Annotated in this window: 53 protein-coding genes (1 of these 53 running past the window's edge); 32 read left to right on the top strand and 21 right to left on the bottom strand. The window is 72.4% G+C overall.

Annotated features, from left to right (window positions below; all coding sequences use genetic code 11):
• On the top strand, positions 1-368 hold the 3' portion of the coding sequence (locus ACIO6U_RS16605; RefSeq protein WP_401719563.1) for a Rieske 2Fe-2S domain-containing protein. It extends 766 nt beyond the left edge of the window; 368 of the gene's 1,134 nt are visible here — the last part of the coding sequence; its start codon lies beyond the left edge, outside the window; its stop codon occupies positions 366-368.
• Here the strand turns inward: ACIO6U_RS16605 and iolD are convergent.
• The 5 genes from iolD to ACIO6U_RS16580 are packed head-to-tail and all read right to left on the bottom strand — an operon-like array spanning position 365 to position 6,142.
• Positions 365-2,230, bottom strand: coding sequence for a 3D-(3,5/4)-trihydroxycyclohexane-1,2-dione acylhydrolase (decyclizing) (gene iolD / locus ACIO6U_RS16600; RefSeq protein WP_401719560.1), 1,866 nt, complete (start codon positions 2,228-2,230; stop codon positions 365-367). The genes ACIO6U_RS16605 and iolD overlap by 4 nt on opposite strands.
• Positions 2,227-3,123, bottom strand: coding sequence for a 5-deoxy-glucuronate isomerase (gene iolB, locus ACIO6U_RS16595; RefSeq protein WP_401719558.1), 897 nt, complete (start codon positions 3,121-3,123; stop codon positions 2,227-2,229). The genes iolD and iolB overlap by 4 nt, the downstream gene beginning before the upstream one ends.
• A complete protein-coding gene (gene iolC, locus ACIO6U_RS16590) occupies positions 3,120-4,196 on the bottom strand; it encodes a 5-dehydro-2-deoxygluconokinase (RefSeq protein ID WP_401719555.1) in 1,077 nt (358 codons plus the stop codon). The genes iolB and iolC overlap by 4 nt, the downstream gene beginning before the upstream one ends.
• The gene (locus ACIO6U_RS16585; RefSeq protein ID WP_355339040.1) at positions 4,193-5,041 is read right to left on the bottom strand and encodes a TIM barrel protein; all 849 of its coding nucleotides are present in this window, start codon (positions 5,039-5,041) and stop codon (positions 4,193-4,195) included. Before ACIO6U_RS16585 ends, iolC begins: the two co-directional genes overlap by 4 nt.
• 60 nt (positions 5,042-5,101) lie before the next feature.
• Positions 5,102-6,142, bottom strand: coding sequence for a Gfo/Idh/MocA family oxidoreductase (locus ACIO6U_RS16580; protein WP_355339043.1), 1,041 nt, complete (start codon positions 6,140-6,142; stop codon positions 5,102-5,104).
• Between the two features lie 131 nt (positions 6,143-6,273).
• On the opposite strand from ACIO6U_RS16580, the gene ACIO6U_RS16575 reads away from it, so the two are divergent.
• From ACIO6U_RS16575 to ACIO6U_RS16505, 15 genes are all read left to right on the top strand, one after another.
• A complete protein-coding gene (locus tag ACIO6U_RS16575; protein ID WP_391049502.1) occupies positions 6,274-7,107 on the top strand; it encodes a UTRA domain-containing protein in 834 nt (277 codons plus the stop codon).
• A 217-nt stretch (positions 7,108-7,324) separates the two neighbouring features.
• Positions 7,325-8,332, top strand: coding sequence for a sugar ABC transporter substrate-binding protein (locus tag ACIO6U_RS16570; protein WP_401311800.1), 1,008 nt, complete (start codon positions 7,325-7,327; stop codon positions 8,330-8,332).
• A 41-nt stretch (positions 8,333-8,373) separates the two neighbouring features.
• Positions 8,374-9,408 (top strand): ABC transporter permease, encoded by a 1,035-nt coding sequence (locus ACIO6U_RS16565; RefSeq protein ID WP_391163763.1) that lies wholly within the window; start codon positions 8,374-8,376, stop codon positions 9,406-9,408.
• Positions 9,405-10,262, top strand: coding sequence for an ATP-binding cassette domain-containing protein (locus tag ACIO6U_RS16560; protein WP_401719550.1), 858 nt, complete (start codon positions 9,405-9,407; stop codon positions 10,260-10,262). Before ACIO6U_RS16565 ends, ACIO6U_RS16560 begins: the two co-directional genes overlap by 4 nt.
• Positions 10,259-11,398: an ROK family glucokinase gene (locus tag ACIO6U_RS16555; protein ID WP_355339048.1), complete on the top strand. Its 1,140-nt coding sequence runs from the start codon at positions 10,259-10,261 to the stop codon at positions 11,396-11,398. The genes ACIO6U_RS16560 and ACIO6U_RS16555 overlap by 4 nt, the downstream gene beginning before the upstream one ends.
• Entirely contained in the window at positions 11,395-12,030 is a 636-nt protein-coding gene (locus ACIO6U_RS16550) for a hypothetical protein (protein ID WP_401719546.1), read from the top strand. Before ACIO6U_RS16555 ends, ACIO6U_RS16550 begins: the two co-directional genes overlap by 4 nt.
• A 121-nt stretch (positions 12,031-12,151) precedes the next feature.
• Positions 12,152-13,423 carry an alpha/beta fold hydrolase gene (locus tag ACIO6U_RS16545; RefSeq protein WP_391049506.1) on the top strand — a complete coding sequence of 424 codons (1,272 nt, stop codon included), beginning with the start codon at positions 12,152-12,154 and terminating at the stop codon, positions 13,421-13,423.
• Between the two features lie 125 nt (positions 13,424-13,548).
• Complete coding sequence (locus tag ACIO6U_RS16540; RefSeq protein ID WP_391049508.1) at positions 13,549-14,181, top strand: MBL fold metallo-hydrolase; 633 nt, start codon at positions 13,549-13,551, stop codon at positions 14,179-14,181.
• Between the two features lie 49 nt (positions 14,182-14,230).
• The gene (locus ACIO6U_RS16535; protein WP_355339059.1) at positions 14,231-15,010 is read left to right on the top strand and encodes an exodeoxyribonuclease III; all 780 of its coding nucleotides are present in this window, start codon (positions 14,231-14,233) and stop codon (positions 15,008-15,010) included.
• Positions 15,011-15,105: 95 nt separating this feature from the next.
• Positions 15,106-15,546: a DUF6278 family protein gene (locus ACIO6U_RS16530; RefSeq protein ID WP_355339062.1), complete on the top strand. Its 441-nt coding sequence runs from the start codon at positions 15,106-15,108 to the stop codon at positions 15,544-15,546.
• A 175-nt stretch (positions 15,547-15,721) separates the two neighbouring features.
• Positions 15,722-15,973 (top strand): TfoX/Sxy family DNA transformation protein, encoded by a 252-nt coding sequence (locus ACIO6U_RS16525; RefSeq protein WP_188285422.1) that lies wholly within the window; start codon positions 15,722-15,724, stop codon positions 15,971-15,973.
• 8 nt (positions 15,974-15,981) lie between these two features.
• A complete protein-coding gene (locus ACIO6U_RS16520) occupies positions 15,982-16,725 on the top strand; it encodes an amino acid ABC transporter ATP-binding protein (protein WP_188285421.1) in 744 nt (247 codons plus the stop codon).
• A 17-nt stretch (positions 16,726-16,742) separates the two neighbouring features.
• Positions 16,743-17,690 (top strand): glutamate ABC transporter substrate-binding protein, encoded by a 948-nt coding sequence (locus tag ACIO6U_RS16515; RefSeq protein WP_401719540.1) that lies wholly within the window; start codon positions 16,743-16,745, stop codon positions 17,688-17,690.
• Positions 17,691-17,706: 16 nt separating this feature from the next.
• Positions 17,707-18,351, top strand: coding sequence for an ABC transporter permease subunit (locus tag ACIO6U_RS16510; protein ID WP_391049513.1), 645 nt, complete (start codon positions 17,707-17,709; stop codon positions 18,349-18,351).
• Positions 18,348-19,190, top strand: coding sequence for an amino acid ABC transporter permease (locus ACIO6U_RS16505; protein ID WP_401311582.1), 843 nt, complete (start codon positions 18,348-18,350; stop codon positions 19,188-19,190). The genes ACIO6U_RS16510 and ACIO6U_RS16505 overlap by 4 nt, the downstream gene beginning before the upstream one ends.
• A gap of 22 nt (positions 19,191-19,212) precedes the next feature.
• Here ACIO6U_RS16505 and ACIO6U_RS16500 read toward each other — a convergent pair whose 3' ends face one another.
• A complete protein-coding gene (locus ACIO6U_RS16500; protein WP_401719536.1) occupies positions 19,213-20,853 on the bottom strand; it encodes a CocE/NonD family hydrolase in 1,641 nt (546 codons plus the stop codon).
• Positions 20,854-21,137: 284 nt separating this feature from the next.
• Here ACIO6U_RS16500 and ACIO6U_RS16495 point away from each other — a divergent pair, with 284 nt between their 5' ends.
• The 4 genes from ACIO6U_RS16495 (at position 21,138) to ACIO6U_RS16480 (ending at position 26,068) form a co-directional block, all read left to right on the top strand.
• Positions 21,138-23,012, top strand: coding sequence for a transketolase (locus tag ACIO6U_RS16495; protein WP_355339077.1), 1,875 nt, complete (start codon positions 21,138-21,140; stop codon positions 23,010-23,012).
• 290 nt (positions 23,013-23,302) lie between these two features.
• Positions 23,303-24,244, top strand: coding sequence for a cation diffusion facilitator family transporter (locus ACIO6U_RS16490; protein WP_401311794.1), 942 nt, complete (start codon positions 23,303-23,305; stop codon positions 24,242-24,244).
• Positions 24,245-24,264: 20 nt separating this feature from the next.
• Positions 24,265-25,260, top strand: coding sequence for an SGNH/GDSL hydrolase family protein (locus ACIO6U_RS16485; protein ID WP_401719533.1), 996 nt, complete (start codon positions 24,265-24,267; stop codon positions 25,258-25,260).
• 55 nt (positions 25,261-25,315) lie between these two features.
• Positions 25,316-26,068 carry a ZIP family metal transporter gene (locus ACIO6U_RS16480; RefSeq protein WP_355339086.1) on the top strand — a complete coding sequence of 251 codons (753 nt, stop codon included), beginning with the start codon at positions 25,316-25,318 and terminating at the stop codon, positions 26,066-26,068.
• On the opposite strand, the gene ACIO6U_RS16475 is transcribed toward ACIO6U_RS16480, so the two are convergent.
• Positions 26,037-26,813, bottom strand: coding sequence for a hypothetical protein (locus tag ACIO6U_RS16475; protein WP_391049520.1), 777 nt, complete (start codon positions 26,811-26,813; stop codon positions 26,037-26,039). The genes ACIO6U_RS16480 and ACIO6U_RS16475 overlap by 32 nt on opposite strands.
• 109 nt (positions 26,814-26,922) lie before the next feature.
• Between ACIO6U_RS16475 and ggt the strand changes: the two genes are divergently transcribed.
• Positions 26,923-28,929, top strand: a complete 2,007-nt coding sequence (gene ggt / locus ACIO6U_RS16470; protein WP_401719528.1) for a gamma-glutamyltransferase — start codon at positions 26,923-26,925, stop codon at positions 28,927-28,929.
• Between the two features lie 24 nt (positions 28,930-28,953).
• Here the strand turns inward: ggt and ACIO6U_RS16465 are convergent, their stop codons facing one another.
• On the bottom strand, positions 28,954-29,520 hold the full coding sequence (locus ACIO6U_RS16465; protein WP_391163632.1) for an isochorismatase family protein: 567 nt from the start codon (positions 29,518-29,520) through the stop codon (positions 28,954-28,956).
• Between the two features lie 68 nt (positions 29,521-29,588).
• A complete protein-coding gene (locus tag ACIO6U_RS16460; RefSeq protein WP_401719524.1) occupies positions 29,589-30,026 on the bottom strand; it encodes a MarR family winged helix-turn-helix transcriptional regulator in 438 nt (145 codons plus the stop codon).
• Between the two features lie 150 nt (positions 30,027-30,176).
• Between ACIO6U_RS16460 and ACIO6U_RS16455 the strand changes: the two genes are divergently transcribed.
• The 7 genes from ACIO6U_RS16455 (at position 30,177) to ACIO6U_RS16425 (ending at position 38,947) form a co-directional block, all read left to right on the top strand.
• Complete coding sequence (locus ACIO6U_RS16455; RefSeq protein ID WP_401719521.1) at positions 30,177-31,676, top strand: hypothetical protein; 1,500 nt, start codon at positions 30,177-30,179, stop codon at positions 31,674-31,676.
• Positions 31,677-31,853: 177 nt separating this feature from the next.
• Positions 31,854-32,696 carry a nitrilase-related carbon-nitrogen hydrolase gene (locus ACIO6U_RS16450; RefSeq protein ID WP_355339104.1) on the top strand — a complete coding sequence of 281 codons (843 nt, stop codon included), beginning with the start codon at positions 31,854-31,856 and terminating at the stop codon, positions 32,694-32,696.
• 3 nt (positions 32,697-32,699) lie between these two features.
• Positions 32,700-34,058 carry an aspartate aminotransferase family protein gene (locus ACIO6U_RS16445; protein ID WP_355339107.1) on the top strand — a complete coding sequence of 453 codons (1,359 nt, stop codon included), beginning with the start codon at positions 32,700-32,702 and terminating at the stop codon, positions 34,056-34,058.
• Positions 34,055-35,461: a dihydropyrimidinase gene (hydA, locus tag ACIO6U_RS16440; protein ID WP_391049529.1), complete on the top strand. Its 1,407-nt coding sequence runs from the start codon at positions 34,055-34,057 to the stop codon at positions 35,459-35,461. Before ACIO6U_RS16445 ends, hydA begins: the two co-directional genes overlap by 4 nt.
• Before the next feature lie 28 nt (positions 35,462-35,489).
• Complete coding sequence (locus tag ACIO6U_RS16435; protein WP_401719516.1) at positions 35,490-36,503, top strand: TIGR03842 family LLM class F420-dependent oxidoreductase; 1,014 nt, start codon at positions 35,490-35,492, stop codon at positions 36,501-36,503.
• A gap of 138 nt (positions 36,504-36,641) precedes the next feature.
• The gene (locus tag ACIO6U_RS16430) at positions 36,642-37,520 is read left to right on the top strand and encodes an inositol monophosphatase family protein (protein ID WP_355339114.1); all 879 of its coding nucleotides are present in this window, start codon (positions 36,642-36,644) and stop codon (positions 37,518-37,520) included.
• Positions 37,521-37,531: 11 nt separating this feature from the next.
• Positions 37,532-38,947, top strand: a complete 1,416-nt coding sequence (locus tag ACIO6U_RS16425) for a phytoene desaturase family protein (protein WP_401719761.1) — start codon at positions 37,532-37,534, stop codon at positions 38,945-38,947.
• Positions 38,948-39,226: 279 nt separating this feature from the next.
• Here the strand turns inward: ACIO6U_RS16425 and ACIO6U_RS16420 are convergent, their stop codons facing one another.
• Positions 39,227-40,090, bottom strand: coding sequence for a nucleotidyltransferase domain-containing protein (locus ACIO6U_RS16420; protein WP_401719512.1), 864 nt, complete (start codon positions 40,088-40,090; stop codon positions 39,227-39,229).
• A gap of 145 nt (positions 40,091-40,235) precedes the next feature.
• On the opposite strand from ACIO6U_RS16420, the gene ACIO6U_RS16415 reads away from it, so the two are divergent.
• Positions 40,236-40,703: an SCP2 sterol-binding domain-containing protein gene (locus tag ACIO6U_RS16415; RefSeq protein ID WP_355339117.1), complete on the top strand. Its 468-nt coding sequence runs from the start codon at positions 40,236-40,238 to the stop codon at positions 40,701-40,703.
• On the opposite strand, the gene ACIO6U_RS16410 is transcribed toward ACIO6U_RS16415, so the two are convergent.
• Positions 40,676-41,563 (bottom strand): TIGR02569 family protein, encoded by an 888-nt coding sequence (locus ACIO6U_RS16410; RefSeq protein WP_401719509.1) that lies wholly within the window; start codon positions 41,561-41,563, stop codon positions 40,676-40,678. The genes ACIO6U_RS16415 and ACIO6U_RS16410 overlap by 28 nt on opposite strands.
• Positions 41,564-41,735: 172 nt before the next feature.
• A complete protein-coding gene (locus ACIO6U_RS16405; protein WP_355339123.1) occupies positions 41,736-42,239 on the bottom strand; it encodes an NUDIX hydrolase in 504 nt (167 codons plus the stop codon).
• Between the two features lie 133 nt (positions 42,240-42,372).
• Between ACIO6U_RS16405 and ACIO6U_RS16400 the strand changes: the two genes are divergently transcribed.
• A complete protein-coding gene (locus tag ACIO6U_RS16400; protein WP_355339126.1) occupies positions 42,373-43,542 on the top strand; it encodes a glycerate kinase in 1,170 nt (389 codons plus the stop codon).
• Positions 43,543-43,692: 150 nt separating this feature from the next.
• Here ACIO6U_RS16400 and pssA read toward each other — a convergent pair whose 3' ends face one another.
• The 8 genes from pssA to ACIO6U_RS16360 form a co-directional block, all read right to left on the bottom strand.
• Positions 43,693-44,526: a CDP-diacylglycerol--serine O-phosphatidyltransferase gene (gene pssA, locus ACIO6U_RS16395; RefSeq protein WP_355339129.1), complete on the bottom strand. Its 834-nt coding sequence runs from the start codon at positions 44,524-44,526 to the stop codon at positions 43,693-43,695.
• Positions 44,527-44,563: 37 nt separating this feature from the next.
• Positions 44,564-45,220: a phosphatidylserine decarboxylase gene (locus tag ACIO6U_RS16390; protein ID WP_355339132.1), complete on the bottom strand. Its 657-nt coding sequence runs from the start codon at positions 45,218-45,220 to the stop codon at positions 44,564-44,566.
• A gap of 193 nt (positions 45,221-45,413) precedes the next feature.
• A complete protein-coding gene (locus tag ACIO6U_RS16385) occupies positions 45,414-46,625 on the bottom strand; it encodes an acyl-CoA dehydrogenase family protein (protein ID WP_355339135.1) in 1,212 nt (403 codons plus the stop codon).
• A 3-nt stretch (positions 46,626-46,628) separates the two neighbouring features.
• Positions 46,629-47,135 (bottom strand): MaoC family dehydratase, encoded by a 507-nt coding sequence (locus ACIO6U_RS16380; RefSeq protein ID WP_355339138.1) that lies wholly within the window; start codon positions 47,133-47,135, stop codon positions 46,629-46,631.
• A 1-nt stretch (position 47,136) separates the two neighbouring features.
• On the bottom strand, positions 47,137-49,152 hold the full coding sequence (locus ACIO6U_RS16375) for a protein meaA (RefSeq protein ID WP_401719502.1): 2,016 nt from the start codon (positions 49,150-49,152) through the stop codon (positions 47,137-47,139).
• Entirely contained in the window at positions 49,149-50,525 is a 1,377-nt protein-coding gene (ccrA, locus tag ACIO6U_RS16370; RefSeq protein ID WP_401719499.1) for a crotonyl-CoA carboxylase/reductase, read from the bottom strand. The genes ACIO6U_RS16375 and ccrA overlap by 4 nt, the downstream gene beginning before the upstream one ends.
• 401 nt (positions 50,526-50,926) lie before the next feature.
• Positions 50,927-51,718, bottom strand: a complete 792-nt coding sequence (locus ACIO6U_RS16365; RefSeq protein WP_355339147.1) for a TetR family transcriptional regulator — start codon at positions 51,716-51,718, stop codon at positions 50,927-50,929.
• 166 nt (positions 51,719-51,884) lie between these two features.
• Positions 51,885-53,723 carry a 3-hydroxyacyl-CoA dehydrogenase family protein gene (locus ACIO6U_RS16360; protein WP_401719496.1) on the bottom strand — a complete coding sequence of 613 codons (1,839 nt, stop codon included), beginning with the start codon at positions 53,721-53,723 and terminating at the stop codon, positions 51,885-51,887.
• Between the two features lie 273 nt (positions 53,724-53,996).
• On the opposite strand from ACIO6U_RS16360, the gene ACIO6U_RS16355 reads away from it, so the two are divergent.
• Complete coding sequence (locus ACIO6U_RS16355) at positions 53,997-54,596, top strand: adenylosuccinate lyase (RefSeq protein ID WP_401719758.1); 600 nt, start codon at positions 53,997-53,999, stop codon at positions 54,594-54,596.
• A gap of 30 nt (positions 54,597-54,626) precedes the next feature.
• Here ACIO6U_RS16355 and ACIO6U_RS16350 read toward each other — a convergent pair whose 3' ends face one another.
• A complete protein-coding gene (locus ACIO6U_RS16350) occupies positions 54,627-55,694 on the bottom strand; it encodes an Rv2578c family radical SAM protein (RefSeq protein ID WP_391049546.1) in 1,068 nt (355 codons plus the stop codon).
• Between the two features lie 144 nt (positions 55,695-55,838).
• Between ACIO6U_RS16350 and ACIO6U_RS16345 the strand changes: the two genes are divergently transcribed.
• Positions 55,839-56,285 (top strand): SRPBCC family protein, encoded by a 447-nt coding sequence (locus ACIO6U_RS16345; protein ID WP_355339159.1) that lies wholly within the window; start codon positions 55,839-55,841, stop codon positions 56,283-56,285.
• The last annotated feature ends 237 nt before the right edge of the window (positions 56,286-56,522 follow it).

Below are 56,522 nucleotides of genomic sequence, written 5' to 3'. Positions count from 1 at the left end.
TGCGCTACTGGACCGACGGCAAGCGCGAGGAGCCCCCGGCCCTCGACCTGTGGAACGCCTACATGCCCACCGACCAGGCCCAGCACCACAATCACACCTACGGTCTGATCATGATCCAAAAACCCCCGGTCCCCGGCGTGATCCACCTGCTGTGGCCGGTCATCACGCTCTTCACCGAGGGCATCTTCGGCCAGGACCGCGTCATCGTCGAGGCGGAACAGCGCGCCTACGAGAGCCAGGGCGCCGACCTCAACAACGAGGTCTTCCCGATCATTCAGTCCCTCAAGTCGCTGCTCGCCCGCAAGGGCGTGCCGATCCCGCCCGTCGCATGCGACGGCCCGGCCCAGGGCCCCGCGGACAGGCCCTAAAGACGGGGCCGGGTCCCGGGCGCCGGGCGCGCCCGGTCGTACGTCTCGCGGGCGGCCCGCGTGGCCGGGCGGTCCGACACCTCGGCGACCGGGACGTCCCACCACGCCTCGGCGCCGGGTCCGGGCCGCGCGGGGTCGGTCTCGACGTACACGGCCGTCGCCCGGGGCGACTCGCGGGCGGCGGCCAGCGCGGCGCGCAACTCCTTGGCCGTACGGGCGGTGAAGACCTCGAGGCCGAGGCTGGCGGCGTTGGCCGCGAGGTCCACCGGCAGCGGCTCGCCCGCGAAGGACCCGTCAGGGGCGCGGAACCGGTAGGCGGTGCCGAAGCGTTCGGCGCCGACCTGCTCGGACAGGCCCCCGATGGAGGCGTATCCGTGGTTCTGGACGATCACCACATTGATCGGGACGCCCTCCTGGACGGCGGTCACGACCTCCGTCGGCAGCATCAAGTACGTGCCGTCGCCCACGAGCGCGAACACCTCGCGGTCGGGCGCCGCCAGCTTCACGCCGATCGCGGCCGGGATCTCGTACCCCATGCAGGAGAAGCCGTACTCGACGTGATACTGCCCCACGTCCCGCGCCCGCCACAGTTTGTGCAGGTCACCCGGGAGGGAACCGGCCGCGTTGACCACCACGTCCCGGTCGTGCAGCACCGCGTCCAGCGCCCCGACGACCTCGCTCTGCGACGGCGGTCCCTCGCCGCCGCCGTCACCGAAGGCCGCGTCCGTACGGGCGCGCCAGTCGGCCAGCGCCCGGCGCGCGTCGGGGGTCCGCCCCGGTGCCTGATGGCCCGTCAACTCGGCGGCCAGGGCGGCGATTCCGGCCCGAGCGTCGCCGACGAGCGCCAGTCCGGCCATCTTGTGGCCGTCGAAAGAGGCGATGTTGAGACTGACGAAGCGCGCGTCGGGCGCGAAGAGCGCACCGGACGCCGTGGTGAAGTCCGTCCAGCGGGTGCCGACGCCGAGCACCACGTCGGCCTCCCGCGCCGCCGCGTCGGCGGGCGCCGTACCAGTGTGCCCGATGCCGCCGAGCGCCTGCGGATGGTCCCACCGCAGCGCGCCCTTGCCTCCTTGCGTCTCGGCCACCGGGATGCCGGTCGCCGCCGCCAACTCGGCCAGCGCGGGCGCCGCTTCGGAGATCCGCACCCCGCCGCCCGCGACGATCAGCGGCCGACGCGCGCCGCGCAGCAGGGCGGCGGCCTCGGCCACCGCGTCCGCGTCCGGCACGGGCCGCCGCACCTGCCAGACCCGCTCGCGGAACAGCTCGTCCGGCCAGTCGTACGCCTCCGCCTGCACGTCCTGCGGCAGCGCCAGCGTCACCGCGCCCGTGTCGACGGGGTCGGTCAGCACCCGCATCGCCTGGAGCAGCGAGGCGGGCAGCATCTCGGGCCGCCAGATCCGGTCGAACCAGCGCGACACCGGCCGCAGCGCGTCATTGACGGTGATGTCGTACGCCCAGGGCACTTCGAGCTGCTGGAGGACCGGGTCGGCGGGGCGGGTCGCGAAGACGTCACCGGGGAGCAGCAGCACCGGCACCCGGTTGATCGTCGCGAGCGCCGCGCCCGTGACGAGATTGGTCGCGCCGGGACCGATCGACGTCGTGCACGCCATCGCCGAGAGCCCGTGCCGGGTCCGGGCGTAGCCGACGGCCGCGTGCACCATCGCCTGCTCGTTGCGCCCCTGGTGGTACGGCATCGCCTCGGGCCCGGCCGCCAGCAGCGCCTGGCCGACGCCCGCGACATTGCCGTGCCCGAAGATGCCCCACATCCCGGCCACCGACCGGTGGCGCACGCCGTCCCGCTCGGTGAACTGGACGGACAGGAACCGGACGAGGGCCTGTGCGACGGTGAGTCTGACGCTCATACGGTGCCGCCCTCCTGCTTCGTGACCGGCGCCTCGTACAACGGCAGCCGGGGGTCGGGGAGTTGGTCCGCCCATGACGCGCGGACCCACGAGTGTGCCGGGTCGTCGCTGATCAGCCAGGCCCGTTCGGCGCCGGGGCCCGCCATCACGTTCAGGTAGTACATGTCGTAGCCGGGGACCGCCATGCTCGGGCCGTGCCAGCCGTCGGGGATCAACACCGCGTCGCCGGTGCGGACTTCGGCGAGGACGTCGGTGGCACCTGCGGGGGAGGGGTAGACGCGCTGGTAGCCCAGCGCGGCCGGGCCGCCGCCGAACTCGTAGTAGTAGATCTCTTCGAGGACCGACTCGTGCGGGCCCGCCTCGTCGTGCTTGTGCGGCGGGAACGACGACCAGTTGCCGCCCGGTGTCAGCACCTCCACCGCGATCAGCCGGTCGCAGGCGAAGACGCCCGCCGCCGCGAAGTTGTTGACCTGGCGGCTCGCGCCGCCCGCCCCGCGCAGCTCGACCGGCACCGCGGAGGCCGGGCCGTACCGCGCGGGCAGCCGCCGCTCGCAGCGCGCCCCCGCCAGCGCCAGGCGGCTGCCGCCGGGGCTGACGACGGTGACCTCCGCGTCACGCGGCACATACGCGAAGTCGCTGACGCCGCTGAACACGCTGACGCGGCCGCGCAGTTCGAAGGCGGCCTCGGTGCCGTCGGCCTGCGTCACCGTCACCGCGCAGCCGCCCGCCAGCGGCAGCACGATCCACTCGCTGTCCCCGGCCGCGAAGCGGCGCAGGGCGCCCGGCGGCAGGGTCAGGGTCCGCAGGGACGAGTATGACCAGCCCGCGACGGCCGGATCCACCCACAGGTCGAAGCCGTCCTTTGCCGCGGTGCCGGCGGCCAGATGGGTCACTGGGGCTCAACTCCTTCGGCGGGCGCGGCGGGCGCGGCGGGCGTGCCGGGTGTGGCGGGCGCGGTGGGTGGCGCGAGCACGGGGGGTGGCGCGGGCTCGCGCAGCAGCTCGTCGATCTCCCGGCGGGTCGGCATCGCGTCGGCGCACGCCAGGCGGGAGGCGACCAGGGCACCGGCCGCGTTGGCCGCCCGGAGCACGTCGGGCAGCGGCTCCCCGGACAGCAGGCCCGCGCACAGGGCTCCGCCGAAGGCGTCACCGGCCCCGAGGCCGTTGACGGCCTTCACTGGGACCGGCGGCACCGAGTGCTGCTCGCGGGCGGTTCTGCCCAGCACTCCGGCCGGGCCCTGCTTGACGACCGCCGTCCGCACGCCGCGCCGCAGCAGCAGCCCGGCGGCCGTCTCCGGGTCGCGGCTGCCGACCGCGATCTCCGTCTCGTCCAGATTGCCGACGGCCACCGTCGCGTACGCCAGCGCGCGGGCGTACAGCGCGGGGGCCTGCGCCGGGTCCTCCCAGAAGCCGGGGCGCCAGTCCAGGTCGAACCACACCTCGCCGCCCTCGCGGGCGTCAAGCGCCGCGAAGACGGTCGAGCGCGTCGGTTCCACCGCCAGGGCCGAGCCGGTGATCCACAGGGCCCGCGCCGTCCTGACCGCCGCGCGGTCCAGCGTGTCCGGTTCGAGGCACTGGTCGGGCGCGACCGGGCGCCGGTAGAAGTAGATCGGGAAGTCGTCGGGCGGGAACAACTCGCAGAACACGACGGGGGTTTGCACCCCGGGCACGGTCGTGACCAGCTTGTCGTCCACGCCGAAGCCTTTGAGCGCCGTGCGGACGTACGTGCCGAACGGGTCGTCACCCACGCCCGTCAGCACGGCCGTTCGCAGCCCGAGGCGGGCCGCTGCCACCGCCACGTTTCCGGCCGTCCCGCCGAGCGATTTCGCGAACGTCCGCACCTCCGCGAGCCCCACCCCGCTCTGCTCGGGATAAAGGTCCACCCCCACCCGCCCCAACGTCACCACGTCATACGCCCCGCCCTCAGGGAGCGGGGAGATGTGGCTCTTGTCGGTGGGGGAGGTCATTGGTGGGTGAGCCAGTGGAGGGAGGCGCGGATGGCGGGGAGGGGGCCTTGGCCGGGGGGTGGGGGGGCGGTGAGGACGGTGTCCTGCTCCATGACGTACCAGCCGGGGTAGCCGGCGGATTCGAGGTGGGTGATGAGGGCGCTGAGGTCGAGGCCGCCCTGGCCGAGGGGGCGGTAGAGGCCCTGCTGGACGGCGGAGGTGTAGGTGGTGCGGCCGTCCCGGACGGCGTCGGCGGCGGCGGGGTCGACATCCTTGAGGTGGACGTGCGTGACGCGGGAGGCGGCCCGGCGCGCGAGGGCCACCGGGTCGGTGCCGCCGATGAGGAGGTGCCCGGTGTCGAGGCAGAGCCCGATCCGGCTGCCGTCGAGGACGCGGTCGACCTCGGCGGGCCCTTCGACGACGGTTCCGACATGGGGGTGGAGGGCGGCGGTGACGCCGAGCGAGGCGGCGAGGTCGGTGACGGCGTCGAGCCGGTCCAGCAGGGTGCGCCAGCCGTCGGCCGACACGGCGGGACGTTCGTCGTAGCCGTCGAGCCCGGTGGCCGCGGCCAGGACGAGCGTGCGCGCGCCCGCGGCGGTGAAACGGTCGAGGTCGGCCCGGATGTCCGGCAGCGGATCGTGGCCGGGATCGTGCAGCACGGCGGGCACGAAGCCGCCGACCGCGGTGACGCCGCGGGCGGCCAGCAGCGGCCCCGGCAGAAAGCCGTCGGGACCGAACTCACTGGCGGTGATGCCCAGCTCCGTCATCTCCGCCAGCACCCGCTCGGGCGTCAACTGGTGCCCCCAGCCGGGCACTTCGCACACACCCCAGGAAATCGGCGCCCCCGCGATCCGCTCCCGCTTCATGCCGTCACCACCTCCGGTGTCCCGTGGACCCGCCCCGCGGGCGCCGCCGTCCTGCCCGGCTCACGCCACCACTCCGCTCACGTCGCCCTCACGTACGCGCATGCCCACGTCGGCGACCGTCACCGGACGTCTCTCGCGGCGCGAGACCTCGCACGCCTCGGCGACGAGCAGCGCGCGCAACGCCTCCCGACCCTCGCAGGGATTCGGCTCCAGGCCGCGTACGACGCGCAGGAAGGCGGCCAGTTCGGCCCGGTAGGCGGCGGCGAAACGGTCGAGGAAGCCGGGCCAGGGCGCCGTGGGCAGCGCCGCGACCGCGACCGGCTCCATCGAGCGCAAGGGCGTCCGCGGGCCGACGCCCACCGCGATCTGGTCGTCGGTCCCGGCCAGTTCCATCCGGACGTCGTACCCCGCGCCGTGGTAGCGGGTCGCCGTCGCCGTCGCGAGGACACCGCCCTCCAGGGTGAGCAGCGCCGCCGCGGTGTCGGCGTCGCCCGCCGCGCGGAAGAAGTCGTCGCCGCCGTTGGCGCCCGCCGCGTACACCTCGGTGATCTCTCGGCCGGTGACCCAGCGCAGCACGTCGAAGTCGTGGATGAGGCAGTCGCGGTAGAGGCCGCCGGAGAGCGGGACGTACGCGGCCGGCGGCGGCGCCGGGTCAGAGGTGACGGTGCGCACGGTGTGCAGCCGGCCCACCCTGCCCGCCCGTACGGCCTCGCGCGCCGCGCGGTACCCGGCGTCGAAGCGCCGCTGGAAGCCGATCTGGAGCACGGCGCCCGCGGCCTCGACGGCGTCGAGCGCCGCCACCGTACCGGCGAGGTCGAGCGCCACCGGCTTCTCGCAGAAGGCGGGGACACCGGCGCGGGCGGCGCGGGTGATCAGCGCGGCGTGCGACGCGGTGGCGGAGGCGATGACGACGGCGTCCGGCGCGCTGTCGAAGAGCGCGTCCACCGAAAGGGCCGCGCGCCCGCCGACCGACGCGGCGACCTGCCGGGCGCGTACCGCCTCGGTGTCGGCGACCGTCACCTCGTCGACGTCCTCGTGGGCGGCCAGCGTGGCGGCGTGGAAGGAGCCGATCCGCCCGGCGCCGATGAGTCCGATCCGCATAGCTGCTACTTGCCCCTTCACCGCGGGAGACGTGCGCGCTGTCCCAACCTCCCGCGCCGCCCGCCCCCTGTCAACGCTTTGTCCGGACATAAGGACTTCCGGTGATCATGGGTGGCCGATACGCTCCCTCCGTGCCCAAGCAGGAGCCCACGCACGCACCCCCGCACGAACCAGGCCGCGAAGCCGTGCCGCCCGGCCGTGGGCGCCCGCAGGCCCGGCCCGTCCACCGCGATCTGCGGCTGGCCGTCGACCGCGCCAGCCCCGTACCGCTCTACTTCCAGCTCGCCCGGCAGCTCGAAGCCGCCATAGAAGAGGGCGCGCTCGCCCCCGGCAGCCTGCTCGGCAACGAGATAGAGCTGGCCGCGCGGCTCGGCCTGTCCCGGCCGACCGTCCGGCAGGCCATCCAGTCGCTGGTCGACAAGGGCCTGTTGGTGCGCCGCCGGGGCGTCGGCACCCAGGTGGTGCACAGCCATGTCGCCCGCCCGCTGGAACTGAGCAGCCTGTACGACGACCTGCTCGCCGCGGGCCGGCACCCCAGCACCCGGGTGCTCGCGAACGCCCGCGGGCCCGCGCCCGCCGCGGTCGCCGCCGCCCTGGGCCTGCCGGAGTCCTGCCAGGTCGCCGTCGTGCACCGGCTGCGCCTCACCCACGGCGAGCCGATGGCGTACCTGTGCAACTACCTCCCCTGCGACCTGCTGGAACCGGCCACCGGCGAGCTGGAGACCAACGGTCTGTACGCGCTGATGCGGCACCACGGCATCACCCTGCACAGCGCGGAGCAGACCGTGGGGGCCCGCGCGGCCACGGCCGAGGAGAGCCGGCTGCTGGCCGAGCCGCCGGGCGCGGCGCTGCTGACGATGCAGCGCACCACGTACGACGACCGGGGCCGCGCGATCGAGTTCGGCTCCCATCTGTACCGGGCCTCGCGCTACACCTTCGAGTTCCGGCTGCTGGTCAGAGCCTGAGGCAGGACCGGTGCGAAGACGCCCGCCGACCGCGTACGGACCCCCTCGCCGGCCCCGGGAAGGCGCCCTCTACCGCACCCCCGCCAACCCGCCGCACCGGCCCGCCGGGCATCGCGCCGTACCCCTTGACGGATACTTGGGCCGCCGGGATGGTCGCTCGCAACACTCTCATCCCGGCAGTAACAGGAACCGCAGGGAAAGGCAGGGCCTCGTGGCGATGGCAAGGGCGGGAACACGGGTGGTGGGCGCGCTGACGGCGGCGGTGCTCGGCGCGGTCTGCCTGGCCGGGTGCAGCAGCACCGGCGGCAAGCGCGCGGAGGACCGGGCCAAGCAGGCCGCGGCCAACGGCTCCGCCGTCAACACCCCGCACTGGACCTTCGCGATGGTCACCCACTCCGGCGCGGGCGACACCTTCTGGGACATCGTCCAGAGCGGCGCCAAGCAGGCCGCCGACAAGGACAACATCAAGTTCCTCTACTCCAACAGCGACCAGGCCAACGAGCAGTCGCAGCTCGTCCAGGCCGCCATCGACCAGCACGTGGACGGGCTGATCGTCACGCTCGCCAAGCCCGACGCGATGAAGGCCGTCGTGCTCAAGGCGGAGAAGGCCGGTATCCCGGTCATCACGATCAACTCCGGCTCGCAGGAGTCCAAGGAATTCGGCACGCTCGGCCACATCGGCCAGGACGAGACCATCGCGGGCCGCGCGGTCGGCGACGAGCTGAACAAGCGCGGCAGGAAGCACGCCCTGTGCGTACTCCACGAGCAGGGCAACGTCGGCCACGAGCAGCGCTGCGCGGGCGCCAAGGCCACCTTCTCCGGGACGATGGACAACCTCTACGTCGACGGCACGAACATGCCCGACGTGCAGTCCGCCGTCCAGGCCAAGCTCCAGGCCGACAAGAGCATCGACTCCGTCGTCACCCTCGGCGCGCCCTTCGCGGCCACCGCGGTCAAGGCCAAGGACCAGGCGGGCTCCTCCGCCGAGGTCGACACCTTCGACCTGAACGCGCAGGTCGCCGCCTCCCTCAAGGCGGGCACCATCGGCTTCGCGGTCGACCAGCAGCCGTACCTCCAGGGCTACGAGGCGATCGACCTGCTGTGGCTGTACCGCTACAACGGCGACACCCTCGGCGGCGGCCAGCCCGTCCTGACCGGGCCGCAGATCGTCACCAAGGACGACGCGGAAGCCCTGCTGTCGTACACCAAGCGGGGCACCCGTTGAGCGGGCAGAGCACGCGCACCCCGGACGGCGGCGCCCCCGACCTGCTGGTGAGCCCGGTGGACGACGAGCGGCTGGCGCCGAGATCCGTCGTGCGCGCCTTGCTGGCCAGGCCCGAGCTGGGCTCCGTCGTCGGCGCGGTCGCCGTCTTCGTCTTCTTCTCCGTCGTCGCCGACGCCTTCCTGCGGGCGTCCAGCCTCGGCACGGTGCTGTACGCGTCCTCCACGATCGGCATCATGGCCGTCCCCGTGGCGCTGCTGATGATCGGCGGCGAGTTCGACCTGTCGGCCGGTGTCCTGGTGACCAGCTCCGCGCTGGTCTCCTCGATGTTCAGCTACCAGATGACCGCGAACGTCTGGGTCGGCGTCGGGGTGTCGCTGCTGGTCACCCTCGCCATCGGCTTCTTCAACGGCATCCTGCTCGTGCGCACCAAACTGCCCAGCTTCATCATCACGCTGGGCACCTTCCTGATGCTCACCGGCCTCAATCTGGGCTTCACCAAGCTCATCAGCGGCACTGTCTCCACCAAGACGATCGCCGACATGGAGGGCTTCCCGACCGCCCGCGACCTGTTCGCCTCGCACTGGACGATCGGCTCCGTCGACCTCCAGGTCACCATCTTGTGGTGGCTCGGCCTGGTCGCCGTGGCCACCTGGGTGCTGCTGCGCACCCGCGCGGGGAACTGGATCTTCGCCGCGGGCGGCAACGCGGACGCGGCCCGCGCGGTCGGCGTCCCCGTCGCCCGTACCAAGATCGGCCTGTACATGGCGGTCGCCTTCTGCGCCTGGATCTCGGGACAGCACCTGCTGTTCTCGTTCGACGTGGTGCAGTCGGGCGAGGGCGTCGGCAACGAGTTCCTGTACATCATCGCGGCCGTCATCGGCGGCTGCCTGATGACCGGCGGATACGGCAGCGCCATCGGCTCGGCGGTCGGCGCGTTCATCTTCGGCATGACCAACAAGGGCATCGTGTACGCCCAGTGGAATCCGGACTGGTTCAAGTTCTTCCTCGGCGCGATGCTGCTGCTCGCGACGCTGCTGAACGCCTGGGTCCGCAAGCGGGCGGAGGCCGCGGCATGAGCGCAGAACCCGTCCTCGGCAAGGTCCCCGCGCCCGCCGGCGCCCCGCTGGTCGAGCTGACCGACGTCTCCAAGTCGTACGGGAACGTCCGCGCGCTGCGGGACGTCTCCCTCGAAGTGCGCGCGGGCGAGATCACCTGCGTCCTCGGCGACAACGGCGCGGGCAAGTCCACCCTCATCAAGATCATCGCCGGGCTGCACCAGCACGACACGGGCCGCTACGCCATCGAGGGCGAGGACGTACGGCACAGCTCGCCGCGCGAGGCGCTCGACCGCGGCATCGCCACCGTCTACCAGGACCTGGCTGTGGTCCCCCTGATGCCGGTCTGGCGGAATTTCTTCCTCGGCTCCGAGCCCACCCTCGGCCGCGGCCCGCTGCGCAGGCTCGACGTGGCCGCCATGCGCGCCACCACCCACCAGGCGCTGCTGCGGATGGGCATCGACCTGCGCGACGTCGACCAGCCGATCGGCACCCTGTCCGGCGGCGAGCGCCAGTGCGTGGCCATCGCCCGCGCCGTGCACTTCGGCGCGAAGGTGCTGGTCCTGGACGAGCCGACGGCCGCCCTCGGCGTCAAGCAGTCGGGTGTGGTGCTGAAATACGTGGCCGCCGCGCGCGACGCGGGGCTCGGTGTGGTACTCATCACGCACAATCCGCACCACGCGTATCTGGTCGGTGACCGGTTCATTCTGCTCAAGCGAGGCGCGATGTCGGGCAGCCACCTGAAGAAGGACATTACGCTGGACGAGCTGACCCGAGAGATGGCCGGGGGCAGCGAGCTGGACGAGCTGACCCACGAACTGATGCGCCGGACGACCACCACACCACCGGCGACCGACCCGGAGACCTCCGCTTGAGTGCCAATCGTGAACGTGTGTACCGCGGCGGCGCCGCCAGGGCGACGGTGCTCCAGACCGTCGGCCGCCGCGAGAGGCGCTCGCATCTGACCGCGCCCCGCGTCCCCACCGTCGGTATCGACATCGGCGGCACCAAGGTGATGGCCGGGGTGGTCGACGCGGACGGGGTGATCCTGGAGAAGATCCGCACCGAGACGCCCGACAAGTCCAAGAGCCCCAAGGTCGTCGAGGACACCATCGTCGAGCTGGTCCTGGACCTGTCGGAGCGGCACGACGTGCACGCGGTCGGCATCGGGGCGGCGGGCTGGGTCGACGCCGACCGCTCGCGGGTGCTCTTCGCCCCGCACCTGTCCTGGCGCGACGAGCCGCTGCGCGACCGGCTCGCCGAGCGCCTGCTGGTCCCCGTCATGGTCGACAACGACGCGAACACCGCGGCCTGGGCCGAGTGGCGCTTCGGCGCCGGGCGCGGCGAGGCCGACCTGGTGATGATCACCCTCGGCACCGGCATCGGCGGCGCGATCCTGGAGGACGGCCAGGTCAAGAGGGGCCGCTACGGCGTCGCTGGCGAGTTCGGTCATATGCAGGTGGTGCAGGGCGGCCACCGCTGCGCCTGCGGCAACCGCGGTTGCTGGGAGCAGTACAGCTCGGGGAACGCGCTGGTCAGGGAGGCCCGCGAGATGGCCGCCGCGGATTCCCCGGTCGCCTACGGGATCATCGACCGGGTCGGCGGCAGCATCAGCGAGATCACCGGACCGCTGATCACCGAGCTGGCCCGCGAGGGCGACGCGATGTGCGTCGAGCTGTTCCAGGACATCGGCCAGTGGCTGGGCATCGGCATCGCCAACCTCGCCGCCGCCCTCGACCCGTCCTGCTTCGTCATCGGCGGCGGCGTCAGCGCCGCCGACGACCTGCTGATCAACCCGGCCAGGGACGCCTTCCGGCGCAATCTCACCGGCCGCGGCTACCGGCCGGAGGCGCGGATCGCCAAGGCCGAACTGGGCCCCGAGGCCGGTATGGTCGGCGCCGCCGACCTGGCCCGGCTGGTCGCCCGCCGCTTCCGCCGCGCCACCCGCCGCCGCGTCGAGCGGTACGAACGCTACGGCCGGGTCTACGGACGGCAGGGAGCCCAGTCGTGACCACCACACCCTTCGACCAGGACACCCTGGAGCCGGGCCCCGAGTCCGACGGGGGACCGCCCGCGGACGGCGACGCGGGCCGGGCGCGGCTCGCACCGCCGCCGCGGAACCCGCCGCGCTGGGTCCGCTGGACCGTCGTCCCGCTGCTCGTCCTCGTACCGATCGGGTACGTGCTGATCTCCGCCGAGCAGAGCCGGGACAGCGGGGTCACCAAGCAGAAGGAGGCGGCCCTCAGCCATCTGGAGCTGGCCGTTCCGACCATCCTCCAGCGGCAGATATACCAACTGCCCTTCCCCGACGGCACCACTGGCCCCGGCTACCTGGAGACCAACTCCTGGGACACCAGCGCGCTGTACGTCCAGTTCACCACCACCTCCGGCGGCCTGGACACCTTCCTCGCGCAGGTCGGCAGCGCCCGGAACGTGCTGCGCGGGGGCAAGGACGCGATCACCGCCGCGCAGGCCAGGACGGCGGGCTGGGACTTCCTCACCGGCCGCACGTATGTGGGCGTCAGCATGCACCAGGCCGGCGACAAACCGGACCGCAACATCGTGGTGGACCTCACCGACCCGGACGTCCCCACGGTGTACGCGGTCTCCACCGTCAACTTCCGGCACGGCTTCAAGGGATGACGGCGGCGGGGCGCCGATGTCAGGGGCGATGACAACGATGGCCCATGACAGTCCTCGCGGGCCCGCGGAAGCGGGCCACTCGGATTTCGGAAGCACACACTCCACTCGGTAGCGTGAGGCGATGAGCGACTCGACCGACGGCGATCTGGACCCGCGGCCCCCCCTTCAGCACCGCTTCGACGGCCCGGCCGACGCCCCCGTCCTGATCCTGGGCCCGGCCCTCGGCGCCACCTGGCACATGTGGGACCGGCAGCTCCCGGCGCTCACCGAGCAGTGGCGGGTGCTGCGCTACGAGCTGCCGGGCCACGGCGGCGCGCCCGCGCATCCCGCGGCATCGGTCGACGACCTGGCCGCCCGGCTGCTCGCCGTCCTGGACGACGAGGGCGTCGACACCTTCGGCTACGCGGGCTGCTCGCTCGGCGCCGCCATCGGCGCCCGGCTCGCGCTGCTGCGCCCCGACCGGGTCGCCGCGCTCGCCCTGGTCTCGGCCGCCGCGCGGTACGCCACCGCCGACGTGTGGCGGCAGCGCGGCGTCGTGGTCCGCGCCAACGGCCTGGACCGCACGGCGCTGGCCAGCCCCGAGCGCTGGTTCACCGGCCCCTTCCTCGCCACCCAGCCCGCGATCACCGACTGGGCCGTGCAGATGGTCAGGACCACCGACGCGGACTGCTACATCGCCGGGTGCGAGGCGCTGGCCGCCTTCGACATCCGGGACGCGCTCGGCAGCATCAAGGTGCCGACGCTGGTGGTGGCGGGCGCCGACGACACCGAGACCCCGCCCGCCGACGCCCGACTGCTGGTCGCCGGAATACCGGACGCCCGGCTCGCGGTCGTCCCGGCCACCGGCCACCTGGCGCCCGTCGAGGAGCCCGTGGCCGTCGGCGACCTGCTGGCGACGCACTTCGGCAGCGTGTGGACCGAGCCGGTGTCCGTGTCGACCGGCTCCGTCGCCGTACCCCCGGCCCCCGTCGTACCGCCGCAGGCCGTCGCCGCGCCGCCCGCCGCGGTGGCGCCCGACACGTACGAGGAAGGGCTGCGGATACGGCGCGAGGTGATCGGTGACGCGGAGGTCGACCAGGCGCTGGCCCGCGCCGAGGACTTCGGCGCCGACTTCGACAGCTTCCTGACCCGCTACGCCTGGGGCGAGGTCTGGTCGCGGCCCGGCCTCGACCGGCGCACCAGGAGCTGCGTGACGCTGACCGCGCTGACCGCCACCGGCAGGCTGGAGGAGCTGGCCGACCACACCAGGGCGGCGCTGCGCAACGGCCTGACCCCGGCGGAGATCGAGGAGGTCCTGCTGCACACCGCGCTCTACTGCGGCCTGCCCGCCGCCAGGGCCGCGGTGGACACCGCGCGTACGGTGATCCGGCAGGAGACCGGGGCGCACCCGTAGCAAGATGGAGGCGTACCGGAAAACGCCCAGCATCCGAAACGCCCAGCATCCGAGAACCCCAGCACCCCAGCACCCCAGCACCCGAGAACCAGAGAAGCCAGAACGCGCTGCCGAGGACGGACCCTGTGAAGCTCACGAAGAAGCGCCACGCCTGCATCCGGCTGGAGAAGGACGGGCGCACGCTCGTCATCGATCCGGGCACCTTCAGCGAGGAGGACGCGGCGGTCGGCGCCGACGTCATCCTGGTCACGCACGAGCACCTGGACCACTTCAACGCCGACCGGCTGCGCGCCGGGCTCGAAGCCAATCCGGGCGCGGAGCTGTGGACCCTGCGCGCGGTGGCCGACGAGGTCTCCGCGGCCTTCCCCGGCCGCGTGCACACCGTCGGCGACGGCGACACCTTCACCGCCGCGGGCTTCGACGTCCAGGTGCACGGCGAGCTGCACGCCGTGATCCACCCGGACATCCCGCGGATCACCAACGTCGGCTACCTGATCGACGGTTCGCTCTTCCACCCCGGTGACGCGCTGACCCTGCCCGGCACCGCCGTGGACACCCTGCTGCTGCCCGTGCAGGCTCCCTGGAGCAAGATCTCCGAGGTCATCGACTACGTCCGCGAGGTCAAGCCGCGCCGCGCCATCGACGTGCACGACGCGCTGCTGACCGACCTGGCCCGGCCGATCTACGACACGCAGATCGGCGGCCTCGGCGGCGCCGACCACGTACGGCTGGCGCCCGGCGACAGCACGCAGGCGTAGCAGCGCCGCCACCGGGTCACTGTCGGACCCACCGGTTAGGTTGGGGAGCATGCGCATCGCGACCTGGAACATCAACTCGATCACCGCCCGCCTTCCGCGGCTCCTCGCCTGGCTGGAGAGCAGCGGCACCGACGTCCTGTGCCTCCAGGAGACCAAGTGCACCGCCGAGCAGTTCCCGCGCGACGAGCTGCGCGAGCTGGGGTACGAGTCGGCGGTGCACGCCACCGGCAGGTGGAACGGGGTGGCGTTGGTCTCCCGTGTGGGCCTGGAGGACGTGGTCGAGGGCCTGCCCGGCGGACCCGACTGGGAGGGCGTGCACGAGCCGCGTTCGGTCTCCGCGACCTGCGGCGCGGTCCGTCTCTGGTCGGTCTACGTGCCCAACGGCCGTGAGGTCGACCACCCGCACTACGCGTACAAGCTCCAGTGGTTCGAGGCGCTGCGCGCCGCCGTCGCGCAGGACGCGGCCGGTCCGCGGCCCTTCGCGGTGCTCGGCGACTTCAATGTCGCGCCGGTGGACGAGGACGTGTGGGACCTGTCGGTCTTCGAGGGCCAGACGCATGTCACCGCCCCCGAGCGCGCCGCGCTGGCCGCCCTGCGCGAGACCGGCCTCACCGATGTGATGCCGCGCCCGCTGAAGTACGACCGCCCGTACACGTACTGGGACTACCGGCAGCTCGCCTTCCCCAAGAACCGCGGGATGCGGATCGACCTGGTGTACGGGAACGAGCCGTTCGCCAAGGCCGTCGGCGACGCGTACGTGGACCGCGAGGAGCGCAAGGGCAAGGGCGCCTCCGACCACGCGCCGGTCGTGGTGGACCTGGAGGTCTGACCGGGGGCCGCCGCGGCGCGCGGGGGCGCTCCGGCGGCCGGTCCCGGCACGCGCGCCTGTGGTCGCGGCGGCACGGCAGGTGCGACGCTGACCGCATGGACATCCCCCTGATCGGCAAGTGGCGCAGAAGACACGGCGTCGCCCGCGGTTTCGCCGTGTACACCGACGGCGCCCCCGACGCGACCGGCGTCGCGGAACTGCTCGGCGAGTGCGAACTGCTGCGCGCCCGCGCCGCCGACGACGGGGTGGACCTGGACGACACCCCCGAATCGCTCGCCGCCCTCGACCAGTTGGCGCCGAGCTGGCGGGACGACGAAGAGGTGCTGTCGGACCTCGGCAACGACGCGGGTCTCTACCTCGGCACCGTCATGGTGCTCACGGTCCCCGACGCGGCGTGGGAGATCCTGCCCAACGGCCAGCCCGTGGTGCGGCTCGCGTCCGGCCGCGAGATCGACACCGTGGCGATCGGCCACGCCTGGGCCGAGAGCGGCAGCCCCGAACTGTCCCAGGTGCTCGCGGAGTCGTCGGAAGACTGAGCCCGTACGGCGGTGCGGCTGTCACCCGATCCAGTGGTCATCACCACACAGTGGGGTGCGGTCCAGGGCGTGTCACCACGCGATGGCCGCGCAGGGCACTAGAGGACGTGCATGATGGCGCCGAAGGTCCCCCTTTTCGCACCAGTCCCCACCAGCTCGGTACCGGAGGCACGACGTGGACTCCCTTCAGCAGCTCCCGAACATCGGGTCGGTCCTGGCCGACCGCCTGCGCCGCGCGGGCGTCGACGACGCGGGCGAACTGCGACGGCTGGGCTCCGGCCGCGCCTTCGAGAAGATCCGGCCCGAACTGCCGGAAGACGCCTGCACGCACACGCTGCTCGCGCTGGAGGGCGCGCTGCGCGGCATGCGCTGGACCGCGATCCCGCAGACCGAACGCGACACCCTCGTCCATCGCGTGCTGGGCTGAGCGCGCGGATGACCCGGGAACCCCTGATCGTCCTGCGCGGAGTCAACAAGCACTTCGGCCCGCTGCACGTGCTCAAGGACATCGATCTGACCATCGGCCGCGGCGAGGTCGTCGTGATCATCGGTCCCTCGGGTTCCGGGAAGTCCACGCTGTGCCGGGCCATCAACCGCCTCGAACCCGTGGAGTCGGGCACGATCACCATCGACGGCGTGCCGCTGCCCGCCGAGGGCCGCGAGCTGGCCCGGCTCCGCGCCGATGTCGGCATGGTCTTCCAGTCCTTCAACCTCTTCGCGCACAAGACCGTCCTGCAGAACGTGATGCTCGCGCCGGTCAAGGTGCGCGGCCGGGGCAAGGCCGAGTCGGAGCGGCAGGCCCGCGAACTGCTGGACCGGGTGGGCCTGGTGGGGCACGAGGACAAGTTCCCCGCGCAGATGTCCGGCGGCCAGCAGCAGCGGGTGGCCATCGCCCGCGCACTGGCCATGAACCCCAAGGCGATGCTCTTCGACGAGCCCACCTCGGCCCTCGACCCCGAGATGATCAACGAGGTGCTGGAAGTGATGCGGCAGCTCGCCGAGGAGGGCATGACCATGGTCGTGGTCACCCACGAGATGGGCTTCGCCCGGTCCGCCGCGCACCGGGTGGTCTTCATGGCGGACGGCCGGATCGTCGAGGACCGGGTGCCGGAGGAGTTCTTCACCGCGCCGCGCAGCGAGCGCGCCAAGGACTTCCTCTCCAAGATCCTGCACCACTGATCAGCACCTGGACCGCCATGCGACGCACTCACCGGCCCGCCCGCCCGGCGCGCCCGGCGGCCGTGGCCCGTCTCGCGGCGCTGGCCGCGGTGACCGGGCTGGCCGCGCTGACCGCTGTGACCGGCTGCGGCAAGCAGGGCAGCCCGCCCGCCAAGGGCCCCCGCGCCGACGCCCTGCCCGCCTACCGGGTCAACCGCGACTTCTCGCTGCCCGCCTCCGCCACCTGGTCGGCCGCCCACCGGCGCGGCAGGCTCGTGGTCGGCGTCAAGGACGACCAGCCGTACCTCGGCGAGCGCGACCCGGCCACCGGCACGTACTCCGGTTTCGACATCGAGATCGCCAAGATGATGGCCGCCTCGCTCGGTTTCGCGGCCGACCGCGTGCAGTACAAGCCGGTCGCCTCCGCCAACCGGGAGACCGCCCTGAGCAACGGCCAGATCGACTACTACGTCGGCACGTACACCATCAACGCGCTGCGCAAGAAGCAGGTCGGCTTCGCGGGCCCGTACTACATGGCCGGGCAGGGCCTGCTGGTGCGCAAGGACGAGAAGGACATCAACGGGCCGCAGGACCTGAAGGGCAAGAAGGTCTGCTCGGCGGCCGGTTCCACCCCGATCCAGCGGATCGAGCGCGACTACCCCGACGCCACGCCGGTCACGTACGACACGTACTCGGTGTGCGTGGACAATCTGCTGACCTACCAGGTCGACGCGGTCACCACCGACGACTCGATCCTGCTGGGCTACGCGGCCAAGGCGCCGAACGAGATGAAGCTGGTCGGCAAGCCGTTCTCGAAGGAGCCGTACGGCATCGGACTGGCCAAGGGCGACACGGCGCTGCGGGGCGCGCTGGACGACGCGATCGTGGCGCACGAGCGCGACGGCGACTGGAAGAAGGCGTACGCGGCGACGCTGGGTCTGTCCGGGGTCCCGGCGCCCGTACCGCCGCCGGTCGACCGGTACTGAGGGGGAGACACACCGCGTGAACGTCCTGACCGACAACTACTCGCTCTTCGGCAAGGGCCTGTGGGGCACCGTCCAGCTCACCCTGCTGGCCGGGGCGCTCTCGCTGGTCGTCGGGGTGATCGTCGCCGGATTCCGGGTGTCGCCCGTCAAAGCGCTCCGCGCGTTCGGCACCGCCTGGGTGACGGTGCTGCGCAACACCCCGCTGACGCTGCTGTTCTTCGCGGTGCTGCTCGGCCTGCCGCGCTTCGGACTCGTGCTGCCCTTCCGGGTGTTCGCGATCCTGGCGCTGGGCGCGTACACCTCGGCGTTCATCTGCGAGGCGGTCAGGGCCGGGATCAACACCGTGCCGCTCGGCCAGGGCGAGGCGGCCCGCAGCCTGGGCATGACCTTCACGCAGACGCTGAGCCTGGTGGTGCTGCCGCAGGCCGCCCGCGCGGTGATCTCGCCGATCGGCTCCACGCTGATCGCTCTGGCCAAGAACTCCGCCATCGCCGGGTCCTTCTCGGTCACCGAACTGCTCGGCACGTACAAGCCGCTCAACGAACTGGGCTACAGCATCGTGTGGACCTTCGTCTGGATCGCCGTCGGCTATCTGATCGTCACGTTGACCATCAGCGCGGTCTTCACCGTGCTGGAGCGGAAGCTGGGGGTCGCGCGATGAGCGGAAGCAGCGCGCTGTACGACATTCCGGGGCCCAAGGCGCTGGCCAGGCACCGGCTGTACGCGTGGCTCACCACGGCGGTGCTCGCCGCGCTGGTCGGCTTCGTCGTCTACAAGCTGGTGGACACCGGGCAGTTCTCCGCCGTGAAGTGGCGGCCCTTCGCCTACGCGGGCATCCAGCGGCTGTTGCTCAAGGGCCTGGCCAACACGCTGAAGGCGTTCGCCTGGGCGGCGGTCCTCTCGCTGGTCTTCGGCGCGGTCTTCGCCGCCGGACGGCTCTCGGACCACCGGCCGGTGCGCTGGTTCAGCACGCTGGTGGTGGAGTTCTTCCGCGCGATGCCGCTGCTGGTGATGATCTTCTTCATCTTCATCGCTCTCAAGCTGGAGCCGATGACGGCCCTGGTCATCGGCCTGACGCTGTACAACGGCTCGGTGCTCGCCGAGGTGTTCAGGGCCGGTGTCAACTCCGTGCCGCGCGGCCAGGGCGAGGCCGCCTTCGCGCTCGGGATGCGCAAGACGCAGGTGATGGCGCAAGTGCTGGTGCCGCAGGCGGCCCGCGCGATGCTGCCCGCGATCGTCAGCCAGCTCGTGGTGGCCCTCAAGGACACCTCGCTCGGCTACCTCATCACCTACGAGGAGTTCCTGTACGCGGGCAAGCTGATCGCCACCAACCTCGACTACGACCTGCCCTTCATCCCGGTCGTGATGGTGATCGCGCCGATCTACATCGGCATGTGCATGCTGCTGTCGTGGTTCGCCAACTGGCTGGCGCGCCGTGAACGGCACAGCCCCAAGGTCAAGGACGTGCCGGTCACGGTCGCCACACCGCCGGAGATCTGAGCCCGACGTCCCGCTCAGCGGTTCACCTGTCGTCGAACGGGACCGACAGCGTCGAGGGGTCGCCGGCCGGGGAGGAGAAGCCCACCGTCGCGAACGCCGGATTCTCCCCGATGTAGAGCGGGTCGACGGTGTCGACGACCAGCGCGAGCCGGTGCCCGGCCGGTACGTCGTACGCCGTCGCCTGGAGCGCGATGTCGGTGCCGAACGCCTTCCCCGGCGTCTTCCCGATCCAGGTGTACGGCGCGTGCGCGACGAGCTTGCCGGTGCCGAGCGCGTCCACGTCGTAGAGGTACGCGATCACCGTGCCGTTGGCCGCGGACGGGGTGAGCGTGGTGTGCAGCACGCTCGTGCCGCGCACGTGCTGGGCGGTGGCGTACGGCTGCGACTGCCACACCCCGGCGAAGGCGCGCGGCAGCAGCGGGATCGACGCGGTGGGCGGGGCCTTGGCGAACTGGTCGAGCAGGCTGGACAGGAAGATGACGCCGCCGTCGGCGCCGGAGTCCACGCCGGTGCCGATCGTGGTGTGCCAGCCGGTGCCCGCGTCGCCGCCGAGCGCCCCGGTGCGCGCGCCCTTGGCGCCCAGCGCCAGCTTCTCGGTCCGCGACGGCACCGAGGACCAGTCGGCGTACCCCTCGTAGGCCCCGGTGGAGCGGGAGGTGAGCTGGACCGGCGGCTGGCGGTCGATCCCGTTGTCGGTGCCCTTCAGATAGTGGTCGAGCCAGGCGCGGGCGTCGGTCCAGGTGTCGTTGGGCAGCCCGAGCAGTCCGGTCGCCTCCGCCGTGGCGTGGTCGCCGGGCCGGAACTCCAGCCGCTTGGGGCCGGTCAGCCTCTCGTAGAAGTCCGCGTACTGGTTGGGCGGGAAGAGGCTGTCGCCCCAGGCGTTGGCGAGCATGACGGCGGTGTGGTTGGCGTTGAGCCGGTCCACGTAGGTCAGCGGGGAGCGGAGCTTCGCCCAGGCGATCATGGTGTCCTCCGACGCCAGGTTCGCGCTGAGGAAATTGGCGAGGATCGACTGGAGTTCGGCGCTGGGGCGGCCGGTCAGATACGCGGAGCCGCCGAGCAGGGCCGCCGCCTGGAGGTGCGGGGTGCGGCCCTGGTAGATCGACTCGACGAGGTCGGCCCAGCCGCTGAGCGCGGCCACCGCCTTGATCCGCGGGTCGTGCGCCGCCCCCAGCAGCCCGATCCCGGCGCCGTACGAGACACCGGCCATGCCGATCCGCGCCGGGTCCGCCGGGGTGTTGGCGAGGGTCCAGTCGATGACCTTCGAGACGTCGGCGACGTCCGGCGGGCCCGCGGTCTCGATCTCGCCGCCGGAGAGCCAGAAGCCGCGGCTGGTGTAACTGACCACGACATAGCCGGAGTCGGCGAGCAGTTTCTCCTGGGCGAGGTACTCCAGGTCGTTGATCGCCCAACTGCTGGGCAGGACGACGACGGGGTAGCGCTGCGAGCCGTCGTAGCCGCCGGGGGTGTAGACGTTCGCCTTGAGGGTGATGCCGCCGGAGCCGGGGATGTCGACGAAGCGCAGGGCCGACGCGGCGGCCGGGGCCGCGGCGGCGGACACCTTCGGCACGGGGGCGGGGGCCGCGGTCGCGGCGGGGGCGAGGCCGAGGGCCGTGGAGGCGAGCAGCGCCGCGCCGACGACACCCGCTGTGGTTGCTCTCATGGACTGCTCCTGACACGCCGGATGCGAAGTGACTGGAGAGTAACCACGCGGGCTTACCGAAGGTAACTCGCGTGCATGTTACGCACGGGTAACGATTGATGGGGAAGGTGCGACACCAGGGGCGCGACAGACCGCGCCGCCGCCCCGTTTGTCCGGCCCCGGGCCGGGCAGCCGCACCGCGGGGGGACAGCGGCCGAACGCGGGGGAAAGCAGGAAGAGCGGCACGCACGGGAGCGGGTGGCGGCACGAGGCGGCCACCACGCCACGAAGGGAGAGACGCCGCCATGAACGACGTCACCACGCACGACACCGAACCGGTCGACACGGCCGAGCTCACCGAACTCGCCCAGCAGTTGCGGGTGGACGCGGTACGCGCCGCCGACGCCGCCGGGTCCGGCCACCCCACGTCGTCGATGTCCGCGGCCGATCTGGCCGCCGTCCTCTTCGCCCGCCATCTGCGCTACGACTTCGACCGCCCCGACCACCCCGGCAACGACCACCTGATCCTGTCCAAGGGCCACGCCTCACCGCTGCTCTACGCCGCCTACAAGGCCGCGGGCGCGATCACCGACGAGGAACTGCTGACCTTCAGGAAGCTCGGCAGCCGCATGGAGGGCCACCCCACGCCCCGGCTGCCCTGGGTCGACGTCGCCACCGGATCGCTCGGCCAGGGGCTGCCGATCGGCGTCGGCGTCGCGATGTCCGCCAAACGCCTGGAGCACCTGCCGTACCGCACCTGGGTGCTGTGCGGGGACAGCGAGCTGGCCGAGGGCTCGGTGTGGGAGGCGTTCGAGCACGCCGGCATGGAAGGGCTCGACAATCTCACCGCGATCCTCGACGTCAACCGGCTCGGCCAGCGCGGCCCCACCCGGCACGGCTGGGACCTGGGCGCCTACACCCGCCGTATCCGCGCCTTCGGGTGGAACACCGTCGAGATCGACGGCCACGACATCGCCGCCGTGGACGAGGCGATGACCACCGCGCGCACCAACCGCGGCGCGCCCACCGCGATCATCGCCAGGACCCGCAAGGGCCGCGGCGTCGCGGCCGTCGAGGACCGCGAGGGCATGCACGGCAAGCCGCTGCCGGACGCCGAGGCCGCGATCCGCGAGCTCGGCGGCGTACGCGACCTGCGGGTCCACGTACGCCGTCCGCCGGACGCCGAGCGGCGCGAGCGCGGCGGGAACCCGTCCGCTGCGCTGCCGGAGTACCGGATCGGCGAGGACGTGGCCACCCGTACCGCCTTCGGCGAGGCGCTGGCCGCGCTCGGCACCCGGCGCGAGGACGTCGTGGTCCTGGACGGCGAGGTCGGCGACTCCACCAAGGCCGAGCTGTTCTCCAAGGAGCACCCCGAGCGGTACGTGGAGTGCTACATCGCCGAGCAGCAGCTCATCGGCGCCGCGGTCGGCTTCGGCGTACGCGGCTGGACACCGTACGCGGCCACCTTCGCCGCGTTCCTGACCCGCGCGCACGACTTCCTGCGGATGGCCGCGGTCAGCCGCTCCGACCTCAACGTCGTCGGCACGCACGCGGGCGTCGCGATCGGCGAGGACGGCCCGTCGCAGATGGCGCTGGAGGACCTGGCGATGATGCGCGCGGTGCACGGCAGCACCGTGCTGTATCCGTGCGACGCCAATCAGACGGCCAAGCTCGTCGCCGCGCTGGCCGACCGCACCGGCGTCGGCTATCTGCGGGCCACCCGCGGGGCCACCCCGGTGATCTACGGGCCCGAGGAGGACTTCCCGATCGGCGGCAGCAAGCTGCTGCGCGAGCACCCCGAGGACCAGGTCACCCTCATCGGCGCGGGCGTCACCCTGCACCAGGCGCTGGCCGCCGCCGACCGGCTCGTCGCCGACGGCATCCGCGCCCGCGTGCTCGACCTCTACTCGGTCAAGCCCGTCGACACCCAGGCGCTGCGCGCCGCCGCGCGGGCCACCGGCCGCTTCGTCACCGTCGAGGACCACCACCCCGAGGGCGGCCTGGCCGACGCGGTCCTGGAGTCCTTCGGCAACGGTCACCCGATGCCGCTGCTCACCCGCCTGGCCGTCCACACCATGCCCGGCTCCGCCACCCCCGAGGAACAGCTCCACGCGGCGGGCATCGACGCCGACGCCATCGCCGCCGCGGCCCGGACGCTGATCGGGCACACACACGAATGAGTGGAGAGCACACCCTGACCAGCACCGACCAGGACCTGACCGGCGACGCCCCGGAACCCTCCGGGCACACCGGAACGGGCGAGACGGAAACCGGCGACACGGCGGCGAGCGGTACGGAGACCGGCGGCACGGAGACCGGCGGCACGGAGACCGGCGACACGGCGGCAGGCGGCACGGAGGCGAGCGGTACGGACGCCGGTGACACGGACACCGGCCGTGCGGCGTCCGGACCGCCGAAGCCCGGCGCGGACGACACCGGCGGCGAGCGCGACGAGGGCACCAAGGGAGCGGTGCTCGTCGCGCTCGGCGCCAACCTGGTGATCGCCGCCGCGAAGACCGCCGCGGGCCTCTTCTCCGGATCGCCCGCGCTGCTCTCGGAGGCCGCGCACTCGGTGGCGGACAGCCTCAACGAGGTGTTCCTGCTGCTGTCGCTGCGCCGCAGCCGCCGCGCGCCCGACAGCGACCACCCCTTCGGCTACGGCAAGGAGCGCTACTTCTGGTCGCTGCTCGCCGCCGTCGGCATCTTCGTGCTCGGCGGCTGCTTCTCCTTCTACCAGGGCATTCACGCGCTCGGCGGCACGGAGGACGAGTCCCGCAGCGGATACGTGGCGGGTCTGGCCGTCCTGCTGATCGCGCTGCTCGCCGAGGGCGCTTCGCTGCTCAAGGCGGTGGTCCAGGCGCGCCGGTCCGACGAGGGCGCCGACGACCCGGCGCTGCGGACGGTCCTCGCCGAGGACGGCACCGCCGTGATCGGTGTGCTGTTCGCCGCCGCCGGCATGGTCATCCACATGACGACCGGCAACGCGCTGGGCGAGGCCATCGCCTCGATGGCGATCGGCGCCCTGCTGATGGTCGTCGCGTTCACCCTCGGCCGCACCGCCCACCACCAGCTCATCGGCGTCTCGGTCGACGCCGAACTGCGCGACGGCATCCGCGAACTGCTCCTGGGGCAGGGGGAGATCGACACCGTCGAGGAACTGCTCACCATGCGGCTCGGCCTGGACTCCACGCTGGTGGCCGCCAGGATCGACCTGGTGGGCGGCCTGGACAGCGAGCGGGTCGAGGAGGTCAGCCTGCGCATCCGGCGCGACATCCACGCCAAGTGGCCCACCGCCGACCGGGTGTTCCTCGACATCACCGACGCCGGAACGGAACGTGAAGCCCGAACGACGCGGGAGCGACGGGCCATTGACAGCGATGCGAGCACACCCGAGCCTGAGCATCGTCAATGACGACACCAGGGGAGGGCTCGATGGCCGCAGGTCTGGGCAACGGAAACGGCACCGCGGGCGACAAGGACACCGAAACCGGGAGCGTACGGGGCAGGACGTCCGGCAGGCGCACCGCCGTCACCGTGGCCGCGGCCCTCGGCGGGGCGCTCGCGCTCACCGCCGCCACCGTCTCGCCCGCGGCGGCCCACTCAGGAGGCCGCCCGCCCTGGCACGGGCACCCGGCACCGGCCGTCCACTATGTCGCGCTCGGGGACTCGTACACCTCAGGCCCGGCCATCCCCACCCAGGTCGACGCCAACTGCGCGCGCTCCGACCGCAATTACCCGTCGCTGGTGAACGACGCGAACGCCTTCGCGTCGTTCACCGACGTGAGTTGCGGCGGCGCCACCACCGCCGAGATGTGGAAGCCGCAGGGCACCAACGGCCCGCAGCTCGACGCCGTCCACCGGGACACGACGCTGGTCACCGTGCAGATCGGCGGCAACGACGTCGGCTTCGGCCCGATCATCGCCACCTGCGCGGGGCTGAGCGTCACCGACGTCACGGGCAGCCCGTGCAAGGACCACTACCGGGCCACGGGCGTCGACCAGCTCACCGTGACCATCCTCAAGACGGCCCCCAAGATCGCCCAGGTGCTGCGCGCGGTCCACAGCAGGGCGCCGCACGCGGAGGTCGTCCTGGTCGGCTACCCCGACCTGCTGCCCGACGACGGCGTGGGCTGCTTCCCGTCCGTGCCCTTCGCGGCCGGGGACTTCCCGTACCTGAGGGACGTGGAGAAGAAGCTCAACGCGATGCTGCGGGTCGAGGCGCTGCTCGGCGGGGCGCGCTACGTCGACACGTACAAGCCGACCGTCGGGCACGACATGTGCAAGGCGCCCGCCGACCGCTGGATCGAGCCGCTGGCCCCGGCGTCACCCGCCGCGCCCGCGCACCCGAACGCCAAGGGCGAGCAGTCGATGGCCCGGGCGGTGCTGAGGACGGTCGGGACGGGACACCGCGCCGGTCACGGTCGGTAAGGCTCAGGGGTACCCCTGAGTCGCGGGCGCGCCGGGCGTCATGGATCATGACCTCATGCCGGTCCTGATAGCCGCGTGCGCGTTCGCGATGACCTTGGTGGGCGGGTTCGTCGCCCAGCGCATCGGCGACCGCAGGCACCTCGTCCTCGGCCTCGCTGCCGGTCTGATGCTGGGCGTCGTCGGCTTCGACCTGCTGCCCGAGGCGCTGGACATGCAGCCGCGGGACGTCTTCGGCGTCCCCGCCGCGCTGCTGATGTTCGTCGCCGGCTTCCTGGCCCTGCACATCGTCGAGCGCTCGGTGGCGATCCACCGGGCGCACGAGGGCGAGTACGCGCCGCACGCGCACGGCCACGGGCACGCCCACGCCCCGGTCAAGGGCATCGGCCTCACCGCGGGCGCCGCGCTCGTCGGGCACAGCGTCATGGACGGCTTCGCGATCGGCGCGGCCTTCCAGGCGGGCAGCACCGTCGGCATCGTGGTGGCCATCGCGGTCGTCTCGCACGACTTCGCGGACGGCTTCAACACGTACACGATCACCCGGATGTACGGCAACGACCACAGCAGGGCGCGGCTGCTGCTCGGCGCCGACGCGCTGGCGCCGGTGGCGGGCGCCGCGGTCACTCTCGCCTTCACCATCCCGGCCGGTGTCCTCGGCCTCTACCTCGGCTTCTTCGCCGGTTTCCTGCTCTACCTGGCGACCTCGGACATCCTCCCCGAGGCGCACAGCCCGCACCCGTCGACCTCGACGCTGCTGTGCACGGTCGGCGGAGCGTCCCTCATGTGGCTGGTGATCGGTCTGGCGGGATGACCTTGCCGCCCTTGGGCGCCTTCGGCGCCGTCGTCGCGGCCTTGGTGACGTCCGCGACCAGCTCCACCACGTCGGAGCCGTACGCCTGCGAATTGACCACCTTCAGCAGCAGGCAGAAGGTCGCGTCGGCGCCGTGCTTGCGGGCCAGCCGCACCTGGTGCCTGGCCAGATAGCGGACGGCGGCCTGGTTGGCGATGCCGCGCTGGCCGGAGGAGAGGAAGACCGGGCGGTCGTTGCCCGAGTCGCGGGCGGCGGCCAGCCGGGCCAGCAGCACGTACTCGACGGCGCCCTTCTCCATCAGGTACGTCTCGCCGCCGACGCTGATCGCGCCCTGCTCGGGCCCCGGCGCCGGGTCGGTGTCGATCTCGACGCCCGGCAGCATCGAGCGCAGATGCGCGGCCAGCCGGAGGTTGGCGGCCGGGCCGCCTATGCAGAATTCGGTGCGCGCGCCGAAGCCCTGCCAGGCCGTGTCGTGCGCCAGCACCTCGGCGTGCGCCCCGCACTCCTTGATCACCGCGGCCAGCTCCAGCAGCGCGAAGGCGTCGTGCCTGGCCAGGCTCCAGCCCCGCGAGCCGGGGTCGCGCGGCACCACCAGCAGGCACTCGGAGTCCTTCGGCAGGCCGAAGAAGCGCTGCTTGCGCTGGAGCCTGCGGCTGAGCAAGTAGGTGCGCGCGAACCAGCCCAGGGCGGCGCCGATGGCGAGGGCCACCAGGCCCAGGACGAGATTGCGGAGGTCGTCGCTCATGGCGCGGCATCGTAGCGGTGTTCGACCCACCGCGGGGATACGCGGTCCTGACGGGACAGGAGAGGTGAAGTTACGCTTCCGGGACGCCCGTTGAGTGGAGGACTCCGCAATGCGACGCACAAGTGACAGCAGTGGTGGCGACACCGGTCTCCGTAGCGGCCCGGGTGGCAGCCCCGGCGGCGCCCGGGGCAGGGCCGCGGGCACGCGTTCTGACAGCGGACCGGACGGCGGTCCGGGCGGCGGTCTGGGCGGCGGTCCGGAAGGCGGTCCGGGCGCGTCCCGTACGGCCGTCCGCGGGTCCCGCGTCCGCAGGACCGCCGTCCGCGCGGTCGCCGCGCTCGCCGTCACCGCGGCGGTGGCGGCGGTCACCGCCGCGGCGCCCGCCCGGCACGGCGGCCCCGCGCATCCGCCCGGCTCCACGGCCAAGACCCCGCTGGCCGTCGGCTACGGGGGAGCGGTCGCCAGCGTGGACGCCGACGCGTCGGCCGCCGGCATCGAGGTGCTGCGGCGCGGCGGCAACGCCGTGGACGCGGCCGTCGCCACCGCCGCCGCCCTCGGCGTGACCGAGCCGTACTCCTCGGGCATCGGCGGAGGCGGCTACTTCGTCTACTACGACGCGCGGCAGCACAAGGTCTCCACCATCGACGGCCGCGAGACCGCCCCGCGCAGCGCCACCGACCAGCTCTTCGTCGAGAACGGCCAGCCGCTCGCCTTCGCCGACGCGGTCACCAGCGGGCGCAGTGTCGGCGTGCCCGGCACCGCCGCCACCTGGCAGACCGCCCTGGACTCCTGGGGCAGCCGCTCGCTCGGCGACGTCCTCAAGCCCGCGGAGCGGATCGCCCGCGACGGCTTCACCGTGGACGCGACCTTCAACTCCCAGACCGCGGCGAACCAGGACCGTTTCAAGGACTTCCCCGCCACCGCCGCGCTCTTCCTGCCCGGCGGACAGCCCCCGGCGGTCGGCTCCACCCTGCGCAACCCCCAACTGGCGGCCACGTACAAGGAGTTGGGTCGCAAGGGGATCAACGCGATCTACCGCGGCGACATCGGCGCGGACATCGTCAGGACCGTACGCAAACCCCCGGTCGACCCGGCGTCCACCCGCGTGGTGCGCACCGGTGACCTGACCGCCGCGGATCTTGCCGCCTACCACGCCAAGACCCAGGCGCCGACGCACACGACCTACCGCGGCCTCGACGTGTACGGGCCCGCGCCCTCGTCGTCCGGCGGGACCACGGTGGCCGAGGCGCTGAACATCCTGGAGCACACCGACCTGGCGCGCGCCGACCAGGCGCAGTATCTGCACCACTACATCGAGGCCAGCCGGATCGCCTTCGCCGACCGGGGCCGCTGGGTCGGCGACCCGGCGTTCGAGCAGGTGCCGACCGCGGGGCTGCTCTCCAAGGGCTTCGCCGCCTCGCGGGCCTGCCTGATCAAGGACGACGCGGCGCTCACCAGCCCGCTCCCGCCCGGCGACCCGGCGCACCCCGCCCCGTGCGCCGCCACCGGCAAGGCCGCGCCGACCACCTACGAGGGCGAGAACACCACGCACCTGACCGTGGCCGACAAGTGGGGCAACGTCGTCGCCTACACCCTCACCATCGAGCAGACCGGCGGCAGCGCGATCACGGTCCCCGGCCGCGGCTTCCTGCTCAACAACGAGCTGACGGACTTCTCCTTCGTGCCCGCCAGCCCGGCCGTGCACGACCCGAACCTGCCGGGGCCCGGCAAGCGGCCCCGCTCGTCGATCTCGCCGACGATCGTGCTGAAGAACGGCCGGGTGGACTTCGCGGTCGGCTCGCCCGGCGGCGCGACCATCATCACCACCGTGCTCCAGGTGCTCACCGAACACGTCGACCGGGGCCTGCCGTTGGTGGACGCCATCGCCGCGCCGCGCGCCAGCCAGCGCAACGCGGCGGCGACCGAACTCGAACCGGCCCTGTGGAACAGCCCGCTCAAGGCCCAACTCGAAGCCCTCGGGCAGCACTTCACGCAGAATCCGGAGATCGGCGCCGCCACCGGTGTGCAACGGCTCTCCGACGGCCGGTGGTTGGCCGCGGCGGAGCCGGTACGGCGCGGCGGCGGCTCGGCGCTGGTGGTGGTTCCCACGCGCTGACCTGCCTCGACGCGGCTACTCCGCTCAGGCGGCCGGGACGGCGGGCAGCAGGGCGATGATCTCGTCCGTGCCCGCCGTCTCGGCCAGCCGCGGAAAGATCTTGGCGAACGCGTGCGCGTGCGACTCGGCGTCGGTGTCGGTCACCGCGTCGGCGGCGACCGTCACGTGGTAGCCGTGTTCGTGCGCCGCGCGGGCGGTGGACTCGACGCCGATGCTGGTCGATATGCCGGCCAGCACGATCTGCGTGACCCCGCGGCGGCGCAGCTCCAGGTCGAGCGCGGTGCCGTGGAAGGCGCCCCACTGGAGCTTGGTGATCCTGATGTCGCCGTCCTGGACATCCAGTTCGTCCACCAGCTCCGTCCAGTCGGCGGGCAGCGAACCGCTCATGGCCGGGCCCTCGTTGCGTCCTGGCGGGCCCCCGGCCACGTTCACCAGCACGACCGGCAGCCCGCGCTCGCGGAAGGCGGCGGCCAGCTTCGCGGCGCGCGCGACGATCTCCCGGGCCGGGTGCGCGGTGGGCAGCGCGACGATGCCGCGCTGGAGGTCGATGACGACAAGGGCGGTGCGGGGGTCGATCGTCGTGGCGGTCATGCGGGTAACTCCCTGGGCGGTGAACGGTGTTGCCGTGCTGTTCGGGTCGCGGGGTCGTGGCTGTGCGGTCACGCCTTGACCAGGCGCTGGAGGATGCCGAGCGCCTCGGTCAGCCGCCGCTGGTCCTCGGCGGACAACTGGGTGCCGATCGCCTCGGCGAGCCAGCCGCGCCGGGCCCGGCGGCCGGTGCCGCGCAGCCGGACCCCTGCCTCGGTGAGGGAGAAGACGACCTGACGGCCGTCGGTGGGGTGCGGCGAGCGGGCGACGAGGCCGCGTTCCTCCAGGGCCGCGAGCGTCATCCGCATGGACTGCGGCCGGACGATCTCGGCGCGGGCCAGGGCGGCGGTGGTCGCCGGACCCTCGCTGCCGATCCGCCCCAGCACCGAGACCTGCGAGGGCGTGAGCGCGCCCTGCGCCGAGGCCGACGCGGTGCGCAACCGGCGCTGGAGCTGCGCGATCACCGTGGTCAGCTCGTCGGCGACCCGCGCCTGGTCCTGAGTGGGCATGGTTGCACCGTACGACCTCGACAGGAAAACTTGCAAGTTTGACTGTCGAAATCGTCCGCCGTTGAAAACTCCCCGTAGCAGCGCCGTAACACTGTGGGTGTCGAATGCCCACCGGGCGCGGGGAGCGGGGGCGGCGGATGCGAGGGTGTGATGACAACGGAACTGGCCGGTGCGGCAACGGAGTTCACGTTCTACTTCCGGTCGATGGTGGCGGCGCTCGGGGACCGTCCCGGCTGGTACGGGGTGTTCGCGGGGCGTGAGCCGGAGGCCGCGCACGCCTACGAGGGCGGCGCGGACATACCGCCCTGGGACGTCGTCGGGGCCGTCCTGCACGATCTGGCCGCCGCCGTCCGGGCGCCGCTCGACGAGGCGGAGGTGTCCCGTGCCCGGGTCCTGCACCGCGCCGCCGTCGCGGAGTGGGACGCCGCGCCCGGCGCGGAGAGCGCGCTCCGCCTCCGGCTCGAAGTGACCTCGCGGGCCCGCGACATGGCGCTGCTGCGCGAGCGCGAGGCGGCCCGCGCCCTCGACCAGGCCCCCGCCGACCCGGCGGGAGCCGCCGCCGCCCGGCTCGCCAACATCCTCGCCTGGGCCCGCGACGACCGTGAGCGGGCCGCCGCCCGCTGCGACGAACTCCGCGCCCGGCTGGCCGCCTTCGCCGCGCCCCCAGCCGCCGACTGGTTCCGCCAGACACCCGAGCGCCATTCCGCCGCCCAGCCCTCCCCGCCCCCCGAGCGCGACCCCGCCGCGCCCGCCGCCCAACTGTCCCCGCCTCCTGAGCGCGACCCCGCCGCGCCCGCCGCCCGTACCGCCTCCTGGGCCCGCGACCCCCGCCCCGAGGAAGTCGCGCGACCGCGGCCCGCCAAGGCGGCCGGCGCGCGCACCAAGGGCGCCTCCCGCCCGCGCGGCGCACGCTTCGCCGGGGCCTTCGAGGAGGCGGCGGGCGCCGAGGAAACGCCCCTGGAGCGGTCGGTGCCGCGCGGCGCGCGTTTCGCGGGCGCCCCCGCCGCCCCGGCCCCGCAGGCGACTGCCCAGGGACCCGTACGCGCCACCCCGCGCGGCGCGCGCTTCGCCGGCGCTCCGGAGAGCGCGGAACCGCGCCAGGCGCGGCCCACCCTCGACCCGCGCTGGCTGGCCGAGGCGCGGCAGGAGGCCGCGCGCCTCGGCGAGCTGCGCCGTACCGGCCAGAGCGGCGCCGCCTACGTCGTCATCTGCGAGGCGGCGGAAGGCCCGGCGCCCCGACTGCCCTACCTGCTCAGGGAGTTGGAGCGCACCGAACTGGCCGCCGATGTCGCCACCCTGCTCTGGGAGGTCGCCGCGCTGCCCGGCGCCCCGCTGGCCGCCGCCGCCTCGGAACTGGCCGCCGCGGGCCGTACCGGCGACTGCCGCACGCTTCTGCACCAGGCCGCGTCGCGCCCGCCCGCCGACCTGGCCACGATCGCGGGCGACCTGGCCGACGCGGGGCGCCACGAGGAGGCGGGCGAACTCCTGCGGACGCTCGCCCGGGCGCGTCCGCCCGAGGACGCCGCCGCCGTGGTCAGAGCCCGCCCCGGCCTGGCCGTCCCCGTCCTGGACGCCGCGGAAGCCGTCTCCAAGTCCCGCCGCCGCGACATCGTGGCCGCCCTGCGCCGGGCGGGCCTGCCGGGCGGGTGACGCGGGCGCGCGCCGCCGAACGGGTTCCCCGAGGGGGAAACGTGATCGTCTTCGCCCGGTAACGGTAGCGGTCTTGCCACAGTGGGTAGGGCGCTTCTACGTTCTTCCCCACGGCTGGGATCTACGGGCGTAGAACGGGACTACCGGCGTGAAGCTGCCACGTCTGAGGAGCTGCTCATGAGCAATGTCGTGCGTGCCGCGCTCGTCCAGGCCACCTGGACCGGCGATACGGAATCGATGATCGCGAAGCACGAGGAACACGCCCGGGCCGCCGCCGCGCAGGGCGCGAAGGTGATCGGCTTCCAGGAGGTGTTCAACGCCCCCTACTTCTGCCAGGTCCAGGAGGCCGAGCACTACCGGTGGGCGGAGCCCGTCCCCGACGGGCCGACCGTCCAGCGGATGCGGGCGCTGGCCCGCGAGACCGGCATGGTCATCGTCGTGCCGGTCTTCGAGATCGAGCAGCCCGGCGTCTACTACAACACCGCGGCCGTGATCGACGCGGACGGCACCGTCCTCGGCAAGTACCGCAAGCACCACATCCCGCAGGTCAACGGCTTCTGGGAGAAGTACTACTTCAAGCCGGGCAACCTCGGCTGGCCGGTCTTCGAGACCGCCGTCGGCCGGATCGGCGTCTACATCTGCTACGACCGCCACTTCCCCGAGGGCTGGCGCGCCCTGGGCCTCGCGGGCGCCCAGATCGTCTACAACCCGTCGGCCACCAGCCGCGGCCTGTCGGCGTACCTGTGGAAGCTGGAGCAGCCCGCGGCGGCCGTCGCCAACGAGTACTTCATCGCCGCGATCAACCGGGTCGGCCGCGAGGAGTACGGCGACAACGACTTCTACGGCACCAGTTACTTCGTCGACCCGCGCGGCCAGTTCGTGGAGGGCACCGCCTCCGACACCAAGGAGGAACTGCTGGTCCGCGACCTGGACCTGGACCTGATCGACGAGGTCCGGCAGACCTGGGCCTTCTACCGCGACCGCAGGCCCGACGCCTACGGCGACCTGACGGAGGGCTGAGCGATGGCCACCGCGACCGAGAGCGCGCACGCCGCGCTGCACGCCCGCCACCGCGCCGTCCTGCCCGACTGGCTGGCCACGTACTACGCCCGGCCGATCGAGCTGACGCACGGCGAGGGCCGCCACGTCTGGGACGCCGAGGGCAACCGCTACCTGGACTTCTTCGGCGGCATCCTCACCACGATGACCGCGCACGCGCTGCCCGAGGTCACCGCGGCCGTCGCCGAGCAGGCCGGGAAGATCCTGCACTCCTCGACGCTCTACCTCAGCCGCCAGGCCGTGGAGCTGGCCGAGCGGATCGCCCGGCTGTCCGGCATCCCCGACGCCCGGGTCTTCTTCACCACCTCCGGCACCGAGGCCAACGACACGGCCCTGCTGCTGGCCACCGCCTACCGCCGCTCCAACCAGGTGCTGGCGCTGCGCAACAGCTACCACGGCCGCTCCTTCACCTCGATCGGCATCACCGGCAACAGCGCCTGGTCGCCGACCAGCCTGTCCCCGCTCCAGACGCTGTACGTGCACGGCGGGGTGCGCAGCCGCGGGCCGTACGCGCATCTGACGGACGCCGAGTTCACCGCCGCGTGCGTCGCGGACCTGGAGGACATCCTCGGCCAGGCCAACGGCACGGTCGCCGCGCTCATCGCCGAACCCGTGCAGGGCGTCGGCGGCTTCACCTCGGGCCCCGACGGGCTGCTCGCCGCCTTCAAGCGGGTCCTGGACCGGCACGGCATCCTGTGGATCACCGACGAGGTGCAGACCGGCTGGGGACGTACCGGCGACAACTTCTGGGGCTGGCAGGCGCACAGCGGCTCCGGCGCGCCCGACATCCTCACCTTCGCCAAGGGCATCGGCAACGGCATGTCCATGGGCGGCGTGGTGGCCCGCGCCGACGTGATGAACTGCCTGAACGCCAACTCCATCTCCACCTTCGGCGGCAGCCCGATCACCACCGCGGGAGCGCTGGCGAATCTCACCTACCTCCTCGACCACGACCTCCAGGGCAACGCCCGCCGGGTCGGCGGCCTGCTCAAGGCCCGCCTCACCGCCGTCTCCGCGGGCCTGGGCATCGTCCGCGAGGTGCGCGGACGCGGCCTGATGCTCGGCGTCGAACTGGTCGAGCCGGGCACCGACACCCCGTCCCCCGCGGCGGCCTCCGCCGTACTCGAAGCGGCCCGCGCGCACGGCCTGCTGATCGGCAAGGGCGGCCTCGCGGGGAACGTCCTGCGGATCGCCCCGCCGCTCTCGCTCACCGTCGCCGAGGCCGAGGAAGGCGCCGACCTGCTGGAGGCGGCCCTGAAACAGGCCCAGAGTGAACTCGCGGACCAGGCACCGGGCGAATCCGAAGGAGGGACCGCGCAGTGACCGCGACCCGTACCGTGATCCGCGGCGGCCTCGTCATCACCGCCGCCGACGAGATGCACGCCGACGTCCTGATCGAGGGCGGCAGGATCGCCGCCCTCGCCGCCCACGACAGCGACACCGCGGCGGGCTGGACCGCCGACACCGTCATCGACGCCACCGGGAAATACGTCATCCCCGGCGGCGTCGACGGGCACACCCACATGGAGATGCCGTTCGGCGGCACCACCGCCTCCGACACCTTCGAGACCGGCACCCGCGCCGCCGCCTGGGGCGGCACCACCACCATCGTCGACTTCGCCATCCAGGGCGTCGGCGCGTCGCTCCGCTCGGGGCTCGACGCCTGGCACGCCAAGGCCGACGCGCAGTGCGCGATCGACTACGCCTTCCACATGATCGTCTCCGACGTGAACGAGCACTCGCTCAAGGAGATGGACATCCTGGTCGAGGAGGGCGTGACCAGCTTCAAGATGTTCATGGCCTACCCCGGCGTCTTCTACAGCGACGACGGGCAGATCCTGCGCGCCATGCAGCGCGCCGCGGGCAACGGCGGCCTGACGATGATGCACGCCGAGAACGGCATCGCGATCGACGTCCTCGTCCAGCAGGCCCTCGAAGCGGGGAAGACCGACCCGCGCTACCACGGCGAGGTCAGGCACGCCCTGCTGGAGGCCGAGGCCACCCACCGCGCCATCCAGCTCGCCCGCGTCGCCGGCGCCCCGCTCTACATCGTGCACGTCTCCGCGCAGCAGGCCGTCGCCGAACTCACCGCCGCCCGCGACCTGGGCCTCAACGTCTTCGGCGAGACCTGTCCGCAGTACCTGTTCCTGTCCACCGACAACCTCGCCGAACCCGGCTTCGAGGGCGCCAAGTACGTGTGCAGTACGCCGCTGCGCCCCCGCGAGCACCAGGCCGCGCTCTGGCAGGGCCTGCGCACCAACGACCTCCAGGTGGTCTCCACCGACCACTGCCCGTTCTGCTTCACCGGGCAGAAGGACATGGGCGTCGGCGACTTCTCCAAGATCCCCAACGGCATGCCCGGCGTGGAGAACCGCATGGACCTCCTCCACCAGGGCGTCGTGGACGGGCACATCAGCCGCCGCCGCTGGATCGAGATCGCCTGCGCCACCCCGGCCCGGATGTTCGGCCTCTATCCGCGCAAGGGCACCATCGCGCCGGGCGCCGACGCCGACGTGGTGATCTACGACCCGCACGCCGAGCAGGTCATGTCCGCCGAGACCCACCACATGAACGTCGACTACTCCGCCTACGAGGGCAAGCGGACGACCGGCCGGGTCGAGACCGTGCTGTCCCGCGGGGTGCCCGTGATCGAGGGCCGGTCGTACGTGGGCCGGGCCGGTCACGGCCAGTACACGCCGCGCGGCATCTGTCAGTACCTGATCTAGCCCTCAGCCTCACAGAAGGAGCGGCGCCATGGACTTCGGCCTCGTGCTGCAGACCGATCCACCCGCCTCGAACGTCGTCGGCCTGATGCGCCGCGCCGAGCGCAACGGCTTCACGTACGGCTGGACCTTCGACTCCGCCGTGCTGTGGCAGGAGCCGTTCGTCATCCACAGCCGCATCCTCGACCACACCGACCGGCTCAAGGTCGGCACGATGGTCACCAACCCCGGCACCCGCACCTGGGAGGTGACCGCCTCCACCTTCGCCACCCTCAACTCGATGTACGGCAACCGCACGGTCTGCGGCATCGGCCGCGGCGACTCGGCGATGCGGGTCGCCGGGCGCAAGCCCAACACCCTCGCGCGGGTCGGCGATGCGATGACCGTCATCCGCGACCTCGCCGAGGGCCGCGAGGCCGTGGTCGACGGCACCCCGCTGCGGCTGCCGTGGGTCGAGAACGGCGAACTGCCGGTCTGGATGGCGGCGTACGGCCCGAAGGCGCTGGCGCTGACCGGCGAGAAGGCCGACGGCTTCATCCTGCAACTCGCCGACGTCTACCTCACCGAGTGGATGGTGAAGGCGGTACGGGACGCGGCCGAGAAGGCGGGCCGCGACCCGGCCTCGGTCACCGTCTGCGTCGCCGCGCCCGCCTACGTCACGGCCGACGACTCGCCCGAAGCCCTCGCGCACGCCCGCGAACAGTGCCGCTGGTTCGGCGGCATGGTCGGCAACCACGTCGCCGACCTCGTCAGCCGTTACGGCGAACACTCCGACCTGGTGCCGGAGGAACTGACCGACTACATCGCCCAGCGGCACGGCTACGACTACGCGCACCACGGCCGCTCGGGCAACCCCGACACCGCCTTCGTGCCCGACGAGATCGTGGACCGCTTCTGCCTGATCGGCCCGGTCGACCGGCACCTGGACAAGCTGCGGGCCCTGCGGGACCTGGGTGTCGACCAGTTCGCGGTCTACGACATGCACGACGCGAAGGAGGCGACGATCGACGCGTACGGCGAACACATCATCCCGGTGCTGGGCTGAATCGCGCGGCCGGGTCCCGGCGCGCGGCTGACCTGGGGGAGCGGGCCCGCGGCGGTGCCGCGGCTGCCCGCACCTGTGGGACGGCCGTTGTCCACAGGGCGGGAACCGCGCGGCGCCCGGGTCTGATTGGATGGCGGCATGGGCAATGAGGTCGGTGCGGTATCGGGTGACGCGGCGGGCGCGGACGGCGTCGGCGACGGCGTGGACGACGCACTGCTCGCCGCCGTCGAAGACGTGATCAGAGCGGTGGTCGCCGCCGAGGTGGTGCCGCGCTGGCGGCGGCTCGGCGACGACGACATCTCGCGCAAGAGCGGCCCGTACGACCTGGTCACCACCGCCGACCGGCGTGCCGAGGAACGGCTCACCGAAGAGCTGACCGCGCTGCTGCCCGGCTCCGTCGTGGTCGGCGAGGAGGCGGTCAGCGCCGACAGCGGCGTACTGGAACGGCTGGGCGGCGACGACCCGGTGTGGGTGGTCGACCCGGTCGACGGCACCTCCGCCTTCGTCCGCGGCGAGGACGGCTTCGCCACCCTGGTCGCCCTCGTGCGCGACGGCGTACCGCTCGCCTCCTGGACGTACGCCCCGCAGCGCGGCCTGTTCGCCACCGCGCGGCGCGGCCGGGGCGCGCATCTGGACGGCGAGCGGCTGCACACCCGCACCCCCGAGGCGGGCGAGCCGCTGCGGCTGTCCACCTCCAACCCGGTCTACCGCACCGGCTACGAGCGCGACGCCCTGACCCGGCTGGACGCCTCGGGCGCGGTCTGCACCCCCTGCACCTGCGCGGGGCTGGCCTACCTGGACGTGGCCCGCGGCGCGATCGACGCTGTCGCCTTCTTCTGGGAAGCGCCCTGGGACCACGCGGCGGGACTGCTGCTCGCCACCGAGGCGGGCGGCGTCAGCCGTACGGCGTCCGGCGCGCCCTTCTCGATCCCCGGCGGCAACGAACTGCCCTTCACCCTCGCCCGCGACGAGGCCACCGCACGGCAGGTCACCGAGCTGATGGCGGCCGGAAGGTGAGCCGCGCGGTCGTGGCCGACGCCGTCGTCGTCGGCGCGGGTCCCAACGGGCTGACGGCGGCGGTCGAGTTGGCCCGCGCCGGGCTCTCCGTGCAGATCTACGAGGCCGCCGACACCGTGGGCGGCGGCGCCCGCACCGAAGAGCTGACGCTGCCGGGCTTCCGGCACGACCCCTGCTCCGCCGTGCACCCCTTCGGCATCGGCTCGCCCGCCTTCGGCGCGCTGCCGCTCGCCGAGCACGGCCTGGAGTGGCTCCAGCCGGAAGTCCCGATGGCGCACCCGTTCCCCGACGGCACCGCCGCCGTTCTCGCCCGCACGGTCGGCCAGACCGCGGCCTCGCTCGGCGCGCGCGACGCGGGCACCTACCGGCGGCTGCTCGCGCCGTACACCGGTCACTGGGACACGCTCGCCGCGGACTTCTTCCGGCCGCAGTGGGCCGGGATACCGCGTGACCCGTATCGCTTCCTCCGGTTCGGCCTGACCGGCACGCCGCCCGCCGCCGTCCTCGCCCAGCGCTTCCGCGACCCCAAGGCGCGGGCGCTGATCGCCGGGCTCGCCGGGCACGCGATCACCCGGCTCACGCAGCCGTTCACCGGGGCGATGGCGATGATGTTCGCGCTCGCCGCGCACGAGAACGGCTGGCCGGTTGCCCGCGGCGGCTCCCAGGCCATCTCCGACGCGCTGGCCGGGCACCTCACCGAACTGGGCGGCGTCATCCGCACCGGCGTCACCGTCCGCAAGCTCGACGAGCTGCCGCCCGCCCGCGCCTATGTCTTCGACACCTCGCCGACCGCGCTCGCCCGGATCGCCGGACTCGGCGACGCGTACCGCGGCTACCGCTACGGCGCCTCCGTCTTCAAGATCGACTACGCGCTGGACGGGCCGGTGCCGTGGACGTCCCCCGACGCGCGGCGCGCGGGCACCGTGCACATCGGGCCCAGCTACACCGAGATCGGCGACGCCCTCAACCGGGCCGTGACCGGCCGCCCGCCGCAGACGCCCTTCCTCATCACCGCCCAGCCGTCCGTGATCGACCCCTCCCGCGCCCCCGAGGGCAAGCACGTCTTCTGGGCCTACGGGCACGTCCCCCACAACTGGCACGGGGACGCCACCGATGCCGTCGAGCGCCAGATCGAGCGTTTCGCGCCGGGCTTCCGTGACCTCGTCCTCGCCCGCGCCGTCACCGGGCCCGCCGGTCTCGCCGCCCGCAACGCCAACTATGTCGGCGGTGACATCGCCTGCGGCGCCTACTCCGGACTCCAGTCCGTCATCCGGCCCCGCCTCGCCGCCAATCCCTACACCACCATCCGCCCCAACCTCTTCCTCTGCTCCTCCGCCACCCCGCCCGGCCCCGGCGTCCACGGCATGCCCGGCCACCACGCCGCCCGCGCCGTCCTCCACCACCTCCGCCGCGCCGCCCGCCGCTAACCCCGCGTCTTTAGGGGCGCGGCGCCGGGGCGGTTTCTCAACCAGGGCGGCACGCCGGTCTTTTGAGGGGCGCGGGGAACTGCGCGCCCAGCCACCGCCGGGCTTTCAGCCCGAAAACACACAGCAACTGCCCCGCTGGGGCCGGTATTTACAGCTCGCCACGGCTGGTGGCTGGGCGCGCAGTTCCCCGCGCCCCTAAGAACAGGCCCTGCGCCAGCCCGGCGCACATCCCCGCGCCCCTAAGAACAGGCCCTGCGCCAGCCCGGCGCGCAGTCCGGGTCAGGGGAGGGGGAGGCCGCGGCGGGCCTCGCGGACCAGGCGGGCCGCCGAGGCCACGGTGGCGGAAAGCTCCTCGGCCGAGAGCCCACTGCGACCGAGAAGAACGCCGACCTCGTCGGCGAACCCCGCAGGAGCCCCGGAAAGCACCGCGGCCGCGGGGAAGGCCCCCTTCTCGTTCAGGCACCACACCCGGTTCCAGGCGTGCAACGCCTGCGCGAGGACACCGAAGGCCCGCGACAGGCAGAGGGACACGTGCACGTGATCCCCCTTGACGGCCGACTTCGCGGCAGCGGCCACCGTGAACTCCGCCTCCCACGCGGCCTCGACCAGAGCCCGACGCAACGCCTCGGGATACACCCGCGTCTCGGCCCGGAGCGCCGCCAACTCCCCGGCGGTGTCGGCGAGTACGTGCCCGAGGGCGACCTCGCCCGGATAGCAGGGCGACCAGAAACCGAGCGGGTGCCCCGGCTGGATACCGACCTCGTAGCGGCCCTCGCGGCAGTCCTGCCACACCCGCCGGACGCGGTCGACGTCCCGCAGGATCCAGTCGACGGCGACCCCGTCCACGCGCAGCCACGCCCCGGCGTTGACCCACGGCCCCCACCCGCCCGGCGCGGCCACCTCCACCGGTTCCCCGGTGAACTCCCGCGCGAGCGCGGCCAACGCGGCCACATCCGGCTCGCCCCGGTAGTACACGCCGAGGTCCCAGTCCGAGTCCGCGCGGTGCGTCCCGCGCGCACGGCTGCCCCCGAGCAGCACCCCGACCACCCCGGGCACTTCCCGAAGGGCTTGGGCCATGGCGACCACGGGAACGTCCGGCGCGGCGGCGAGGACTTCGGGCAACGGCGGCTGATCAGCATGCATGCCGTGACGGTACGGGAGGGCGGGGCGGCCCCGCGCGCCTATTTCCGCTGCCCGCGCGGTGCCCGAGGCGACGCCTTGCCACGGTGCCGCGCCGTACCTATCCTTACTCACCAGTAAACTTACTCTGGAGTCAGGAAGGCCCGACATGGCTGCGCTCGACGACATCGACCTCGAACTCCTCGACTTCGGCACGGTCGAGCCGAAGGAATTCGCGCGGATCGTACGGGATCTTCCGGCCCGCCGGATCGCGGAGTTCATGAACGGAGCGCAGCGCCGACGGGTCCTGGACGAGGTCTTCCACCGGATGGGCACCCTCTTCAAGCCGGAGTCGGCGGGCCGCCGCGACGCCCTGATCCGCTGGCGGATCACGGCGGGGGACGAGGCACCGGACGTCTACGAGACGCACATCGCGAACGGCGCCTGCGCCGTCACGGCCGAGGACACCGGACGTACACCGCAGCTCACCCTCACGATGGCCGCGCCGGAATTCCTCAAGCTGGTCTCGGGCAACGCCTCGGGCCCGGCGCTGTTCTTCACCCGGAAGCTGAAGGTGCAGGGGGACATCCGGCTGGCCGGCGGCCTGACCTACTTCTTCGACATCCCCAAGCCCTGACCGCCCGCGGCCGCATACGCCCGTACGGCCGCGACCGCCGCCCGCTCGTACGGTCGCGGCCGCGCGTCCGGGCCGAGCACGGCGCCGGTGACCAGCCGGAACAGCAGGGCGCGGACGAGGAGTTGGGCCCACGCGTCGGGGTCGGGGACACAGCCGTCCCCGGCGGGGCCGAGCGCGAGGACCGCGGGCCCCGCCCCGTACCAGAGCAGCGCGTCGACCACCACGACGGCCGCCGCCCAGTCGGCGGGGTACCAGTACGGCGGCCAGTCGATGACCGCGGGCGGCAGGCCGTCCGCGAAGAGCACATTGCCCAGCAGGTCGCCGTGCACGACCTGCGGCGCCGGTGCGCCGGACGGCTCGAACGGGCGGCGTTCTGCGGCCAGTTGGGCGATGAGCGCGGCCACCTCGGCGTCACCGTCGTCCAGCGGCGACTCCTCCCAGGCGACCCGGGCCGCGTACGACCACGGGCCCTCGCGCGTGTCGAGGAAGCCGGGGCGCGGTACGTCCGCGAGCGCGGCGTGGAAGGCGGCGGCCGTCCGCAGCACATCGGCGGGCCGCCCCGGTTCGGACCGACCGGCCACGTACTGCCACGCCTCCCAACCCTCCGCCGTCCAGCCGCCGTTCGCCGCCCGGACCGGCCGCGCGACCCGGAAGTGCGGGGACGCGGGTAGCGCGGTCAGCACCTCGGCCCGCCACGCGGTCTCGGCCGCGAGCCCGGTCGGCTTGAGCACCACCTCGCCGTCCCGCCAGGTCTGCCCCTGCCCGCCCGGCAGCGGCACCGGCCGCCCCGGCGCGCCGAAGGCCGCGAGCACGGCGGCAGACGGCGGGGCCGATTCGGATGGCTGGGTGGATTCGATCATGAGGCAGGATCCTAGGTCCGGGTCGCGGACCCGGCGACTGATATACCGCGCGGCGGCACGAGCCGGACGGTTCGACGGCACATGCGCCGCAGGCGAACTCGCCTCGCCGACCCGGCCCCCGACCTCGGCCATATCCCCAACAGGCCCCGCTGCCCAGCCGGTTGACGTGACGTCAGTTGACGCCCGCGCGGCGGCCGTTCTCCAGCTCCACAGGACCGGCGCCCGCGGCGAGGGCGGCCAGGGCCGCGTGGACACGGCGGGCGGCGCCCGGCGAGAAGTAGGAGTCGATCTCGTCGGCCGGGACCAGCTTCCAGGAGTCCAGTTCCTCCTCCTGGAGCCGTACCGCCGCCAGCCGCGTCTCGTCCAGCACGCCGCCGTCGTAGAGGTAGCTGGCCAGCGGCGGCCTGCCGGGCCCCGTCACCCAGTCGACGGCGAGCAGCGGGCCCGGCTCGATGTCCAGACCGATCTCCTCCGCGCTCTCCCGGCGGGCGGCCTGCCGCGGCGTCTCGTTCAGATCGGACTCGATGGTGCCGCCCGGCAGCGTCCAGGTCCCGTCGTCGCGGTAGTTCGGCTCGACGATGAGGATCCGGCCGTCGGCGGACCTGAAGAGGGTGTTCGCTCCCGAAATGATCTTCGGCAGCCCTGCGATGTACGTGGCGAAGTCGGTCGTCGTCATGCCGCCAAACCTACGACCACGGGCCGCGCGGCGGACTCGCGAACCGGTGATCGCGCGGTGACACAGCGCGGTGCCCATGGGCAGGCGGGCCCGGCCGGGATAGGGTCCCACCGGCGCGATGTTCCGTTTTCGGATGGGGAGTACGACAGTGTCCGACGCTGCAACAAGATCCACGGGACGTGTGCTGATCGCCGCGGACAAGTTCAAGGGCTCGCTGACCGCGGTGCAGGTGGCCGCGCATGTCGAGGCGGGGCTGCGCAAGGGCGCGCCCGGTGTGACCGTCACCTCCGTACCGGTCGCCGACGGCGGTGACGGCACCGTCGAGGCCGCCGTCACCGGCGGTTTCGAGCGGCGCACGGTACGCGTCACCGGACCGCTGGGCGAGCCGGTCGACGCCTCGTACGCGCTGCGTGACCGTACCGCCGTGGTCGAGATGGCCGAGGCGTCCGGCCTCCAGCACCTGCCGTCCGGCGTCTTCGCGCCGCTCACCGCGACCACGTACGGCACCGGCGAGCTGCTGAAGGCCGCGCTCGACGCGGGCGCCCGCACCATCGTGCTCGGCGTCGGCGGCAGCGCCACCAACGACGGCGGCGCGGGCATGCTCAGCGCGCTCGGCGCCCGGCTGCTGGACCGCGACGGCGCGCCCGTCGCGCCCGGCGGCGGCCCGCTGGCCGCGCTCGCCACCGCCGACCTGTCCGGGCTCGACCCGCGGCTGGTCGACACCGAGATCGTCCTCGCCAGCGACGTCGACAACCCGCTGCTCGGGCCCAAGGGCGCCGCCGCCGTCTACGGGCCGCAGAAGGGCGCCTCCGAGGCCGACGTCGCCACGCTCGACGCCGCCCTCGGGCACTACGTCGACGTCCTCGCCCTCGCCGAGGGTCCGACCGCCGCCGCGGCGGCCGACGCCCCCGGCGCGGGCGCCGCGGGCGGCATCGGCTACGGGGCCCTCGTCGGCCTCGGCGCCACCTTCCGGGCCGGTATCGACGTCATGCTCGACGTCCTCGGCTTCGCGGCCGCCCTCGACGGCGTCGACCTCGTCATCACCGGCGAGGGCTCCCTCGACGAGCAGACCCTGCACGGCAAGGCGCCGGTCGGCGTCGCCCAGGCCGCCCGCGCCCGTGACATCGACGTCGTCGCCGTCTGCGGCCGTCTCGCGCTCAGCCCCAGCGCCCTCGGCTCCGCCGGGATCCGCCGCGCCTACCCGCTCTCGTCCCTGGAACCGGACCCGGCCGTCTCCATCCCCAACGCAGGCCCGCTCCTGGAACAGCTCTCCGCCGAGCTGGCCCGCGACTTCCTGACCTAGCCAGCCCCAGCGCCAGCCCCCTAGCCCCAGCGCCAGCCCCCCCAGCCCCAGCGCCAGGCGCAGGCGTGCGGAAACGACTGCGGCCCCTCCGCCGAGAGCGGAGGGGCCGCGGGCCGTAGCGGCGCACCGGGGGCTCACCCCGGAGACATGTCAGCGCAGAGCGTCCGCCCTGGCCTCACGGCGATTGGCCCGCATCGTATTGACGCGGCGCGTGGTCGCGAAGCAGGGGATGACCGCCGCGGCCACGCACTGGAGGGCGGCGCCCGTCTGGAGGAGCAGGTGGCCGCCGGGGACGTCGAGGGTCCAGGCGGTCAGGCAGCCCATGCTGATGAGGATCCAGCCGAGGGTGATGACGGCGAGGCGTCCGCGCGGCTTGGGGTACTCCACGCGGCTCACCATGAGCCAGGCGACGCCGACGATGGCGACGACGGTGGGGATGAAGGGCAGCTCCAGCAGGACGACGGAGACGACCGTCATCGCCCCGAAGGGGCTGGGCATGCCCTGGAAGACACCGTCCCTGATCGTGGTGCAGGAGAAGCGGGCGAGCCGCAGCACCACGGCCAGGACGACCATCACCGCGGCGGCGGCCGACACCTTGCCGTGGGCGTCGTCGGCGACCAGACCCCAGACGACGACGAAGTAGGCGGGCGCGAGGCCGAAGCTGATCAGGTCGGAGAGATTGTCCAACTCGGCGCCCATCGCGGAGCTGCGCAGCTTGCGCGCGACCAGCCCGTCGAAGAGGTCGAAGACGGACGCGAGCAGCATGAGCGTCACCGCGGTGGCGGCGCTGTGCTTGGACATGCCGCCGACGGTGGTGCCCATCAGGTGCGGGACCAGGACTCCGGTGGTCGTGAAGTACACGGCCATGAAGCCACAGATCGCGTTACCGAGAGTGAGCGCGTCGGCGATGGACAGCCGGGTGGACAGCGGAAGGTCGGCTACCTCGTCCTCCAGCTCGGTGACCCAGTGCGACTGCGCCTGCACCGGAGTGTGAGTGTGGGCCTTTGCCTGCGTGTCGGGTTCAACCACGGTCAAGGCGAGTCACCCCAGCCGTGGTGGTCTGCCCGACCTCGACGTCGGGCTCGATGCCCTCCGGCAGGTACACGTCGACCCGCGAGCCGAACCGGATCAGGCCGATCCGCTCGCCCTGTTCCACCTTGCAGCCGCGCGGCACGTACGGAACGATCCTGCGCGCCACCGCGCCGGCGATCTGCACCATCTCGACATCGCCGATCTCGGTGTCGAAGTGCCAGACCACCCGCTCGTTGTTCTCGCTCTCCTTGTTGAACGCCGGTACGTATCCGCCGGGGATGTGCTCGACGGAGGTGACCGTGCCCGCGAGGGGCGCGCGGTTCACGTGGACGTTCAGCGGGCTCATGAAGATCGCGACGCGGGTACGCCCGTCCTTCCACGGCATGATGCTCTGCACCACACCGTCCGCGGGACAGATCACACGGCCCTCGGCGATCTCGCGCTCGGGGTCGCGGAAGAACCACAGCATGCCCGCGGCGAGCGCGGTGGCGGGGACGGCCACCGTCGCCCAGCGGCCTGAGCGGCGCGCGCGGACAAGGCTTACCGCCGCGGTGGCGACGGTCGGGAGGAGCCACGGCGACGCTCCGCGCGCGAGTCGTACGCCGACAAGGCCGTCGCGTGGTGCAGAGGAATGGCTGTGGGGCATGGAAGACCTTCGTAGCGGAGGGTGCCGCGAATTACTTCTGGGGACGGCGGCTTTAACCCGATGGTATCGGTTGACACGGGCAACTCGGCAAGCTCAAGGGCGAGTCGATGGCTGGTTCCCGTGCCGCGACGGCTCACGCAGTGTGACCTTCCCCTCGGGTAAATGTCAATAAATACGGACATTCTTCCTTCGGCTATCCCTGGAGACGATACTCCTCCAGCAGTCGCCGCCCGATGATCATTTTCTGGATCTCGGCGGTCCCCTCGCCGATCAGCAGCATCGGCGCCTCCCGGTACAGCCGCTCGATCTCGTACTCCTTGGAGAAGCCGTAGCCGCCGTGGATGCGGAACGCGTCCTCCACCACTTCCTTGCAGAACTCCGCGGCCAGGTACTTCGCCATCCCGGCCTCCAGGTCGTTGCGCTCGCCCGAATCCTTCTTACGTGCGGCGTTGACCATCATCCGGTGCGCGGCCTCCACCTTGGTGGCCATCTCGGCGAGCTTGAACTGGATCGCCTGGTGCTGTGCGATGGGTTTGCCGAACGTGTGCCGTTGCTGTGCGTAGGCGATGCCCAGTTCGAACGCCCGCTGTGCCACACCGCAGCCGCGCGCGGCCACATTGACCCGGCCGACCTCGACGCCGTCCATCATCTGGTAAAAACCCCGGCCGCTCTGTCCGCCGAGCACCCGGTCGGCCGGAACCCTCACGTCCTGGAGGATCAGTTCCGTGGTGTCGACGCCCTTGTAGCCCATCTTGTCGATCTTCCCTGGCACGGTGAGGCCGGGGACCGAGGCGTTGGCGCCGAAGCCGGGCTCCTTCTCGATCAGGAAGGTCGTCATCGACTTGTGCGGCGGCGCGTCCTCCGCCTGCCCCTCGTCGGTCCTGCACAGCACCGCGACCAGATGGGAAGAACCGCCGTTGGTCAGCCACATCTTCTGGCCGTTGACGACGTACGCGTCCCCGTCGCGTACGCCCTTGGTGCGGATCGCCGACACGTCGGAGCCCAGTTCCGGCTCCGACATCGAGAACGCGCCACGCACGTCGCCCGCCGCCATACGCGGCAGGAAATGGTCCTTCTGCTCCTGTGTGCCGTGCTGCTTGATCATGTAGGCGACGATGAAATGGGTGTTGATGATGCCGGACACGCTCATCCAGCCGCGCGCGATCTCCTCGACCGTCAGCGCGTACGTCAGCAGCGACTCGCCGAGGCCGCCGTACTCCTCGGGAATCATCAGGCCGAAGATGCCCAGTTCCTTGAGCCCTTCGACGATGTCCGTCGGATATTCGTCGCGGTGCTCCAACTCCGTGGCGACCGGCAGGATCTCCTTGTCCACGAAGGAGCGGACGGTGGAGAGGATCTCCTTCTGGACGTCGGTCAGCCCGTCGGTCTGCGCGAGGCGGCTCATGACTCAGCTCTCTCCCAGCTCGGGACGGCCGGGCTGTTCCCCGCCGCGCTCCTTGATGTACGTGGCGGTCGGCACCAGCACCTTGCGGCGGAAGACGCAGACCAGGGTGCCGTCCTGCTTGTAGCCCCTTGTCTCCACCTCGACGATGCCGCGGTCGTTCTTCGACTTCGACGGGCGCTTGTCGAGCACCGTCGTCTCGCCGTAGACCGTGTCGCCGTGGAAGGTCGGCGCCACGTGCTTCAGCGACTCGATCTCCAGATTGGCGATGGCCTTGCCCGAGACATCGGGCACCGACATCCCGAGCAGGAGCGAGTAGATGTAGTTGCCGACGACGACATTGCGGCCGAAGTCGGTTGTCTTCTCCGCGTAGTTGGCGTCCATGTGCAGCGGATGGTGATTCATCGTGAGGAGGCAGAAGAGGTGGTCGTCGTACTCGGTGACGGTCTTTCCCGGCCAGTGCTTGTAGATCGCACCGACCTCGAACTCCTCGTAAGTGCGGCCGAACTGCACGTCATACCTCCAGCTTTTCCAGCTTGTTCGCGAGCCGGATCTCGTCCACGATCCGGCCGATGATCCCGGTGATTCCGAAGTCCTTCGGGGTGAAGACGGCCGCCACTCCGGCCTCGATCAGCGCCTTGGCGTCCGCCGAGGGGATGATCCCGCCGACGACCACCGGGATGTCGTCCACCCCGGCCCCGCGCAGCCGCTCCAGCACGTCCGGCACCAGAGCGGCGTGCGAACCGGACAGGATCGACAGACCCACGCAGTGCACGTCCTCGGCCACCGCCGCCGACACGATCTGCTCGGGTGTCAGCCTGATCCCCTGGTAGACCACCTCGAAACCGGCGTCGCGGGCGCGTACGGCGATCTGCTCGGCGCCGTTGGAGTGCCCGTCGAGACCCGGCTTGCCGACCAGCAGCCGCAGCCGTCCGCCGCCCAACTCCTTGGCCGTCTCGGCGACTTTGCGCCGTACCTCGGCCATCGGACTGCCCTCCTCGGCGGCCACCGCGACCGGCGCGCCGCTGACCCCGGTCGGCGCCCGGAACTCACCGAACACATCGCGCAGCGCCCACGACCACTCGCCGGTCGTCACCCCCGCCCGCGCGCAGTCCAGCGTCGCGGGCATCAGATTGTCGGTGCCCGCCGCGGCCGAGCGCAGCGCGGTCAGCGCCTCCTGCGCGCGCGCCTCGTCACGCGCCACCCGCCAGTCGTGCAGCGCGGCCACCACCCGCGCCTCGTTGGCCGGGTCGACGGTCATGATGGCCGTGCCGAGGTCGGCGGTCAGCGGACTGGTCTCGGTGGTCTCGTAGACGTTGACGCCGACGATCTTCTCCTCGCCGGACTCGATCCGGGCCCGGCGCTCGGCGTGCGAGGACACCAACTCCGACTTCAGATAGCCCGATTCGACCGCCGCCATGGCGCCGCCCAGCTCCTGGATGTGCTCGATCTCGGCGGTGGCGAGCGCCACCAGCTCCTCGACCTTCGCCTCGATCACATGGCTGCCGTCGAAGATGTCCTCGTACTCCAGCAGGTCGCTCTCGTGCGCCAGCACCTGCTGGATGCGCAGGCTCCACTGCTGGTCCCAGGGCCGGGGCAGCCCCAACGCCTCGTTCCACGCCGGGAGTTGCACCGCACGGGCGCGGGCGTCCTTGGACAGCGTGACGGCCAGCATCTCCAGCACGATCCGCTGGACGTTGTTCTCCGGCTGCGCCTCGGTCAGGCCGAGCGAGTTGACCTGCACGCCGTAGCGGAAGCGGCGCTGCTTGGCGTTCTCGATGCCGTACCGCTCGCGGGTGACGGTGTCCCAGATCCGGCCGAAGGCGCGCATCTTGCACATCTCCTCGACGAAGCGCACGCCCGCGTTCACGAAGAAGGAGATCCGCGCGACGACATCGCCCCTGCGCTCCTCCGGGACCTGCCCCGAGGCGAAGACCGCGTCCAGGACGGCGATCGCCGTGGACATCGCGTAGGCGATCTCCTGGACCGGCGTGGCCCCGGCCTCCTGGAGGTGGTAGCTGCAGATGTTGATCGGGTTCCACTTGGGGAGGTGGTTGACCGTGTACGTGATCATGTCGGTGGTCAGCCGCAGCGAAGGGACCGGCGGGAAGACATGCGTCCCCCGTGACAGGTACTCCTTGACGATGTCGTTCTGCGTCGTGCCCTGGAGCGCGGTGAGGCCCTCCTCGCCGAGTCCTTGCTCCTCGGCGACCACCTGGTAGAGCGCCAGCAGCCACATGGCGGTGGCGTTGATGGTCATCGAGGTGTTCATCCGCTCCAGCGGGATGTCCTGGAACAGCCGCCGCATGTCGCCGAGATGGGCGATCGGCACGCCGACCCGGCCGACCTCGCCGCGGGCCAGCACGTGGTCCGCGTCGTAGCCGGTCTGGGTCGGCAGGTCGAAGGCGACGGACAGGCCCGTCTGGCCCTTCTCCAGATTGCGCCGGTACAGCTCGTTGGACGCCTCCGCGGTCGAGTGCCCCGCGTAGGTCCGCATCAGCCAGGGCCGGTCCTTCTGACGCCCTGTCATCGGGCGTCCCCGGCGTGGGAGTCGGGGACACCGGACGTCGCGTCGCGGAACAGGTTGATCGAGGGCAGGTGCTTCGCGCGCAGCTCCGGGTCGGTGACGCCCATGCCCTCCTCGGGGGCCAGCGCGAGGACGCCGACCTTGCCCTGGTGGAGATTGCGGTGCACGTCGTACGCCGCCTGCCCGGTCTCGGCCAGCGTGTACGTCCGCGACAGCGTCGGGTGGATCTTCCCCTTGGCGATCAGCCGGTTGGCCTCCCACGCCTCGCGGTAGTTGGCGAAGTGCGAGCCGACGATCCGCTTCAGGCTCATCCACAGGTAGCGGTTGTCGTACTCGTGGGTGTAGCCGCTGGTGGACGCGCAGGTGACGATCGTGCCGCCCTTGCGGGTGACGTAGACCGAGGCGCCGAAGGTCTCGCGGCCGGGGTGCTCGAAGACGATGTCGACGTCCTCGCCGCCGGTCAGTTCGCGGATCCGGGCGCCGAACCGCTTCCACTCGCGCGGGTCCTGGTGGTGCTCGTCCTTCCAGAACCGGTAGCCCTCGGCGCTGCGGTCGATGATCGCCTCCGCGCCCATCGCCCGGCAGATGTCCGCCTTCTGCGGGCTGGAGACGACACAGATCGGGGTGGCGCCGCCCGCCAGCGCGAACTGCGTGGCGTACGAGCCGAGTCCGCCGCTCGCGCCCCAGATCAGCACGTTGTCGCCCTGCTTCATGCCCGCGCCGTTGCGCGAGACGAGCTGGCGGTAGGCCGTGGAGTTGACCAGTCCGGGCGCCGCGGCCTCCTCCCACGTGAGGTGCTCCGGCTTGGGCATGAGCTGGTTGGACTTGACCAGCGCGATCTCGGCGAGGCCGCCGAAGTTGGTCTCGAAGCCCCAGATCCGCTGCTCGGGGTCGAGCATCGTGTCGTTGTGCCCGTCGGCGGACTCCAGCTCCACGCTCAGGCAGTGCGCGACGACCCGGTCGCCGGGCTTCCAGGCGTTGACCCCGGCGCCGGTGCGCAGCACGACGCCCGCCAGGTCGGAGCCGATGACGTGGTACGGCAGGTCGTGCCGCTTGGCGAGCGGCGACATCCTGCCGTAGCGCTCGAGGAAGGAGAAGGTCGAGACCGGCTCGAAGATCGAGGTCCAGACCGAGTTGTAGTTGACCGAGCTGGCCATCACCGCCACCAGGGCCTCGCCGGGCCCGAGTTCGGGCAGCGGGACCTGGTCGAGGTGGAGCGAGGTGCGGGGGTCCTTCTCGCGGGTGGTGAGTCCGGCGAACATGTCGGCCTCGTCCTTGCGGACGGTGACGGCGCGGTAGGACTCCGGCAGCGGGAGGGCCGCGAAGTCGGCGGCCGAACTGTCAGGCGCGAGGATCGCGTCCAGGATTTCCTTCATGGTGTCTGACCTCCGGCGAAGCGTGCTGCTGCTGCGTTGACGCTGGGGGAACGCAGGGGCGGATGGCTGGGGGTGCCGTCGTCGGTCCGGCGGGTACGGCGTTGGAACTGACCATGTGCGCGGTGGCGCGGGGATACCTGTGACGCAGGCGGGTCCGGGCCTTGGGGACAGTCGGCGTACGCGGGATATCCGTACGCCGGCCGCCCGGACTACCGTCACGGTATGGCACGCAGTGCCAGTCGTAAAGACACTGCGTGCCAAAAATTTGTCTCACGTGTCACCGGGACGCCACAAACGAGCGGCAGCGGCCGACCGGGGTTCCGGTCGGCCGCTGCCGTGGTTGCGGGTGCGGTGGGGCGGGCGCTCGGGCGCCGGGCGGGCGCCGACGGCACCCGGGGCGCTCAGGCGCGGCGCAGGGCCTGCTCTATCGTCCGCAGGATCTCGGCCGGGGAGGCGTCGGTGCGGGCGACCGCGACCACCACCTCACCCTGCCGCGACACGGTCGCCGCAGGCTCCACCGCGACCCGCGACGGTATCCGGCCCGCGCCGATGCCGCTGCCGAAGGTGGCCTTGATGACGTCGAAGGCGTGGTTGAGCTGCGCCTCCACATCACCCTTGCCGTCATTGCGCAGCCAGCGCCGCAGGACGTGATTGTGCGCCGCGACCACCGCGGAGGCGGCCACCTCGGCCAGCAGCGGGTCGTCGTCGCCGTCCCGGTGCGCGCCCTCGTCGAAGTGGCCCAGCAGATAGCGGGTGAACAGCCGCTCGTACCGGGCCACCGACGCGATCTCGCGCTCCCGCAGCGTCGGCACCTCGCGGGTCAGCCGGTACCGCTCGACCGACACCTCCGGCATGTACGCGTACATCCGCAGCACCTCGGTGATGCCCCGGCACACCGTGTCCAACGGGTGCTCGTACGGCTCCGCGGAGTCCAGCACCGCCTGCACCCGTACCAGCGTGTCGTCGTGGTCCGGGAAGATCGCCTCTTCCTTGGAGCGGAAGTGCCGGAAGAACGTACGGCGCGCCACCCCGGCCGTCGCCGCGATGTCGTCGACCGTCGTGGCCTCGTAACCCCGCTCGGCGAACAGGTGCATGGCCGCCGACGCGAGGTCCTGGCGCACCCGGTGGCGCTGGGCCGCGGCGCGGCGGCCGTTCGCGGTCTCAGGTGGGTCGGACTTCGCGGGCTGGGACATGTGGGGAACGTAACACGGCGCGGCCCCCCGTCCGGCGGCCGGGGGGAAACGTCCCCAGTCCGCCGGACGACCGCGGTCCGACCTGCGCTCACGCCCGCCGGACGGCGCGCCGCCGGTGTCGGCGCGGCGCTCGGTGCCGTGCCCTGTTCCGCTGCCGGGGCGCGCCTCAGCGCCGGGCATACTCGCGGAAGCCGCGGCCGGTCTTACGGCCCAGGCAGCCCGCGGACACCAGGTGTTCCAGCAGCGGCGCGGGCGCCAGGCCCGGATCGCGGAACTCCTCGTGCAGCACCTGCTCGATCGCCAGCGACACGTCCAGGCCCACCACGTCGAGCAGCTCGAACGGGCCCATCGGATAGCCGCCGCCGAGCTTCATCGCCGCGTCGATGTCGTCCACGCTCGCGTAGTGGTCCTGGACCATCTTCACCGCGTTGTTGAGGTACGGGAACAGCAGCGCGTTCACGATGAAACCGGCCCGGTCGCCGCAGTCCACCGCGTGCTTGCGGACCGCGCCGCACACCTGGTGCACCGTCGCCCGCACGTCGTCCGCGGTCAGCACCGTGTGCACGACCTCGACCAGCTTCATCGCGGGCGCCGGGTTGAAGAAGTGCATTCCGACGACGTCCTGCGGGCGTCCGGTGGCCCGCGCGACCGCGACCACCGGCAGCGACGAGGTGGTGGTGGCCAGCACCGCGCCCGGCTTGCAGACCTTGTCGAGCGTCTGGAAGAGCTGCTGCTTGACCGCCAGATCCTCCGCCACCGCCTCCACCACCAGGTCGGCGTCGGCGAAGGAGTCGTACGAACCGGACGGCGACACCCGCGCCACCGCCGCGTCCCGCTGCTCCTGGGTCAGCCGGCCCTTGGTGACCGAGCGGTCCAGCGACTTCGCCAGCCGCGCCACCGCCGATTCCGCCTTCTCCTGGGTACGGGCGGCCACCACGACGTCGAAGCCCGCCTTCGCGAAGACCTCGGCGATGCCGGTCGCCATCGTGCCGGAACCCGCGACGCCCACCGCGCGCACCGGCCGCCCGGCCGGCCGGGTGTCCCCGGCGCCCGGAGTCTCCGCGTCCGGCACCACGACCGCGCTGCCCGGCGCCTGGTAGCTGTAGAAACCCCGGCCCGACTTACGGCCCCGCAGCCCGGCCGCCGTGAGCTGCTTGAGCACCGGCGCGGGGGCGTGCAGCCGGTCGTGGGACGCCTCGTACATCGCCTCGAGGACGGTCGTGGCGGTGTCGACGCCGATCAGGTCGAGCAGCGCCAGCGGGCCCATCGGCAGCCCGCAGCCCAGCCGCATCGCCGCGTCGATGTCCTCGCGGGTGGCGTACCGCGCCTCGTACATCGCCGCCGCCTGGTTGAGATAGCCGAACAGCAGGCCGTCGGCGATGAAGCCCGGCCGGTCGCCGACCGGCACCGGCTCCTTGCCGAGGCTCCGCACGAGGGCGGTGACGGCCGCCGTGGTCTCCGGCGACGTCAGGACCGTCGACACGACCTCGACCAGCTTCATCGCGGGCGCGGGCGCGAAGAAGTGCAGCCCCAGCACCCGGTCGGGGCGGGAGGTCTCGGCCGCCAGCCGGGTCACGGACAGGGCGTTCGTGCCGGTCGCCAGGATCGCGTCCGGCTTGGCCAGCCGGTCAAGCTCGGTGAAGACCTCACGCTTGATGTCGTAGCGCTCGTCGACCACCTCGATCACCAGATCCGCCTCGGCGGCGGCCCGCAGATCGGGGAACGTACGGAAGCGGGCCAGCGCGTCGCCGCGCTCCGCCTCGGTGCTCCGGCCGCGTTCCACGGCGCGCGCCGTGGAACGCTCCAGCGCGGTGACCGTGCGGCGCGCCGCGCTCTGGTCGATGTCGATGCCGATCACCTCGTGACCGGCGCGGGCCATGACCTCGGCGATGCCGGTGCCCATGGTGCCCAGGCCCACGACGGCGACGGTCGCCAGGGGCGCCGCGCTCGCGGCGGGGGGTGAGGATGCGGTCGCTGACGATGAGGGTGTGGACGGACGGTCCATCGCGTGACTCCAGACGCTGGGGAGACCGGAGCGCGCCACGCGCGCACACGGCTGAAGGAGTGAGGTGGAGTCGCGGGCCGGAAGTGCAGGGGTGCGTGCCCGCGCGAAGAGATAGGCGAGCCCTGTCCCGGGGCCGCGCCGCGATGATGCCGAACCGACGAATGTTCCCGTCCACGGCGGCTGCGTCACCGACCACCGTGCACGTCCCCCGAGCGTAACCGGCGAGTAACTTCCCCGCCAGTCCTGTGCCCATGTGATCTGCGCCGCCCCCATCTGAGCGCCCCACCCCCACCGGCCGGTGGTCCGGGAACGACCGATCCGCCCCGCCGGGGCGGTAACGGGCAACTCGGCTCCTACAGTGGGGAGATGGACGTCGAGACCCGTGAACGCCTCGCTCGCAAGCTCACCGCCGTGGGCGAACCGTTGGAGGTGAGGGAGGCGGCCGCCGTGGAGTTGGCGGAGGCGGGAGACCGGCGGGCGTTCGAGACGCTGGCGTTGTTGCTGAACTACCGGGACGAGTCGCGGGCGAGCCGCGCCGCCGAGGCGCTGGCGCGGCTGGCGGACCCGCGGACCGGGCGGGCCGCCGCCGCGCTGGCCACCAACGAACTGCGGGTCGCTTACGCGCTGCCCGCCATCCGCCTTCTGGTCCGGATGCGGGCGCCCGAGGCCGTACCGGCGCTCACCACCACCCTGGAGCGGCTGCTCGCCCGGCCGACCCCCGCGCCCCACGAACGCATCGCGCTGGCCTGCGTGGAGGGCCTGGGCGCACTGTGCCCGCGGCAGGCGCCCCCCGCCGCCCGGCACGCGCTGCGCGCCGCGACCGCCCACCCGCCACTGGCCCCGGCCGCCCGCGCGGCGCTGGCCGACGCCTAGGGCCTGACGCCTGTCCGGAACCGCGCGAGGTCATAGCAGCGTGAGCTGGGTGTTCTCCGCGGCGGGCCGTGCCGCCGGCACCTGGTCGCCGGACAGCCCCGCCTCCGGCTCGCCCGGCTTCCGAAAGCGCCGCGTGCCCTCGCGATGCGCGGGCCCGCAGCCGAACTCCGTGGCGAATTCGTGGACTTGGCGGGTGACCCGGCGCTGGTACCACGTCGGGGCGTACGCGCCGCCCGCGTACATCGTCTCGTAGCGCCGTACGAGATGCGGGTGGTGCCGGCCGAGCCACGCCATGTACCACTCGCGGGCGCCCGGCCGCAGATGGAGGACCAGGGGCGTGATCGAGGCGGCGCCCGCCGAGGCGATGGCGCGGACGGTGGCCCGCAACTGCTCGGGGGAGTCGCTGAGGAAGGGCAGGACGGGCGCCATCAGCACGGTGGGCGGCAGCCCGTTCGCCCGCAGGGTGCGGCAGACCGCCAGCCGGGTCTCGGGGGAAGGCGTACCCGGTTCCACGCTGCGCCACAGCTCGCCGTCGGTGAAGCCGACCGACAGCGCGATGGACACATCGGTGACGCCGGCGGCCTGCCGCAGCAGTTCCAGGTCGCGGAGGATCAGCGAGCCCTTGGTGAGGATCGAGAAGGGGTTGGCGCGGTCGCGCAGCGCGGCGATGATGCCGGGCATCAACTGATACCGGCCCTCCGCGCGCTGGTAGCAGTCCACGTTCGTGCCCATCGCGATGTGCTGGCCCTGCCAGCGCGCCGACGCCAGCTCCCGGCGCAGCAGCTCCGGCGCGTTGGTCTTCACCACGATCTGCGAGTCGAAGTCGATCCCGGTGTCGAGATCGAGATAGCTGTGCGTCTTGCGCGCGAAGCAGTACACGCAGGCGTGGCTGCACCCGCGGTACGGATTGACCGTCCACTCGAAGGGCATGCGGGACGCCCCCGGCACCCGGTTGATGATCGACTTCGCCCGTATCTCGTGGAAGGTGATGCCGCGGAAGCCCGGCGTGTCGAAGGTCCGGGTGACCGCGTCGGCGCCGAACAGCGCGGGCGCGCCACCGGCCGCCGCGTCGTCACCGCTCAGATGGTCCCAGCGCATCGCGCCCTCCTCCGGTTGTCTCCGGCCGGCCGTCTCCGGTCGCCCGTCCGTCCACAATAGAACACAGATTCGATAAGCGCGTGTGGTTGGCTTGTGCGGCGCGCCGGGAAGGCGCGCGACCTGGCACGGACCTGAGGAGAAGTCATGGCGCTGGTCGAGGCCACCACGGAGCGGATCGTCGACGCGGAGCCGGAGCGGGTGTACGCCGCCGTCGCCGACTACGCGGGCACCCGCGGCCGGGTGCTCCCTGAGCAGTTCAGCGAGTACGAGGTCCGGGAGGGCGGCCACGGCGCGGGCACCGTCGTCCACTGGAAGCTCCAGGCCACCAGCAAGCGGATCCGCGACTGCCTCTTCGACGTCTCCGCGCCCGCCGCGGACACGCTGGTCGAGACCGACCGCAATTCGACGCTCGTGAACACCTGGACGGTCACCCCGTCGGGCGAGGGCCGCAGCAAGGTCGTCGTCGTCACCACCTGGCAGGGCGCGAGCGGCGTCGGCGGCTTCTTCGAGCGCACCTTCGCGCCCAAGGGCCTCGGCCGTATCTACGACGCGCTGCTCGCCTCGCTGGCCGCCGACGTCGAGAAGAAGTGAGGCGCCGAGCGGAATGGGGCCGAGCGGAGTGGCGCCGAGTGGAATGTGGCCGATTGGAATGGGGCCGAGCGGAGTGAAGTGAGGGGAGTGCGCCGCGGGGGAGTGAAGTCCCTTACGGTGCCGCTGGTTTCGTGATCGTTCACTGATACGGGTGGTTTCGCGTACTTCCTGAGAATCGTCGCGCTTGCTCGTCGTTGTCGCTTAATGCGGGAAACGGTGGCCAGGCAGGCGCGACGA

Origin of the sequence: Streptomyces sp. NPDC087422 (genome assembly GCF_044744145.1) — a bacterium.
Classification (GTDB): domain Bacteria; phylum Actinomycetota; class Actinomycetes; order Streptomycetales; family Streptomycetaceae; genus Actinacidiphila.
Note: the sequence above shows the minus strand (reverse complement) of the source record. Positions and strands in the feature narration are given on the sequence as shown.

What these genes read in the sequence shown, in the direction of transcription:
- iolD (WP_401719560.1), bottom strand. Translation starts at nt 2,230, where the DNA reads ATGAGCGTCAGACTCACCGTCGCACAGGCCCTCGTCCGGTTCCTGTCC.
- iolC (WP_401719555.1), bottom strand. Translation starts at nt 4,196, where the DNA reads ATGACCTCCCCCACCGACAAGAGCCACATCTCCCCGCTCCCTGAGGGC.
- ACIO6U_RS16585 (WP_355339040.1), bottom strand. Translation starts at nt 5,041, where the DNA reads ATGAAGCGGGAGCGGATCGCGGGGGCGCCGATTTCCTGGGGTGTGTGC.
- ACIO6U_RS16580 (WP_355339043.1), bottom strand. Translation starts at nt 6,142, where the DNA reads ATGCGGATCGGACTCATCGGCGCCGGGCGGATCGGCTCCTTCCACGCC.
- ACIO6U_RS16570 (WP_401311800.1), top strand. Translation starts at nt 7,325, where the DNA reads ATGGCAAGGGCGGGAACACGGGTGGTGGGCGCGCTGACGGCGGCGGTG.
- ACIO6U_RS16560 (WP_401719550.1), top strand. Translation starts at nt 9,405, where the DNA reads ATGAGCGCAGAACCCGTCCTCGGCAAGGTCCCCGCGCCCGCCGGCGCC.
- ACIO6U_RS16545 (WP_391049506.1), top strand. Translation starts at nt 12,152, where the DNA reads ATGAGCGACTCGACCGACGGCGATCTGGACCCGCGGCCCCCCCTTCAG.
- ACIO6U_RS16535 (WP_355339059.1), top strand. Translation starts at nt 14,231, where the DNA reads ATGCGCATCGCGACCTGGAACATCAACTCGATCACCGCCCGCCTTCCG.
- ACIO6U_RS16530 (WP_355339062.1), top strand. Translation starts at nt 15,106, where the DNA reads ATGGACATCCCCCTGATCGGCAAGTGGCGCAGAAGACACGGCGTCGCC.
- ACIO6U_RS16520 (WP_188285421.1), top strand. Translation starts at nt 15,982, where the DNA reads ATGACCCGGGAACCCCTGATCGTCCTGCGCGGAGTCAACAAGCACTTC.
- ACIO6U_RS16515 (WP_401719540.1), top strand. Translation starts at nt 16,743, where the DNA reads ATGCGACGCACTCACCGGCCCGCCCGCCCGGCGCGCCCGGCGGCCGTG.
- ACIO6U_RS16505 (WP_401311582.1), top strand. Translation starts at nt 18,348, where the DNA reads ATGAGCGGAAGCAGCGCGCTGTACGACATTCCGGGGCCCAAGGCGCTG.
- ACIO6U_RS16500 (WP_401719536.1), bottom strand. Translation starts at nt 20,853, where the DNA reads ATGAGAGCAACCACAGCGGGTGTCGTCGGCGCGGCGCTGCTCGCCTCC.
- ACIO6U_RS16495 (WP_355339077.1), top strand. Translation starts at nt 21,138, where the DNA reads ATGAACGACGTCACCACGCACGACACCGAACCGGTCGACACGGCCGAG.
- ACIO6U_RS16485 (WP_401719533.1), top strand. Translation starts at nt 24,265, where the DNA reads ATGGCCGCAGGTCTGGGCAACGGAAACGGCACCGCGGGCGACAAGGAC.
- ACIO6U_RS16480 (WP_355339086.1), top strand. Translation starts at nt 25,316, where the DNA reads ATGCCGGTCCTGATAGCCGCGTGCGCGTTCGCGATGACCTTGGTGGGC.
- ACIO6U_RS16475 (WP_391049520.1), bottom strand. Translation starts at nt 26,813, where the DNA reads ATGAGCGACGACCTCCGCAATCTCGTCCTGGGCCTGGTGGCCCTCGCC.
- ggt (WP_401719528.1), top strand. Translation starts at nt 26,923, where the DNA reads ATGCGACGCACAAGTGACAGCAGTGGTGGCGACACCGGTCTCCGTAGC.
- ACIO6U_RS16465 (WP_391163632.1), bottom strand. Translation starts at nt 29,520, where the DNA reads ATGACCGCCACGACGATCGACCCCCGCACCGCCCTTGTCGTCATCGAC.
- ACIO6U_RS16460 (WP_401719524.1), bottom strand. Translation starts at nt 30,026, where the DNA reads ATGCCCACTCAGGACCAGGCGCGGGTCGCCGACGAGCTGACCACGGTG.
- ACIO6U_RS16455 (WP_401719521.1), top strand. Translation starts at nt 30,177, where the DNA reads ATGACAACGGAACTGGCCGGTGCGGCAACGGAGTTCACGTTCTACTTC.
- ACIO6U_RS16450 (WP_355339104.1), top strand. Translation starts at nt 31,854, where the DNA reads ATGAGCAATGTCGTGCGTGCCGCGCTCGTCCAGGCCACCTGGACCGGC.
- ACIO6U_RS16445 (WP_355339107.1), top strand. Translation starts at nt 32,700, where the DNA reads ATGGCCACCGCGACCGAGAGCGCGCACGCCGCGCTGCACGCCCGCCAC.
- ACIO6U_RS16435 (WP_401719516.1), top strand. Translation starts at nt 35,490, where the DNA reads ATGGACTTCGGCCTCGTGCTGCAGACCGATCCACCCGCCTCGAACGTC.
- ACIO6U_RS16430 (WP_355339114.1), top strand. Translation starts at nt 36,642, where the DNA reads ATGGGCAATGAGGTCGGTGCGGTATCGGGTGACGCGGCGGGCGCGGAC.
- ACIO6U_RS16420 (WP_401719512.1), bottom strand. Translation starts at nt 40,090, where the DNA reads ATGCATGCTGATCAGCCGCCGTTGCCCGAAGTCCTCGCCGCCGCGCCG.
- ACIO6U_RS16415 (WP_355339117.1), top strand. Translation starts at nt 40,236, where the DNA reads ATGGCTGCGCTCGACGACATCGACCTCGAACTCCTCGACTTCGGCACG.
- ACIO6U_RS16410 (WP_401719509.1), bottom strand. Translation starts at nt 41,563, where the DNA reads ATGATCGAATCCACCCAGCCATCCGAATCGGCCCCGCCGTCTGCCGCC.
- ACIO6U_RS16405 (WP_355339123.1), bottom strand. Translation starts at nt 42,239, where the DNA reads ATGACGACGACCGACTTCGCCACGTACATCGCAGGGCTGCCGAAGATC.
- ACIO6U_RS16400 (WP_355339126.1), top strand. Translation starts at nt 42,373, where the DNA reads ATGGGGAGTACGACAGTGTCCGACGCTGCAACAAGATCCACGGGACGT.
- ACIO6U_RS16390 (WP_355339132.1), bottom strand. Translation starts at nt 45,220, where the DNA reads ATGCCCCACAGCCATTCCTCTGCACCACGCGACGGCCTTGTCGGCGTA.
- ACIO6U_RS16385 (WP_355339135.1), bottom strand. Translation starts at nt 46,625, where the DNA reads ATGAGCCGCCTCGCGCAGACCGACGGGCTGACCGACGTCCAGAAGGAG.
- ACIO6U_RS16375 (WP_401719502.1), bottom strand. Translation starts at nt 49,152, where the DNA reads ATGACAGGGCGTCAGAAGGACCGGCCCTGGCTGATGCGGACCTACGCG.
- ccrA (WP_401719499.1), bottom strand. Translation starts at nt 50,525, where the DNA reads ATGAAGGAAATCCTGGACGCGATCCTCGCGCCTGACAGTTCGGCCGCC.
- ACIO6U_RS16365 (WP_355339147.1), bottom strand. Translation starts at nt 51,718, where the DNA reads ATGTCCCAGCCCGCGAAGTCCGACCCACCTGAGACCGCGAACGGCCGC.
- ACIO6U_RS16360 (WP_401719496.1), bottom strand. Translation starts at nt 53,723, where the DNA reads ATGGACCGTCCGTCCACACCCTCATCGTCAGCGACCGCATCCTCACCC.
- ACIO6U_RS16350 (WP_391049546.1), bottom strand. Translation starts at nt 55,694, where the DNA reads ATGCGCTGGGACCATCTGAGCGGTGACGACGCGGCGGCCGGTGGCGCG.
- ACIO6U_RS16345 (WP_355339159.1), top strand. Translation starts at nt 55,839, where the DNA reads ATGGCGCTGGTCGAGGCCACCACGGAGCGGATCGTCGACGCGGAGCCG.